Genomic DNA, 57,671 nt, shown 5'->3' on the forward strand with positions numbered 1-57,671 from the left:
TAGGTGTCCCGAGCCGCAAGGCTCCTAAAGACCCCTCGTAGACCACGAGGTTGATAGGCCGGGTGTGGAAGCGGAGTAATTCGCGGAGCTAACCGGTACTAATCGGTCGTGCGGCTTGACCATACCTCTAAGGCAACATTGAAGCTCGCGCGCGGAGTTCGGGTGACCGAATCCGCGCAGCTCGAAGCTGCGATAGGACGCGACCATGAAGAGAACCCCACTGCCACGGGGCCTTCGTGGACACCCAAATTTTCCGGTGGTGATATCGAGGAGGCCACACCCGATCCCATCCCGAACTCGGAAGTTAAGCTCCTTGGAGCCGATGGTACTGCTGGGGTGACTCAGTGGGAGAGTAGGACGCCGCCGGGTCTTTTTCTAAAGCATGCAAGTGAAAACTTGCAGGCTTTTCTTTTCTGTAACCTCGCGTTCACGGGCGAACCGCGCACCGGGCTTCGTGCCCGCAATCCCGTGCCATTCGTTGCTTGGACCGCTGCCGGTCCATCAATGAGTGCGAGCGTTTGCGCGCCTGTTCGAATGTGATTTCGAGCGCTTCATGTCCTGCGGACCCGCGGTTTGAAGCTGCAAAGAAGTCGCGACCACGAAGACAACCTCACCACAACGGGGCCTTCGTGAAGACACATAGTTTCCGGTGGTGATATCGAGGAGGCCACACCCGATCCCTTCCCGAACTCGGAAGTTAAGCTCCTTGGAGCCGATGGTACTGCTGGGGTGACTCAGTGGGAGAGTAGGACGCCGCCGGGTCTTTTCTAAAGCCTGCAAGTGAAAGCTTGCAGGCTTTTCTTTTTCCATCATCTCACGTCCGCGCACGCGCCAGGCCTCCGGGCCTCGTGCCCCGCGGCCCGCGGCCGTCGCCCTTGGGCCGCTTCCTGTCCCTCGACCGTCCGTCCGCCTGGCTGCCGAATGTGGTTCAGATCGCTTCGTTGATCTGCAGCTCGGCTCGTTGATTTATTTTCCTGCGGACAGGCGTTGCTACCCTAGGCAAGGGTTTCGTGGCTTCACGGCGCGTCAAGCTGGCACTGGCAGGAGGCGCGGTCGCAACACTGGCGGCCGTCGTTTCCTTCGGCCCCATCGTGCGCCACGAGGCCGCGCGGGCCGCGGAACGTTATGGCGCCGCGGTCGAGATCGACGAAGTGCGTCCCTCGCTGCACGGCGTGAAGCTGCGCGGCGTGCAGGTCTCGTTGCCGGAAGTCCCCAGCGCGCACGTGCGGTTCGAGACGATCGACGTCGCGCTCGGCTGGAGCGGCAAGAAGATCGCCCTGCAAGGAGGCGACGTTTCCGCCGTGGGGCCGCGTGACGTCGTGCTCCGCGAGGCCGAGCAGTGGCAGAAACGGTACCTCGGGAGGTCCTCCACGGGCGGCGGGGAGAGCTCGAGCGCAGGCAAGACAGACGCCGAATTCGAGGGGCTGCGTATCACCTGGCAGGACCGCCGGGACGTACCCACCGAGTCCGTTCGCGCAAGCGACGTGAACTTCGCCCGCCAGGAGGGCAAGGTCGGGCTCTCGGCGGCCGAGGCGACGATCACCGTCGGGCCCGTCGCCGTTGCCGTGCAAGGCGGCCATCTCACGCTGATCAAGCAGCAGGAAGGTGGGTACCGCGTCGCCGCTCTCTCGGCACGTTCGCTCGACGCGACCCTCACCCTGCCGGCACCGCCCGAGGAAGCAAAGCCCGTCGAGGGCGCGCCCGCACCGTCGAACGAATCTCCGTCCCGCGAGGCGCGCGAGCCGGCACCCAAGCATGGGAAAGCCTCGCAGCGAGGCGCCGCCGTGCGAGCGCAGCTCGTCCGCGGCGCGACCTTGCTCGACGCCGTCCTCGAACAGGGGGCGAAGGTCGAGCTCGACAGCCTTCACGCGCAGGTTCGTCGTGGGCGCGACGCGCTGAACCTCGGCCCGGGATCCCTCGTGGTTCGCCGCGATGCGGGCCGCATGCTCGTCGAGCTTTCGCCGCGCGCGCACGCTGAAAAAGAAGAGCAAGCGCTCACGTTTTCGCTGAGCGTTCCATTTGGCGAGGCGGACGGCGAGATCGTCGCCGATGTGAAGGGCGGGCCCCTGTACCTGTCGACGCTGGGGATCCGCGACGGGGATTTCGGCCTCTTCGACGTGGCCAAGACCTCCTTGACGACGCGCTCGCACCTCGTCCTCTCCGCGGATGGCAAGCAGCTCCGCGTGGACGGGGACGGCCGCGTGCAAAACCTCTCGCTTCGCAGCGACGCGCTCTCCGACGAGCCGATCGCGGGCCTCGAACTCGCGTTTCGGCTTCGCGGCGAGACCGCGCTCGACGGCTCGTCGATCCGCGTCGACGAGGGCGAGGTTGATCTTGGCGCCGTGCGCCTGCTCGCGCACGGCCGCTACGATCGCGTGGGTGAGGGGCACCGCGTCCGCGCCGAGTTCGACGTGCCGCTCACGGCGTGCCAGTCGATCATGGACGCCGCGCCGCGGGGGCTCGTGCCGCGGATCGCGGGCATGCGGATGGCCGGATCGTTGGCGATCAAAGGACATACGCGCTTCGACACGGCGAAGCTCGATCGTGATTTCGACGTCGCGTGGGATCTTTCGAACACGTGTCGGATCACCGAGGTGCCGCCCGAGGTCGACGCGGCGCGGTGGCGCAAGCCGTTCCGCCGCTCGGTGCTCGGCCCGGCCGGCGAGCGCGTCGAGATCGAGAGCGGGCCCGGCACGCCGGGCTGGGTGCCGTACAGCGTGATCTCGCGTTTCATGGAGACGGCCGTACTGACCACGGAGGACAGCGGCTTCCGGCGGCACAGCGGCTTCGACAACGAGGCCATCCGCAACTCCATCCGGGAGAACCTGCGCAAAGGCCGTTTCGTGCGCGGCGCGAGCACGCTCAGCATGCAGCTCTCGAAAAACCTCTACCTCGACCGCGTGAAAAACCTATCGCGCAAGCTCCAGGAGGCCGTGCTCACGACCTACCTCGAGCAGGAGCTCACGAAGGAGCAGCTCCTCGAACTCTACCTCAACGTCGTCGAGTTCGGCCCGATGATCTACGGGATCGGCCCGGCCGCGCGGTACTACTTCAACACGTCGGCCTCCGAGCTCTCGCTCGGGCAGGCGCTCTACATCTCGTCGATCCTGCCGAACCCGAAGCAGCAGCATTTCGCGATCGGCGGCGCCGTGAGCCCAGGCTGGATGAACTACCTGCGCAAGCTCATGGACGTCGCGCATCGCCGGAAGTGGATCAGCGACGAGGAGCTCGAAGAGGGGCTGCGCGAGACCGTGGTCCGCGGACAGCCCGCGCCGGAGCGCGCCGCGCGTTCGCAAGAGCCCTCGGGGAGCGAGGGGTCGCCGGCGAGCGAGGGCAACGGCGAGGCGCCGGAGCCGCCCGAGGACTAGCGGCCGGGGTCGGCCTTTTCTTTGCGGCGCGGGGCGAAGAAGGCGCGCAGGAGCCCGGCGCATTCGTCCGCGAGGACGCCGCCTTGGACCTCGTAGCGGTGGTTCAGGCGCTGGTCGCGGCCGATCGTGAAGAGCGTGTCGACGGCGCCGGCCTTGGGGTCGGTGCAGCCGTAGACGAGGCGCGAGACGCGCGCGTTGACGAGGGCGCCGGCGCACATGGGGCAGGGCTCGAGCGTCACGTACACCGTGAGCCCGGCGAGCCGCCAGGCGCCGCGGTGCCTTGCTGCGTCCCGGAGGGCCTCGACCTCCGCGTGCGCCGTCGGGTCCTGGAGCAGCTCGCGCCGGTTGCGCCCGCGGCCCACGATCGTGCCCGCCGCGTCCACCAGCACCGCGCCGACGGGCACGTCACCGGAGTTGGCAGCCGCCACGGCCTCCTCGATGGCCGCGCGCATGAATGCCGCGTCGCGTGCGAGGGCTTGCTCGTCGGCGGTCGCGGCGTCCGCGAACGCTGTGGGATTCTCCGAGCTCGTCATCAAAAGGCCCATCCGTCATGCGAGCTGCTCGAGGCGCTCGAAAGGATGGGATGGGAGAGGGGTTTGGCGCGCCCAGGAAGATTCGAACTTCCGACCCCCGGCTTCGTAGGCCGATGCTCTATCCAGCTGAGCTATGGGCGCAATCGTCAAGTTGTACCACGGGATACACGAGTTCCCCCGCGGGTGCGTCGCGTATTGCTGCGCGACAACGAGGTGGGGCGTTTAAGCGGCCCGGGCGGTTCTGTCAAGAAGAAATCGTCCGGCCTTTCGACGGCCCCTGTTTTTCGGGGCATTTTGCGCGGAGATTTTTGAGCCATCTCCCGGACGTGGACGCACAAAAAGCAACGCGCGGCGGTCCAGGGGAGCCGCCGCGCGCTTTGTACGCTCGTTCAAGGCCGTTCAAGCGATGTCGAGGGAGAGAGGCAAAGCCAAGAAGTCAGACGATCAAGCCAAGCGTCAGCAAGCCAAGTGTCGTAAGCCAAGCGATCCGCCGGACGTAGCCCAACACCCGGGGGATAAGCGAAAGCAGCGGCCGGAGCCGGGGCTCTCGAGGAAAAGCAGTCCTGCAGAGGAAGGTAAGCGAGCACCGCCGGAGACCGACGATGCAGCGACCTCGACTAGAGCAGCAGCCGTGCCATCGGATCCGGGTTCCCCCGTCCGGCACGCGCTCTCCAAGGAATGCGGGCGTTTCTTCGCGGGTTTCGTGCTGGAACGGGGGACGCCGTTCCCGCGGATCCAGGCATCGGTGTCGTGGTCCCCGACGAAGGCCGCAACGTTTGCGTACCTCGCGGTTCAGCGCGCCCGACCGAAGACGTGGTCGTCGGGGGCCTCGGTGTGGCAACGCTCACACAATGCGAGCCGTCCGCGTTGCTCGACCTGGCCGTCGGCACGTACGACGAGGTACTCCCATTCCCCACCCTGGGCCGAGGCCCGTTTGGCCATCGCGAAGTAGAGGGCGACGTCCGAGCTGCCCGCCGTGTAGAGCGCCTCGACGAGGACCGCGCCGGCGGTGAGCGGTCGCTGCGGGCCGAGCGCCGGGTAGGCGGCGGCCTCGTCGTTGGCGAGGACCTCGGCGTCGTGTTCGCCCGCCAGGTGCTGCGAGCGCGCCCGGGGCGTGGCCTTGCGGAGCGAGCTCAGCCGATCGGCCAGCTCCCAGCGGTGCGGCGCCGTGGAGACGGTCGGGGCGGAGGAGGTCGGGCGCGGCGCGGCGCCTTCGGTCGACCATGCCGAAGGATCGGCGGCGGAGGAGCTATTCGTGTCGGCGGAAGGCGTGCAAGCGGCCGTGAGCGTGGCGGAGAGAGCGAGCGCTCGGCAGGAGCAGCGCATGGCCGCATGCTACACTCGAACGATGCAAAGCGCTGATTCCCGGGCGAAATCCCGCCGAGGACGGTCTCGGGCGAAGGCTGCCGTGCTCCGCGGGCTGCTCGGGATCGGGGTCGTCACGGCGATGACGATGGCCCCGGCGGAGCAGGCATCGGCCGAGCATCAAGCCGCGCGGCGCGCGTGGATCGGGATCGAGCTCGCGCAGGGGCCCGCGGGCAAAGGGGTGGTCGCGAAGCACGTGGTGACGAGCTCGCCCGCGCGCTCGGGCGGGATCGTCGATGGAGACGTGATCCTTTCGGCGGACGGCGTCGCGCTCGACAAACCGGAGCAGCTCATCGCGCGCGTGGCGATCGTGGGACCCGGCGCGATGCTCAAGCTGCAGGTCCGGCGCGGCGCAGCCGAGCGCGAGCACCTGGTGGTTCCGATCGCGCATCCCGGCGCGGACGAGGTCCTGCGGCTCGACAAGATCGGGACATTCGCGCCGACGTGGAAGCCGCTCGACAAGGTGGCAGGGAGCGTACCGGACAACATCGGCAAGCTGCGCGGACGCGTGGTCGTGGTCGATTTTTGGGCCTCGTGGTGCATGCCGTGTCGCGCGATCTCCAAGGATCTGTCGCGGCTTCACGCGGCGTACGGCGACAAAGGCCTCTCCATCGTGGGGCTCACGGGTGAGCCTTCGGGGGTCGCGGAGAAGGCAGCGACGGAGCTCAAGATGAGTTACCCCGTGGCCTCGGATCCCGACGACAAGACGGCCGCTCTGTACGGGATTCGCTCGCTGCCGACGATGTTCGTGGTCGACAAGAAGGGGATCATCCGCGAGGTCTTCGTGGGATTCGGGCCCGGCCAGAGCGCGACGCTCGAGAAGGTCGTCGCGAGCCTGCTCGCCGAGCCCTCGCCATCGGGCTGAGCGAACGAGCGTGTTACGCGTCCTCGACGAGCTTTTGTGGGTGCTGCGGCGCGAGGGCCTGCCGGTCTCGACGGCGCAGGCCATCGACGCGGCGCGCGTGGCCGCGCTCGTGGGCTTTTCCGATCGGCAGACGCTGCGCGACGGGCTTGGCGCGGTGCTCGCGACGAAGAAGGACGAGCTCACGCTGTTCCGGGCGTGTTTCGACAGGTTTTTCGCGGAGGAGCGCGCGCACCTCGGGGACCTCTGGAGTCGGCTCCGGGTGCGAGGTTTCTCCGAGGCGGAGCTCGCCGCATTGCGGGAGCTTCTCACGGCGGCGGCGCAACGCGCGTCGGGGGACGCGGCGGGGATGCTGGCGTTCACCGGGGAGGCGCTGGAGCTCGATCAGCTTCTTGCGTCGGCGGGGATCGCGCGCGCGCTCGCGCCGATGACGGGCGCGCTGCAGACCGGGTTTTTCACGCAGGAGGTCAACAAGAGGCTCGGGATCCCGGTGCTCGGGAGCGCGCTCACGCGGATGCGAGATGCGCTGCGCGAGGCGCTCGGCGAGGAGCGGGGGGCCGCGCTCGCGGCGGCGCTGCGCGAGGAGCTCGACGCGATGAAGCGGCGCGTGCGGGCGCACGTGGAGGTGTCGCTCGCGCGCAAGCTCGGCGAGGCGGACGAGCAGGCCGCGCGGGCCGTCGATCGGCCGTTTTCATCGCTCTCGCCGGAGGAGATGGCCGAGGTGCGGCGGGCGTTGCGGCGGCTCGCCGAGCGGCTGCGAGGCGCCGAGCGGGTGCGGAAGAAACGCAGCCGGCGAGGTCGGATCGATCCGCATCGCACGCTCCGCCGCAGCTTGCGCACGGGAGGGATCCCGTTCCGGCCGGCGCGGCGCGTGCGACGCCGGGACAAGCCGCGCCTCGTGCTGCTCTGCGACGTGTCGGACTCGGTGCGGCTCGCGTCGCGCTTCATGCTGGAGCTCGTCGCGGCCTCGCAGGAGCTCTTCGCGGAGACACGCTCGTTCGTGTTCGTGAGCGACGTCGGCGAGACGACCGATCTCTTCCAGCGGAAGTCACCCGAAGCGGCGCTCGCGGCCATCGAGAGCGGGCGCGTGGTCGATCGGACGCGCAACTCCAACTACGGCCGCGCGCTCGTCGCGTTCGAGGAGCGGCTCGGGCGCGGCGTGGATCGGCGCACGACCGTCGTGATCCTGGGGGACGGGCGTACGAATTTCCTTCCGGAGGAGGTTTCGGTCGTGGAGCGGCTCGTCCGGCGCGCGGGATCGGTGCTCTGGATCTGCCCCGAGCCGCCTGCGACCTGGGGCACCGGAGACAGCGCGATGCCGCGGTATGCAGCCGCAGCGAGCCGTGTCCTCGTGGCCCGGACCGCCGGTGAACTCGAGGGCGCGGCGAGGGAGCTTTTGGCGCGGCGAAAGTAGCGCTATGCCGCGCGGGACATGTCGCTCGACGATCAAAAGCTCCGTGACCTCTCCGCGCGCGTGGAGCGCGGGGGGGCGCCCAAGTACCACGAGAAAAACCTCGAGCAGGGGAAGCTCTTCGCGCGCAAGCGGATCGAGTTGCTCTTCGACGCGAACAGCTTCGTGGAGGACGCCGCGCTGGCGAACGCCGTTGATCCCGAGCTGCCCGCCGACGGCGTGATCATCGGGACGGGGACGATCGGCGGTCGCCAGGTCGCCGTGATGGCGAACGACTCGACGGTGAAGGCCGGGTCGTGGGGCCGCCGCACGGTGGAGAAGATCCTGCGGATCCAGGAGACGGCCGCGCGCCAGCGTTGCCCGCTGTTTTACCTCGTCGACTCCGCAGGCGCGCGCATCACCGACCAGATCGAGATGTTCCCCGGCCGTCGAGGCGCGGGGCGCATCTTCTACAACGAGGTGCAGATGAGCGGGCAGATTCCGCAGATCTGCTTGCTGTTCGGGCCCTCGGCTGCGGGCGGCGCGTACATCCCCGCGTTCTGCGACGTCGTGGTGATGGTCGACAAGAACGCGAGCATGTACCTCGGGTCGCCGCGCATGGCCGAGATGGTCATCGGGGAGAAGGTGACGCTCGAAGAGCTCGGCGGCGCGCGCATGCACTGCTCGGAATCGGGCTGCGGCGACGTGCTCGTGAAGAGCGAGGAAGAGGCGATCGCCTGGGCGAAGCGCTACCTCGCGATGATGCCGCAGAACTGCACGGAGACGCCGGCGCAGATCGAAGCAAAGCCGCCGAAGCCGGGGCAGAAGCCGCTCGAAGAGCTGATCCCTGTCGATGAGAACAAGCCGTTCGACATGATGGTGGTGATCGACGCCGTCATCGATGAGGGCAGCTTCGTCGAGATCAAGAGGCTCTGGGCGAAGGAGATCCTGACGGGCTTCGCGCGCATCGACGGGCGCGTCGTGGGCATCGTCGCGAACCAGCCGAAGCACAAGGGCGGCGTGCTCTTCGTCGACTCGGCCGACAAGGCGGCGCGGTTCATCTGGCTCTGCGACGCGTTCAACGTGCCGCTGCTCTACCTCGCCGACGTGCCGGGCTTCATGATCGGCACGGTCGTCGAGAAGCAGGGCATCATCCGCGCTGGCGCGAAGATGATCGCCGCCGTGAGCGAAGCGACGGTGCCGAAGCTCTCGGTCATCGTGCGCAAGGCCTACGGCGCGGGCCTCTACGCGATGTGCGGGCCGGCGTTCGAGCCCGACGCGTGTATCGCGTTGCCGCGCGCCTCGATCGCCGTGATGGGCCCGAGCGCCGCGGTGAACGCGGTGTATTATAACAAGATCCAAGCCGTCCCCGAAGGGCCCGAGCGCGACGCGATGGTGAAGCGCCTGCGCGACGAGTACCGCGAGGACGTGGATCTCGTGAAGCTCGCGAGCGAGATGGTGATCGACGGAATCGTGCCGACGACGGCGCTGCGCGACGAGATCGCGCGTCGATTCTCCCGGTACGCCGGGAAAGTCGAGGAGCGGCCGCGCAAGAAGCACATCGTGCCGCCCGTCTGAGCCATGCGGTAAGATGGGCCCGTGCGTGCCCGCCCGCTCCTCGCGTTTTCCGCGGCCCTGCCGCTGATCCTCCTCTCCGCCACGTTCGCCCGCGCCGACGGCGCGCCTGCGCGATCCCTCGTGCGGCTCCTGCATTCGCCGACGAAGGTCCACCCGCTCGCGGACGACTCTGGCCGCGTGGCCTTGAGCGTGATGCTTCCACCGGGCAAGGACGCGCGTTCGCTCGGAGTCTTGGAGGTCGCGCCGGGCGTGGGCGCGATCCGGCTCGCGCCCGAGGAGGTCGACACGTTCGCCGCCGCGCACCCCGATCTCGCGCTCACCATCTCGCCGCCACTCCTGCCGCTGCTCGACGTGTCGGGGACGTGGACGCGCGTCGGTGTGTTCCGCGCAGCGACGAGCATGGGTACGGGCAAAAACGTGGTCGTCGGGATCATCGATACGGGGCTCGACGTCGCGCACCCAGACTTCCGCACGGCGACGGGCAAGACCCGCGTCGCGTGGATGCTTCAGTGGGGGAGGAAGCCAGCGGGGCTGCACCCGCAGATCGAGGAGCGGTTCGGCTGCGACGGCTCGACGCCGCAAGGCCTGTGCGCCGTGTTCTCGGGCGCGGATCTCGACGCGATGATGAGCGGGCAATCCAAGCTCGATCTACCGCGCGACATCGAGGGCCACGGGACGCACGTGACGAGCATCGCGGCGGGCAACGGCGGGCTCATGAACGGAGGCACGCCGAAATACGTGGGAATCGCGCCCGAGGCGACGCTCGTCATCGCGAGCCCTCCGTCGACGGGAGGTTTCAAGGAGACGGATGTTCTCAACGCCGCGCGGTTCATCTTCGAGGTCGGCGAGGAGCTCGGCTTGCCGACGGTCGTGAACCTCAGCGTCGGCGCGGATTTCGGGCCGCACGACGGCACGAGCCCGCTCGAAAAGGGCCTCGCCGCGCTCATCGGCGACGACAAACCCGGCCGCGCGATCGTGACCGCCGCAGGCAACAGCGGGGCTCTCTACGGGCACGGCGATCGCGGGCCTTTCGGCATCCACACGGAGGTGCGCGTGACGGAGGGCGCCGAGGTGCGTGTGCCCATCGCGACGCCGAAATCGGAGGACGGAAAGGGCTACGTGTGGATCACGTTCCGGCCCGGCGACGAGGTGAGCGTTGGGCTCGATGCGCCCGGCGGCGAGAGCTGGATCCGGCTCGTCGAGCCGGGCGACGAGCTCGGGTATCAGGGCGAAGGCAAGACGTCGGCGGCCGTGATCAACCGCCTCGTGAACGGCAATACGTCGATGTCGGCCGATACGAACAGCGCGGTCGTGGCGTTCTTCGGCGCGTGGGACGAGGGCGCGTTCACGATCCGGCTCTCCGGCCACGGCGACGCGCAACTCTGGGTGACGGGGCAGAGGGACGTGGCGCCGTCGGGCGGGGCGGGGCTCGCGTTCGAAAAGGCCGTACGGCAAGGGACGATCTCGATTCCCGCGAGCCACCCGAACCTGCTCGCCGTGGGCTGCACGTTGAACCGGATCGGCTGGGATCCGCTCACGACCGAGCCGATCCAGCTCGTGCCGGCGAACGGGATCGACTGGCAGCCCGACGACGTCTGTTATTTCAGCGCGGCCGGGCCGACGCCGTTCGGCGTGGCGAAGCCCGAGATCAGCGCGCCGGGCGGGTTCATCGCAGCCGCGATGAGCCGCGACGCCGATCCGCGCACGGTCGTGAATAGCCTCTTCGATGGATCCGGTTGTCCCAAGGGGGAGCCTTGTTACGTCGTCGACGAGACGCACGCGGTCACGGCGGGGACGTCGATGTCGGCGCCGCACGTGGCGGGCGCGGTCGCGCTCCTGTTCGAGCTGGATCGGCAGCGCAACGGGCAGTCCACGCTGACGCAGGCGCGCGTGACGGAGCTGCTCCAGGCCGGCGCGCGATGGCCGAAGGGGACCGTGCGGCACGAGACGCAGCTCGGCGTGGGCGCGCTCGACCTCGAAGGGGCGCGGCGCGCGTTCGAGGAGGAGCAGGCGTCATCGGGCCCGCCGAGCGTCGAAAAGAGCTGGTGGGTGCTGTCGAGCGCGTACGCGCGGCCCGATGAGACGTGGCCCGTGTGGGGGACGGTGGAGCTTCGGCGCGAGGACGGCGAGATCGCGAGCGGCATCGCGGGCACCGAGCTCGAGCTCTCGGTGACGGGCGGGGTCATCGTGCAGCCGATCACGAAGGTGCGGCACGGGCTCTTCCGGTTCGCCGTCGCGGGCGAGCGCGGCAGCGCCGGCTCGAAGCTCATCGTCGACGTGCGGTATGCCGGCCGGTCGATCGAGTCGCCGCGGGAGCTCGCGATTGGCGAGGATGTTTGGCGGTCCAACGGTACGCTCGACGCGACCTCGGGCGGCTGCGCCTGGTCGGAGGAGGCGCGCACGTCGAGCAAGAGCCCGCTCGGGCCGTCGATCGGCGTGGCGCTGGCGGGGATCGGGCTGTGGCGCAGGCGCTCGCGGAAGGCCGCGGGCTGAGCGGATCAGGGCGCGCGCGACCCGACGTCGATCGTACGCAGCGAGACGAGGCGCTCCTCGTTCACGCCTGGGAACCTCGCCCAGATGCTGATCTCGTAGAGCCCGGGTTTGCCCTCGTCGTCGAGGTAGGTCCCGAGCGAGAACGTGCTCCCGAGGAGCGAGAGCACGCCGCGGGGGCGCGGGAACGGCGTCTTGAGGCGTCGCGGCAGGTAGGCCTCGTACGCCTCGGGGACGAGGTAGTCGCTCGTCTGGTTGAGGTCCTGCGGGGCGCGCGGGCCCGGCGCGTCGATCCGCGAGATGCCCACGATGGCGAGCTCGGCCGGCGCGCGGAGCTCGCCGCGGATGTCGACGAACTCGCCGACCGAGATCTTCGGGGGCAGATGTTCGTACGTACCCCAATCATCGACGAACTCCTGCGCCACGCAGGGGATGCGGCTGCCTTCGACCTGCGCCACGCCCACGCCCACCGCCGTGTGCCACCGCGACAGGATGTTGCGGCGGTGGCCGTCGTGCGGGGGGGCTTCGTCCATGAAGGCGCGCTGGAACCGATCGAGCCCCTCCGCCATGTAAGGCGCGTCGAGCGCGAGCGGCGAGGCGCTCGCATCCACGAAACAGCCGACGTTCTCGAAGGCGACGTCCTCGCCGCCGGCCTCGGTGTAGCGCTGCTCCGGCACCGACCCGTCCGAGCCCCAGTGCGCCGTGAACCCGCGCGCCGCCATGTCCTCGGCCTGGCGTCGCGCTGCGCGCGCCGCGGTCTCGTCCCAGGGGAGCGCCGAGAGGCCCTGCGCCGCGCGATCACGGTTGATGAGGTCGAGCATGTAGCGCTCGGCGTCTCCGCGGCTCATGGGCCGGCCGGCGATCGCGCTTCGGATCCCGATTGAGCGCTCGCCGGCGGCTCCGTTCGCGTCGAGCGCCGGGGGGCTCCCGCAGCCTGCGGCGAGGGCCACGAGCACGAACGCCGATCGGCGGCCTTCCGCCCCTCTGCCCGTTCGTTCGTCTCGGATCGCCACGCGCCTCGCGCCCCAGCATAAGCAATCGCGCGCCGCGTGGTAGCGGCGGGCGCCTCGCTCGGCTAACCCTCGCGTCGAGGCCCCCGATGCGACCCTCCGACCTCACCCTCCCGCAGCTCTGTGGACAGCTCATCGTTGGCGGATTTCCCGGCACGACCTTGCCCGATTCCTATGCCGACGCCCTCGGCGCGGGCTTGCGCGGCGGCGCCATCCTGTTCCGGCGCAACGTCCCGGATGTCGTGACGACCCACGCGCTCTGCTGCGCGATTCGCAAGGCTGCCGAGCCGTACGTCCCGCCGTTCATCGGCGTCGATCAGGAGGGCGGGCGCGTCGCGCGGATGCCGAGCCCGTTCCCGAAGCTCCCGCCCATGCGCTTGCTCGGCGCCGTAGGCGATGCGTCGCTCGCGCGTCGCACAGGGAGGCTCATCGGCGAGGAGCTCGCGGCGATCGGGTTCAATTTGGACTTCGCGCCCGTGCTCGACGTCGATTCGAATCCGGACAATCCGATCATCGGGGATCGCGCGTTCGGGCGTGGCCCGGCCGAGGTCGCCGAGCTCGCGGTGGCCTTTGGCCTCGGCCTGGAGGACGCCGGCGTGCTCTCGTGCGGCAAGCATTTTCCCGGGCACGGCGATACCTCCGTCGACAGCCACGTCGGCTTGCCGATCGTTCATCACGGCAAGGAGCGCCTCGACGCGATCGAGCTCGTGCCGTTCCGCGCCGCCGCGCGCGCGGGGCTCGGCACGATGATGACGGCGCACATCGTGGTCACCTCGATCGACGCGAGTGTTCCGGCGACGCTCTCGCGCGCCGTGTGCACGGATTTGCTTCGCCGCGACGTGGGCTTCCGGGGCGTGCTTTTTTCGGACGATCTGGAGATGGCGGCGGTGGCCGCGCAGTACCAGGTCGAGGCGTCGGCCACCGCGGCGGTGCGCGCGGGCTGCGACGTGTTGCTCATCTGCTCGAACCTGGCGTGGCAAGAGCGCGCGCTCGCCGCGCTCGTTGTCGAGGCGGAGCGTGATCCCGCGTTCCGCGAGCGTTGTCTGGAGGCTGCAGGGCGCGGCATCGAAGCACGCCTGCGGATGCCGCCGAAACCCGCGCCCGACGCGGCAGATCTCGCCTCGCGCATGGGTCGACCCGAGGCGGTCGCGCTGTACGAGGAGATCACGCGGCGCGCAGCCGAGGCGGGCGTCGCGTGAACGCGCGCTCGTTCGTCCTTTTCGCGCGTCGGCTCGTGACGTGTGATCCCGCGCGGGCCACCGAAGCCGATCCGCTCGGCGTGATCGAAGACGGAGCCATCGCCGTCGAGAGCGGCGTGATCGTGGACGTCGGCCCGCGCGAGGACGTGCTCGCGCGTCGCAACGCGCTCCCGGTCGTGTCCGGCGAACCTGCGCCGCTCGTGACGCCGGGCCTCGTCGATGCGCACACGCATGCCCCGTGGGTCGGCTCGCGGGACGGGGAGTATGCCCTCCGGCTCGCGGGCGCGGGGTACGAGGCGATCGCCGCGGCGGGCGGCGGGATCGTGTCGAGCATGCGCGCCGTGCGGGCCGCGAGCCCGGACGAGATCGACTGGACGCTCTCCGCGAGGCTCCGGCGCATGGCCTCGCTCGGCGTCACGACCGTCGAGGCGAAGAGCGGCTACGGCCTCGACGAGGCCGGCGAGACGAAGCAACTGGAGGCCCTCGAACGCGCCGCCGCGCGGCAGGATCTCCCGCGCGTCGTGCCCACGTTCCTCGCGCTCCACGCGATCCCGCCCGAGGCGCGCGCCGATCGCGGCGCGTACATCGAGGCCGTCCGTGAGCGCACCTTGCCGGCCATCGCGGCGCGGCGCCTCGCGCAGTTCGTCGATGTGTATGTGGATCGAGCCGCGTTTTCGGTCGACGAAGCGCGCCCCGTTCTCTCGCGTGCACGAGCGCTCGGGCTCGGCGTGCGCGTGCACGCGGGCCAGTTCGCCGACGTCGGGGGCGCGGAGCTCGCGGCCGAGCTTGGCGCCGCGTCCGCCGATCACCTCGAACAGGTGAGCCCCGAGGGCGCGCGGGCCCTCGCCGCGGCCGGGGTGCGCGCCGTGCTCCTCCCCGTCGCGAGCTTCACGTTGCGGCAAGATCCGCCGCCGATCGCGCTCCTCCGCGCCGCGGGCGTTCGCCTCGTCGTGGCGAGCGACGCGAACCCCGGCACGGCGCCCACCGAGAGCCTGCCGCTCGCGCTCGCCCTCGCGGCGCGCCTGTACGGCCTCACGGTGCCCGAGGTGATCCTCGGCGCGACCCGCGAAGCCGCGGCGTCGCTCGGGCTCGCGGACGTGGTGGGCGTGGTTCGTCCGGACGCACGCGCCGACCTCGTCGCCTGGGATCTCCCGCACGAGAACGCGCTCGTTCAACCCTGGGGCGTCTCGCGGGCCCTCACCGTCCTCCGCGACGGCGCGCCGATCGCCGCGCAAACGCCGTTTTCGCTCGGCTGATTCACTCCGTGTCGATGGTGATGTGCCCGCCTTCGTCGGGCATGACCGCCTGCGGATAACCGCCTCGCCGCGCGAGCCAGCGCCGGAGCTGCGTCCGATGCATCCCGAGCGCGCGCGCGGCCGCCGACACGTTCCCGCGCTCGCGGCGCAAGACCTCCGCGATCCGCTGGTCGCTTGGCTTCGACGCGTTCTGCGGGCCCGACTCGTTGTCGTCGACGAGCACGAGACCGGCGGAAGGATCGAGATCCCCGGCCTCGACGACCGTACGGCCCGCGGCGAGCGCGTTCTCCGCGGCCTGCCGGAGCTCGTGCGAGAGCTCGCGGACGTTGCCGGGCCATGCGCGGAGGGCGCAGGCCTCGACGAGCAGCGGATGGGGTTCGAGCGTCGCGCCCGATTTCTGGAGCGTCGCGCGGATCAGCCACGGCATCTCTTCGAGCCGCTCCCGCAGCGGCGGCAGGCGCACCTCGGGGTTGCCGATGCGGTAGTAGAGGTCCTCGCGGAAGCGGCCCTTCGCGGCCTCGGCGCGCAGGTTCTTCAGCGTCGCGCCGACCACGTGGATGTCGACCTTCACGGGTCGACTCGCGCCGAGCGGCAGGATCTCGCCTACTTCGAGCAGGCGCAGGAGCTTCGGCTGCACGCCGCTCTCGAGCTCCGCGATCTCGTCGAGGAAGAGCGTGCCGCCGTGCGCGGCTTGCGCGAACCCCTCGGCGTCGTTCGTCGCGCCCGAGTATGCGCCTTTGCGCGCGCCGAAGAGCAGCCGTTCGGCGACGCCCACGGGGATGGTCGCGCAGTTGACCGCGACGAACGGGCCCGTCGCGCGGGGCGACGACACGTGGAAATGACGCGCCGCGAGCTCCTTGCCCGATCCGCTCTCGCCCGTGACGAGCAGCATGCTGCCCAGCGTGGCCGACCGGGCCACCCGCGCGAGCGCGTCGGCGAGGCGCGGCCCCACGATCATGTCCCCGCGCGTCGTCACCGTCCCCTGCTGGTAGGGGCGGACGTCGGCGACGAAGATCAAGATCGTCCGGCCGATGCGGAGCACGCGGGGCGCGTCGAACGTCGCCCTGTCCTGCACGCGCGCGCCGTCCACGTAGGTGCCGTTGCGGCTCGCGAGGTCCGTTACGACAAACCGCCCGATTTCGTGCTCGACGCGCACGTGGAGCCGGGAAAGGCGGTCGTCGTCGAGCAGGGCGCCATGCGTGGTCCGGCCAAGCTCGATGGGCCCGCGCGCGAGGCTGAGCGGCACGAACTGCGGGGCCTTGCACGAGAAGATCCCGACGAGGCCGGGGATCGGCTCGCCCGCGGGCACGAGCGGCTCGCCCTGCTCCTCGATCGTCTCGTGAACCAACGGCTTCATGACAGCCGAAAGCATACGGCTGCGCAGAGGGGTTTTATAGGGTGGAGACGCGAGGTGCCCCCGGAGGTCGACGGGGGTTTCGGGGGCGTAGCTCGGCTCGTGCGAGCGTTGCCCCCGAACGCGGGAAGGACGATCAGAGCGAGGCGAACGCGTCCGTGGGGATGTCGAGCGGCGAGCGATCCTCGCGGCCGAGGATCTCGGCGTGGGAGCGCACCTCGGGCAGGACGTGGCGTGCGTAGTAGGCGGCCGCGTGGCGCTTGCCCTCGTAGAAGGCGCGATCGCGCGCGGACGACTCGTCGTTCGGCAGCGCGGCGGCCTTCTCCGCGGCGAGCACGGCGCCTTCGAGCAAGAGCCAACCCACCGCGACGACGCTCATCATTTCGAGGAAGCGGTTCGCGGCGAGCGGCACCATCGCCATGCGGCCCGTCTGGAACCACGTGAGCATCCGCATCGCCGTGCCCGCGAGCGCCTCCTGCGCGGCGCCGAGCTCCGCGAGGTAAGGACCGACCGTCGGGTGCCCCTGGTGCTTCTGCACGAACGCGGCCACGTCGCCGAGGAACTCCTGCAGGTTCTGCCCGCCGCGTTGGGCGAGCTTGCGGCCCACGAGATCCATCGCCTGGATGTGGTTCGTCCCCTCGTAGATCGAGAAGATTTTTGCGTCGCGGCAGTACTGCTCGACCGGGTAGTCCTTGATGTAGCCGGCGCCGCCGTACGTCTGGATCGCCATCTCGCAGACGCGGAAGGCTTGATCCGAGCCGTACGCCTTCACGAGCGGCACGAGCAGATCGACCTGGCCCTGGTGGTACTGGGCCTTCTGGTCGTCCGAGCCCTGGTGGACGTGCACGAGGTCCTGGTGCAGCGCGAGCTTCACGATGAGCGCGCGGATGCCCTCCACCTTCGCCTTCATCTCGAGCAGCATCCGCCGCACGTCTGCGTGCTCGACGATCGCCACGCGCGGCGCCGTCGGATCCTTCCAGTGGTCGATCGACGGGCCTTGCTTGCGGTCGCGCGCGTAATCGAGCGCGTTCAGGAAGGCGCTCGACGCGACGGCCACGCCCTGCACGCCGACGGCGATGCGCGCGCCGTTCATCATCTTGAACATCTGCGCCATGCCGTGGTTCTCGATCTCGCCCACGAGCTCGCCGATACACCCGTCGTTCTCGCCGAAGTTGAGCACGCACGTCGCCGAGCCGTTGATGCCCATCTTGTGCTCGATGCTCCCGACGGCGACGTCGTTCGAGCCCTCGATCGTGCCGTCGTCCTTCACGCGGAGGCGGGGCACGATGAAGAGCGACAGGCCCTTCGTGCCGGGCGGCGCGCCCTCCACGCGCGCGAGCACGAGGTGCACGATGTTCTCGGCCATGTCGTGATCGCCGCCGGAGATGAAGATCTTCGTCCCGCGGATCTGGTAGCGGCCGTCGTCGAGTTTCTTCGCCGTCGTGCGCGACGAGCCCACATCCGAGCCCGCGTGCGGCTCCGTGAGGCACATCGTCCCGCCCCAGGCGCCGCCGTAGAGGCGTGGCAGGAACAGCGATTTCTGCCGCGCCGTCCCGAAGAGCTGGATCACCTCGGCCGCGCCGTGCGCGAGGCCGGGGTACATGTTGAACGCCGTGTTCGCGCCCGAGAGGATCTCCTCGACGAGCGCGAAGACCGCGTGCGGCGCGCCTTGCCCGCCCCAATCGGGGTTCACCGAGACGTTCTTCCAGCCCGCCTCGTAGAGCTTGTCCCACGCCTCCTTGAAGCCCTCGGGCGCGTAGACGCGCCCGCCTTCGAGGCGACACCCGGACCGGTCACCCGTCGCGTTCAGCGGCCCGAGCACCTCGCAGGCGAACTTGTACGTCTCGTCCAGCACCATCGAGGTCTCGTCGACCCCCCAGGCCTCGAACGGCGCGCGTCCGAGGATGTCGCCAAGGCGGAACTGCTCGAAGAGCAAAAACTTCATCTCGCGGAGGTCGGCTCGATAGCGATTCTGGCTTGCTTGCGGGTTCGACACGGGGGCCTCCTCGGTAGCGCGCGTTTTCATCAACGAGTTCGGCAGATGCGCGCAGCGAACGGTCGATCGGCTCGTGTCCGGGTAGCATGGCGATGCGCTGCGTCAATCTTCTTCGCGCACGAAACATCCTGTTGCGAAAAGATTTCCGGAAAGGGCCGCTTTGCGATCGTCCCGACGTACGTTTGGCTGCGATCGGGCTCGTCCGGTCAAGCGTCGGCGTCGGTGATCGCGGGGAGCGACAGGACAAACCGCGCACCGCTCTGGTGGGCGACGTCGAGCCACACGTCGCCGCCGAGGCTTCGCGCGATGCCACGCGCGATGGCGAGGCCGAGCCCAGCGCCGGGGCGGTCGTCGCCGCGATCCCTCGTGCCCCGGTAAAACGGCTCGAAGATGTGGGGCTCGTCCTCCTTCGCGACGCCGGGGCCGCGGTCGATCACGGCGATCTCGACGGAGGCGTCGCGGCGCGTGATCGTGGTGAGGACCGGTGACTCCGCGGGGCCATGCGCGACGGCGTTGTCGACGAGGTTTCGAAGCGCGCGGATGATCTCGCCCCGATCCCCGCGGACGAGCAGGGGCCCATTCGTGCTCGTGGTCTCCGGCGCCTGTTCGAGCGAGACGCGCCGCGCCTCGGCCGGGCCGCGCGCCAGGCGGAGCGCGTCGGCGACGATGTCTCCGACGGCCATGACGTCGGAGCCCTGCGAGTGCGGCGCCTGCACGCGCGCGAGCGCGAGGAGGTCCTCGGAGAGGCGCGAGAGGGCCTCGACGTCGACGAGCGCTTCCTCGATCGTGCGCTGGTAGCCGGCTGCGTCGCGGGGCCTGCGCAGCGCGAGTTGGAGCTCGCCGCGCAGCGTGGAGAGCGGCGAGCGGAGCTCGTGGGCCGCGTGCGAGACGAAGAGGCGTTGCGCGGCGACGAGCGCGCCGAGGTGCTCGATCATGTGGTCGAGATCCGCCGCGAGCGCGCGCGTCTCGGCGCTGCCGTGGGCGCCGCCGCCGACACGCGCCTCGAGGTTGCCGCGCTCGACCTCGCGCGCCACGCGCGCGATCGCGTGGACGTCGCCCGCGAGGCGGCCGCCGAGCCAGCGGGAGAAGAGCGCGGTCGCGACGGTCGCCGAGAGGAACAGCACGCCGAGGGTGCGGTGCAGAAAGCTAGCGTCATCGTCGACGGTCCGGCGCGAGGCAGCGTAGAGCAGTGCGGCGCCCCCGTTTCCGACGGGCACGGTGACGCCGCGGAGGGCCTTGCCGTTCACATCGAGATCGACCGGCACACCCTCCGTGGGCAACGCAGTCGAAGCCCCGAGGCTTTCGAAGCTCGGCACCTCGCTGGCGAAGTTCATCGTCGCCGAGAGGAGCGCGCCGCGCTCGTCGTAGACCGCGATGTAACGCTGGGTCGGGCGAAGGCTCTCGGGCACTTCGGCGACCCCGTCGAGCACCGCGGGCCGACCCGGGTTTTTCGCGTCCGCGATCTGCGCGAGCGCGTGCGCCTGCGCTGCGAGGGCGAGGTCGAGATCGCGCGTCTCGTCGCGGCGCACGAGGACGTAGACCGTGAGGAACGAGGTGAGCAGCGTCGCGGCGCTGACGACCGTGACGGCGAGGCTCAAGCGGTTCTTGAGCTTCATGGTCCGCTCGGGGAGAGGCGGTAGCCGATCCCGCGCACCGTCTCGATGAGGGCGGCGCTCGGGCCGAGTTTTTCGCGGATGTTCTTCACGTGCACCTCGACCACGTTCGAGCCGGGATCGAAGCTCGTCTCCCACACCTTCGCGAGCAGCTCCGTGCGCGGAACGACGCGGCCCGCCTCGCGCGCGAGGTAAGCGACGAGCGCGAACTCGCGCGGCGTGAGATCGATGCGGCGCCCGTCCACCGTGGCGCGGCGATCGGCGCGATCGACGACGAGCGGCCCCACGCGGAGGACGGTGTCGACGAAGGACGCGCGACGCCCACGCGCGCGGACCCGCGCGAGCAGCTCGCCGAGATCGAAGGGTTTGGCGAGGTAGTCGTCGGCGCCGGCGTCGAGGCCGGCGATACGCTCGGGGACCTCGGCGCGCGCCGTGAGCATGAGGATCGGCACCTGGCAGCCCCTCTGCCTTACGGTGCGGCACACCGAGAGCCCGTCCATCTCGGGGAGCATCCAGTCGAGGATTACGAGATCGTAGGAGAGCGCCTGGATTTGCTGGATCGCAGTGGCGCCGTCGGCGACCACGTCGACGGCGTAGCCCTCCTCGCTGAGCGCCCGCGACAAGAAGCTCGCGAGCTTCTTGTTGTCCTCCACGACGAGGATTTTCATCAGGGTTCGAGCTTAGCGTGACGCCGACCGAGCGCCGTTCGCGCGCGGACCGTGGTCCCCCTCGAACGCGCGTTTTTCCAGCGGCGGCGTGGAAGCGCAGATGAAGACTTCTTCATGCACGCTTCATCTTCCGTCGCAAGCGCACGAGGAGGCTGAAGGAATCTTCATCCGCCGTTCATGCTCGCCTGTGCGCAGGGCCTTAGACGGTACCCCGATGAGCATGGCCCACCGGAAACCCTGGCCCTGCGCGGCGCTCGCCCTCGCCGTGAGCTTGTCGTTCGCCTTCGCCGCGGGCGCCGCGAGCGCGCCGCACGACGCCGCACTCCGCCCGAGCGCCGAGCTCGATCTCGGCGCGCTGGAGGCGCTCGTGCGCGCTCGTGCGCGAGGCGTGGAGACTGCTTCGCTCGAAGTGGATCTGGCCGCGGCCGAGGTGAAGAAGTCCCATACCTTGCCGAACCCCACGCTCGAAGCGAGCTGGGGGACGATCCCGATCGGACCGACGAACCCGCCGGGACTCTCGTCGCCGATGACGCAGGTGCCGAACTACGGCGTCTCGCTCGCTTACACGTTCCCGCTCGGCAAGCGCGGTCCGCTGCAGGATCGGGCGCGTGCGCTCGAACGCGCGGCGCGGGCCGGGCTCTCCGCGGACGTGCGCGCGCGGGCGCTCTCGCTCGCGCGGACGCTCGGCGTCCTCGCGGCCACGACGATGCGGCTCGAAGGCCTGCGGCGCATGGCGGACGAGGGACGCAAGCAGGCCGAGCTCGGCGAGGCGCGCCTCGCGGCCGACTTCGCGTCGGGGCTCGAAGTCGAGCGGCTCAAGATCGAGGCGAGCCGCCTGGAGCAGAACGTCCGATCGGCCGAGAGCGAGGTGAGCACGGCGCTCGCCGACTGCACGGCGACGCTCGGCGCGCCCTGCGAGCCGTTCGCGGACGCGGGCGCGGCACGAACGTTCCTCGCGCGCTGGATCGAGCGTGTGGGCGTCGCTGGGCGCATCGAGGACAGGCCCGACGTGCGCGCGCTTGCGGCGTACGGCGAGGCCGCGTCCGCGGAGGCGCGATGGGCGAAGGCGCAGGCGATCCCCGATCCCACGGTGCGTTTCGGCTACCTGCGGGATCAGTTCGTCATCTCGGGCAACCATGTGAACAGCCTGAACTTGAGCGTGAGCATCCCGCTCCCGATCTTCGATCACGGACAGGCCGAGCTCGCGGCCGCGGAGGCGAAGCGCACACGCGCCTCGGCCGAGCGGCAGAAGACCCTGGAGACGAGCCGCTCGCGGCTGCCCGTGCTCGAGCAGCGGCTCGCCGCGCAGAAGAAGCGCCAGCGCTCGTTGTCGGAGGAGATCCTGCCGCGCGCCGAGGGGACGCTGAAGGAGCTCGCGCGCGCGGCGGAGGGCCGCCTCTTGCCGCTCACCGACGTGATTCAGGCCCGGCGCACGGTGAGCGAGCTCGTCGTGGCCGAGGCCGAGAGCTTCGCCGAAGCCTTCGACGCGGCGCTCGAGATCGCCGCCGAGCTTGGAAGGACGAACGAGGACCCCCGATGAACCGAACGCACGAAAGCCCCCGACGACGAACCCTCTCCGCTCTCGCGCTCGTGCTGCTCTGCGGGGCAGGCGCCGCGTGCCAGAGGAGCCCGCAGGACAAGGCGCGACCGCCGTTCGCGGCCGCTGACGATGTCGTGGCGCTCGACCCGTCCGCGCCGGGCCCGATGAAGTTTGCGACCACCGAGGCCACCGCGGGGGAGCCCTTGCCGTTGCCGCCGGTGACGGCGCGTGTCTCCACGGTGGAGAGCCTGACGGCGCCGAGCTTCGCGCCGCTCGCCGGGCGCGTGGTCAGCGTCAACGTGCGGCTCGGCGATCGCGTGGCTGAGGGGGATCGGTTGATCGAAGTGCGTACCGCGGATCTGCCGACGCTCCAGCACGAGCGGCGCGCCGCCGAGCTCGCGATCAAGACGCGCAAGGCCGTCGTCGAGCGGATCGAGAAGCTCGTCGAGGCGCGCGCTGCGTCGCAGAACGAGCTCACGGTGGCGCAGAGCGAGCTCGACGAGGCAAGGCTTGCGGCGCAGGCGGCGGCGGAGAAGATCCGCAGCCTCTCGATCAAGACTGCCGGCGCCACGTCGTACTGGGTGCTCGCGAACCGGGCCGGCACCGTGGTGCAGCTCGACGCGACGCCCGGCAAGCAGGTTGGGCCGGACGGGGACAAACCCATCGCCACGGTAGCCGATCTCGGAGACGTCCTGGTCCTCGCGGACGTCGCGCAGCGAGATGCTCCCGCGCTCACGCCCGGGCGTACGGCCGAGATCCGCTTCCCCGACGGCGCGGCGGCCGGGGTCTCCGGCACGATCGAGTCCGTGTCGGACGTGGTCGATCCGGAACGGCAAACCGTGCCCGTGCGCGTGCGCGTGAAGAACGATCGGAAGTTGCTCCGGCCAAACGCCTTCGTGAGCGTGCTCTTCATGCCGCCCGGCGAGGCGACGGTCGTCGGGGTCCCGGCCTCGGCGATCGTGAGCGACGGGGCGCGATCGGTCGTGTTCGTCGAGACCACCTCCGGCACGTACCAGCGGCGCCGCGTGGAGGTGGGCCGCCAATCGAAGGAGCGCGCGGAGGTGCTCTCCGGCGTGCGTGCCGGCGAGCGTGTGGTGAGCAGCGGCGCGCTTCTCTTGCTCAACGCGCTCGACGTCGAGGGGTGAAGCCGTGTTCGAGAACATCGTGGCCGCGGCGCTCCGCCACCGCGGCGCCGTCCTGCTCGTCACCTTGATCGTGGCTGTGTTCGGGACCTGGGCGTTCACGGGCGTCACCATCGAGGCGTTCCCCGATCCGACCGACACCCAGGTCAACGTCATCACGCTCTACGCCGGGCAACCCGCGGAGGAGATGGAGCGCCAGATCTCGGTCCCCATCGAGCGCGCCGTCAACGGCACGCCGGGGCTCGTGCGGGTCCGCGCGATCAACCTCTTCGGTTTGTCGTTCGTGACCCTCACGTTCGGCGACGGCGTCGATCCCATCTTCGCGCGCGCGCAGACGACGGAGCGACTCCGCAACGCCGAGCTGCCCGAGGGCGTGCGGCCCGAGCTCGGCTCGCTCTCCACGCCGATCGGCGAGATATACCGGTACACGCTCTCGTCGGAGAAGCGCGATCCCCTCGAACTGCGCACGCTGCAGGACTGGGTCGTGCGCCCGCGTCTGCTTCGCGTGCAGGGCGTGGCCGACGTCGTGAGCTACGGCGGCCTCGTGCGTGAGATCCAGGTCCACCCGGATCCTGGGGCCATGGCGGCCAAGGGCGTCGGGATGAGCGAGCTCGTGCGCGCGCTCGAGGACTCGTCGGAGAACGCGTCGGGCGGCATCGTCGAGCGGGGCGCCGAGGCGCTGGTCATCCGCAGCGAAGGCTTGTTCACCGGCGCGGCGGACATCGGCCGGATCGCGGTGACGACCCGCGGCGGCACGCCGATCTACCTCTCGGACCTCGCCAGCGTGCAGGAGGGGTGGACCCCGCGGCAGGGTATCGTGGGGCGCGCGGACGATCCGGACGTGGTCGAGGGCATCATCCTCATGCGGCGCGGCGAGAACCCGAGCGAGGTGCTCTCCGCGGTGCGGGCCAAGATCGACGAGCTGAACGGCAAGGTCCTGCCGCGCGGCGTGAAGATCTGGACCTTCTACGACCGCACGGAGCTCGTCTCGAAGACCCTGGAGACCGTCGCGCGGAACCTCGCCGAGGGCGCCGTGCTCGTCGTGCTCGTGCTCTTCGTGGTGCTGCTCGACTTGCGCGCGGCGCTGATCGTGGCGTCCGTGATCCCGATGTCGCTGCTTTCGGCCTTCATCTACCTGAAGGCGCGGGGCATGAGCGCGAACCTCATCTCGATGGGCGCGGTGGACTTCGGGATCATCGTCGACGGCGCGGTCGTGATCGTGGAGTCGATCGTGCACCGCATGTCGCACCACGGGCCCTCCGAGCCGCCCACGGGCGCGCGGGAGCGCATCGAGCGGGCTGTCGGAGACGTGGTTCGTCCGACCGTGTTCTCGCTCCTGATCATCATCGCCGCGTACCTGCCGATCTTCCTCTTGCAGCGCGTCGAGGGCCGGATCTTCGCGCCGCTCGCGCACACGGTGGTCGCGGCACTCGTGGGCAGCCTGCTCTTCTCGATCACGCTCGTGCCCGTGCTGGCGACGTTCGCCTACCGGAAGCCGAGGCCGCACCGCGAGTCGCCCGTGCTGCGCTTGGCGTCGCGGCTCTACGTGCCCGCGCTGCGCGCATCCTTGCGGCGCCCGCTCGCGGTCCTGCTCCTCGCGACGGCCTCGCTCGGCGCGAGCGGGGTCCTGCTCGCCCGACGCGGCAGCGAGTTCTTGCCCGAGCTCAACGAAGGCGCGCTCTACCTGACGTTTACGTTGCCCTCCAACGTTTCGCTCAGCGAGGGGCGCAGGCTCGCGCCGATCATCGCCCGGATCGTCGACGCGTTTCCCGAGGTCGAGGCGCGCGTCAGCCAGCTCGGCCGCCCCGAGGACGGCACCGATCCGACGATGTCGAACAACCTCGAGATGTTCGTGAAGCTCAAGCCCGCGACGGAGTGGGGGCCGGATGCGCCCACGCTCGGAGCCCTCATCGCCAAGATGCAGACGTCGCTCTCGGTCATCCCTGGGCTCGAGGTGAACTTCTCCCAGCCCATCCGCGACAACGTGAACGAGAACATCTCGGGTCAGTTCGGGCAGGTGGCGCTCAAGATCTACGGCGACGACATGCCCAAGCTCCAGGAGGCCGCGGAGAACGCGAAACGCGCGCTCGCCGACGTGCCGGGCATCGCCGATCTCGGCATCGTGAAGAGCGGCGAGGTACCTCAGGTCCGCATCCGGCCGAGCCGCGAGGCGCTCGGGCGATACGGTTTGTCGATGGAGGAGGTGCAGGGCTTCGTGTCCACGGCGCTCGGCGGGCGCGCGGTCGGTAAGCTGTGGGAGGGCGATCGATCCTTCGACGTGGTGCTCCGCTTCCCGGAGTCCTCGCGGGACTCGCTGGAGCAGATCGAGAACCTGCGCGTGCCGACGTCCTCGGGCGCGCTCGTGCCCCTCTCGTCGCTCGGCGAGATCGGCGTCGATTACGGGCGCGCCTCGATCAACCGCGAGAACGGGCAGCGGTACATCGGCGTGCGCATGAACGTGCGCGGGCGTGATCTCGGGACGTTCGTGGACGACGCGCGCAAGGCAGTGGAGGCGAAGGTGCCGCTCGACAGCGGCATGAGCGTCGAATGGGGCGGGGAGTTCGAGTCGAAGGAGCGCGCGATGCGCAGGCTCGCGCTCGTCCTGCCCCTGGCGCTCCTGGTCACGCTGGGGCTCTTGTTCAACGCGTTCCGGTCGATGCCGCTCGCGATCCTCGTGCTCCTCAACGTGCCGTTCGCGCTCGTGGGCGGGGCCGTCGCGTTGTGGGCCTTCGACATGCCGGTCTCGATCGCGGCGGCCGTCGGGTTCATCGCGCTCGTGGGGCAGGCCTCGCTGAACGGCGTGCTCGTGCTCTCGGCGATCGTCGAGCGCAGGGCGCAGGGGCTCGGCCTCGACGAGGCGGTGATGGAGGGCGCGAAGGAGCGCCTGCGGGCGGTCTTGATGACGGCGGCGCTCGCGGCGCTGGGGCTCTTGCCGGCGGCCGTGTCGAAGGCGATGGGCGCGGAGACGCAGCGGCCGATCGCGGTCGTCATCGTGGGCGGCACCGTGTCGGCCGCGCTCCTCTCGCTCGTGGTCCTGCCCGTGATGTACCGGCTCGCGGTTGAGCTCTCCGACCGGGCGCGCCGCGCCTTCGCCATGCGCGCGGCGACCGCGCAGGCCTCCGGCGACGCCGAATGACCGACACCATACGCGCGCCCTCACGCCTCGACGGCCTCCCCGCCGATCACGCGCAAAAAACCATGGCCATGCGCGGCGACGCGCCCTTTTCCCATGCCGCGGACGCCGAGGAGCTCCTCGGCCGAGGCGGGCCGCAGCATCGCCATCTCCACGAGGGCGCGGTTTGGCGCGACCACATACGCGGGGACGCCGAGCGAAAGCGCGCGCGCCCGCCGGTAGCGGCGCAGCGCTTCGAGGAGCTCCGCAGGCACGCCCGCAGGCGCGGCGATGGGCCGTGGCTTCGAAGGCGCGGGTCCGTCCTTGGGCGCCTTCGGCGGCGCCTCGGGTATGTCTTCGAAGCGCGGCGGATCGCGCACGGTGTCGGGAGGGGCCGCCTCGACGCAGACGTCGCAGCGCCCGCAACCACCGTCGATCACGCGTGGATCGTCGCCGAAGTGCCGGAGCAGGATCCGATGGCGGCACGTCTTGCCGTCGATGTACCGCACGAGCTCTGCGAGGCGCCCGAGCGCGCGTGCCGCCTCCGCGCGGGTCGTGGGCGCGCCGTCGGGGCCGAGGCGACAGAGCCGGCGCCGGAGCGCGAGATCCTTCGGCGTCACGAGGAGCAGTCCGCGTGCGTCGAGCCCGTCGCGCCCCGCGCGACCGACCTCCTGGTAGTAGGCCTCCAGCGAGCCGGGGGTCTCCGCGTGCACGACGATCCGTACGTCGGGACGATCCACGCCCATGCCGAACGCGTTCGTCGCGACGAGCACGCGCGTCTCGCGGGCCGCGAACGCCGCGGAGATCCGCGCGCGCTCCGGCGCGGCCGTCCCTCCGTGGTAGACGGGCGCGTCCCATCCGTCCTCGCGCAGCGCCGCGGCGAGGGCCTCGGCCGACTTGCGCGTCGCCGTGTACACGATGCCCGCGCCCGGCCCGGCGAGCGCCTCGGCGAGCGCGCGCCGCACCTCCGCGAGCACCTCGCGCGGCGCCCGCGCCCGCGCGACGCGGAGCGTGAGGTTCGGTCGGAAAAACCCCCGCAGCACGGTGACGACCTTCCGCGGATCCCAGCCGAGCCGCCGCATGATCTCCCCGCGCGCGGCCCGCGTCGCCGTGGCCGTGCACGCGATCATGCGCGTCGGTCCGCGCGCGGCGAGGGCCTCGCCGATGCGCAGGTAATCGGGCCGAAAGTCGTGGCCCCACTGCACGATGCAATGTGCCTCGTCGATCGCCACGAGCGACGTGCCCGCCGCGGCGAGCGCCGCCCCAAGCCCCGCATGCCCGAGCCGCTCGGGCGCCGCGTACACGAGCTTGAAGGCGCCCCGGCGCAGCGCGGCGAGGCGGCGCCCGTTTTCCTCGGCCGAAAGGGTCGAGGCGAAAAACGTCGCCGGGATCCCGCGCGCTGCGAGGCCGCGGACCTGATCCTCCATGAGCGCGACGAGCGGCGAGACCACGAGCGCCGTGCCGGGGAGCGCGAGCGCGGGGAGCTGGTAACAGAGCGATTTGCCGCCTCCGGTCGGCGCGACGAGCAGCACACGGCCGCCTTCGCCATGGGCGAGGAGCGCGTCGATCGCCTCGCGCTGGAAGGGTCGGAGTTCCGCGAAGCCGAAGTGGGCCGCGCACAGGGCATCGAGATCGGGCAGGGGTGGTTTGGCGTTCACGAGCGCCATCCCCAAGCGAACGCCGTGCCGCGCGAGACTCTCTTGGTTTGCGCCGGGTTCGTCGGGAGAACCGTTCGCCGCGGGGTGGCGCCGCCATGGCGGACCCTGGCGGCCGCCATCTGCTCTACACTCCGCGCGATGTCGTTCGCCGGTTCCGACGAGCTGCTCTCCGCCTCCGCCCAGAAGCTCGCGTCCCTCGTGCGCGACGGTGCCCTCTCGCCCGTCGATCTCGTCGACCTCTACATCGCGCGCATCGAAGCGGAAAACCCTGCCCTGAATGCGGTCGTCGCCGATCGGTTCGAGCACGCGCGGCGCGAGGCGAGAGACGCCGCGGACAAACTCGCCACGAGGACCCTGGGCGAGCCGTTGCCGCCGCTCTTTGGGGTTCCTTGCACGGTGAAAGAGGGCATCGCCGTCGAGGGCATGCCGCACACCGCGGGCGTCTTCGCGCGCAAGCACCTGCGCGCCGCCGAGGATGCCCGCGTCGTGCGCCGCGTGCGCGAGGCCGGTGCCATCGTCCTCGGCGTGACGAACATGCCCGAGGGCGGCCTCTGGCTCGAGACCGACAACCGCATCTACGGCCGCACGAACAACCCCTGGGACCTCGCGCGCATCCCCGGCGGATCGAGCGGCGGTGAGGCCGCGATCCTCGCGGCCGGCGCGTCGCCGTTCGGCATCGGCTCCGACATCGCCGGCTCGATCCGCATCCCCGCCGCGATGTGCGGCGTGTTCGGCCACAAGCCCACGGGCGGCCTCGTCTCGAACCAGGGCTACTGGCCCGACGTGCCCGGCGCGCTCGACACGTTCCTCTGCACGGGCCCCATGACCCGCCGCGCCGAGGACCTCTGGCCGCTGCTCGGGCTCATGGCCGAGCGAGATCTCGAAGGGGATCCGGGCGCGATCGATCTGCGCGGCGTCACCGTGTACCCGCTCGAAACGACGGGCGCGGCGCGCATCCGCCCGAGCAAGCGGCAAGCCGTGCGACGCGCGGCAGCGGCGCTCGAAGCCCGCGGCGCGCGGATCGCCGAGCTCCGCACGCGGGGCCTTTCGAAGGCGCTCTTCATCTGGACCGCGATGATGGAGGAAGAGGCCGGCGCGCTGACGTACGGCGAGGTGCTCGGCAACGGCCGCCCGATCCGCATCGCGCGCGAGCTCCTCCGCGCGCCGTTTCCCTCGGCGCCGCACACGGTGCAGGCGCTGATCGTCGCCGGCGTCGAGGCGCTCCTGAAGAGCGTGCCCGCGCCGATCGCCACCTGGTCCTCCGCGGGCAAACGGCTGCGCGAAGAGCTCGAAGCCGAGCTCGGCCCGCGTGGCGTCCTCCTGCATCCGACGTACACGCGCTCGGCGCCGCGCCACTGGGAGCCGCTGCTCACGCCCCTCGACTTCGTTTGCACGGCCCTCTTCAACGTGCTCGCGTTCCCCGTCACGCAGGTGCCCGCGGGCTTCGACGACCTCGGTTTGCCTCTCGGCGTGCAGGTCGCAGCAAGGCGCAACGAAGACGCCCTCACCATCGCCGTCGCGCGCGCCCTCGAAGAAGACCTCGGCGGCTGGACGAAGGCGCGCCGAAAGACGCGGCCGCCGCGCCGCGCTACGATCGCGCCGTGACGAATCCGCGTTTCCTCTACCTGCACGGCTTCGCGTCCGGTCCCCGCTCCAAGAAGGGCGTCGCCGTCGCCGAGCACTACGGCGGCCGCGGCGTCGACATCGACCGCCTCGATCTGCGTTTGCCCTCGTTCGAGCACCTGCGCGTCTCCGCGATGATCACGGAGGTTCGTCGGCGGATCGGCGGCGATCGGGATCGCGCCGTCCTCTTCGGGTCGAGCCTCGGCGGCCTCGTCGCGAGCCGCGTGGCCGAGATCGACGCGCGTGTCGCGGCCCTCGTGCTCCTCGCGCCCGCCTTCGACCTCTCGCGACGCTGGCGCGCGCGCCTCGGCGAAGAGGGCATGGCGCGCTGGGCCGAGACCGGCTTCCTGGAGGTCGACGATCTCACGACGGGTGAAAAGGCCCGTGTCGATTACGGGTTTTTCCAGGACCTCGAAGCCGTGGATGGCAACGACGGTGCGCTCCCCGATGTGCGTGTCCCGACGCTCGTTCTTCACGGCACGCGTGACGACGTCGTCTCGATCGATCGCTCACGCGACTTCGCGGAAGGACGCCGCCACGTCACGCTCCACGAGCTCGACGACGGCCATGAGCTCGTCGCGTCGCTCCCTTGGATCCTCTCCGCATCGGAGTCCTTCCTCGCGGCATTCCTCGGCTCGGCCGCTCGCTCCTGAGTTGCCGCTTCTTCAATCATCCATCATGCTTGACCTTCCTTGCCCGCGAGGGCGATCATCACCGCGCGCGGCGTACGCTGTGTCGCGGGGACCTTCATCCAACCAACGCGTGCGGTCAGCGAGGCACGCGGCGAGCTCGTCGACGTGATGCACGTTCGCGCCATGGAGCCATGAACGACGGTCGCCTTTCGGATGCGGCGCTCAGCGTCTTCCCCGAGCCGATCGCCATCGTCGACCGAGCCCTTCGGGTCCAGAAGGCCAACACGGCCTGGACCACGACGTTCGTTGATTCCCCGCTCGCCGAGCCCTCCCTCGCCGCCGCTCTCGCGAAGGTCCTCTCGGGTGAAACCACGCGCGCCGAGGTCACGCTCGAGACCCGCTCTGCGGAGCACACCGTGACGATCGTGCCCGTGCCCGATGGCGACACGCGCGCCGCTCTCGTGCACGCGCGCCCCGTGCCCGTACGCGAGCCTGCGCCTCGATCGAGGGACGAGCGGCTCCCCGCGACACTCCTGCGCCGCGTCCTCGATCGGTTGCCCGTGACGGTCTCGCTCATCGACGCCGAGGGCCGGAGCGTGTTCTCCAACGAGACGCGCGCCCGCTTGCTCGGCGCCGCTGCCACGGAGGAGCGCGAGAGCGGCACGCGCGCGCTCTTGATCGATCCGGCCGACGCCGACTTCGTGCGCGAGGTCGAGGCGCGTGTCCTCGCCACGGGCACCGAAGAGATCATCACGAGCGACGTGCCCACCGCGCTCGGCACGCGCTCGATGTTCTTCCACCTCGTCCCCGTCGAGGGGGAGGGCGAGGGCGAGCGGCTCGTCCTCTGCGTGGGGCAAGACGTCACCGAGCAGCTCCGCGCCGAGCGGGATCTGCGCGAGCAACAAGACTTCATCCGTCAGGTCATCGACTGCGATCCGAACCTGATCTTCGTGAAGGACGACTGCGGCACCTTCCTGCTCGCGAACAAGGCCTTCGCCGACATCTTCGGCAAGACGGCCGAGGAGATCGTCGGCCAGCACGAGCGCGCCCTGAACGAACACGCGCGGGCCGACGGCTTTTTGAGCATCGACCAGCAGGTCTTCGCCACGCTGGAGGAGCGCACGGTCGAGGAGGAGATCCTCTGGCACACGGGGGAGCTGCGCTGGTACCAGACGACGAAGCGCCCCCTCGTCCGGCCGAGCGGCGAGGTGCATGTGCTCGGCTGCTCCGTCGACATCACCACGCGCCTGGAGACCCACCGCAAGCTCGAAGAGGCGGCCACCGAGGTCGAGCGTCGCGCCGTCGAGGCCTTCCGGCAGGCCGAGGCCAAGGCCGCGCTCGTCGAGGAGCTCGATCAGAAGCTCGGCATCATCGAGACCCAGCACCAGGAGATATTGACGCTCTCCGCCCCGCTGCTCGAAGTGGCCGAGGGCGTGCTCGCGGTGCCCATCGTCGGCGCGATGACCCAGACCCGCGCCGAGGAGATCATGCACCGCCTGCTCGCTGCCATCGTCGAGCGGCAGGTCGCGAACGTCGTCCTCGACCTCACGGGCCTCGAGACGATCGAGACGCACACGGCCGATCACCTGATGAGCATCGTGCGCGCCATCCGCCTGCTCGGCGCTGACGCGGCCATCAGCGGCATCCGCCCCGCCGTCGCGCAGACCATCGTCGAGCTCGGCATCGACCTCTCCGGCTTCGTCACGAAACGCACCTTGCGCTCGGCGATCTTCTCGCGCGAGGTGGCCCGCAGCGCGGCCCTGGCCCGTCGACGCTGATACACGATTGACGCCTTCTGACCCTTCCGATGTTCTCCCCGGGGGAGCTTCGGAGGCAGAGGGATGCAAAAATACGATGTCATCGAATGGTCCCGCCGTGTCTTGCCCGTGCTCGGCGGGATGGCGCTCGTCGGGTGCGGCGGGGTCGAGCCGATAGAGAACGAGGGGCTCGTTTGCGCGGCGCCTGCCACGATGCCGCTCCCTGCGAGCCCGGCGAGCCCTCTCGCCTGGCAAGGGCCGGGCGGCCCGGCGCAGACGTATTCGACGGACGTCCTCGGGGTCAATTGCGCGTTCCTCGACGGCGGCCCCGAGGACGACACGGATCACCACAACACCGTCACCATGCTCGACGGTTACCTCGTCATGCCATGGGCGCCCGAGTGGGGCGGCGGCGGCCTCTCCACGTATCGCTTCGACGACCCCTGCACGCCGGCGCAGGTCGGCACGAGCTTCTCGCCGCTCATGCGCGAGACCCACGCCGCGGGGTTTGCCCGGATGAACGGCTGGAAGGCCGTCGTCAATGGCGTGAACGGCATTCAGTTCTGGGATCTCGCGAACCCCGCCGCGCCCGTGGTCACGAGTGATCTCTCGTTCAAGGGCGTCTTCTGGCCCGACGCGTACGCGCGTGTCGTCCTCTCGGTCTTCTGGCAAGCCCCGTACGTCTACGTCGCTGCAGCCGACAATGGCATCTTCGTCGTGGACGCGAGTGACCCAGCCAAACCCGTCCCCATCACGAAGTTCAAATTCGACCCGCCGCTGCGCGCCGGCGCGATCTTTGCCGTGGGCAACCTGCTCGCGGTCATGGCCGCCGAAGGCTCGCGCACGGTGCTGCTCGACATCGGCGATCCGGCGCGGCCCACGCCCATCCCGGGCGGCACGTTCGAGATCCAGGACGGCGCGGGCGTCCGGCAGGAGGCCTATCACGCCCATTTGAACGGTGACAAGACCTGGTATGCCCGCAAATCCATGGGCGGCGGCGTCATCATTTACGACATCGCGAACCCCGAGGCGCCCAGGTACCTCGGCGATTACCACGCGCCCGACGGGAACGGCGGATACGTCTTTCTCAAGGAGAACGTGGCGTTCATCGGCGAGAGCCATTTCGCCGAGGCCGTCGACGTCTCCGATCCGACGAGCCCCTCGCTCCTCCGCCGCTTCAACCTCACGGGCGACCTCGATACGATCATTCCGATCGGCAACGTCGTGGTCCTCAGCGTCGACGACAAGGCCGAGGAGGACCAGGGCAGCGCCGTCGCGCCGTTCCTCGAAGCCCCGGACACGCGCGGGCCCGAGGTGACCATGGTGAACCCGCGCGACGGCGCCACGGCGCAGCCGCTCACGACCCGGATCGGCCTCACGTTCGGCGAGTTCGTCGATATCGGATCGTTATGGGAGGGCTCGTTCCTCGTCCGCAAGGTCGGCACGACCGAGCCCATCCAGGGCCAGTATTCGGGGCAGGAGGGCATCGTGAATTTCTGGCCCGCCTCGCCGCTCGAGCCCGACACCGAATACGAGGTCGTCGTCCCCGCCGGCGGGGTCGTCGATTTCAACGGCAATCCCACGCAGACTGAATTCCGCTCGACGTTCAAGACCGGCCCTTGCGCCCTCCCGCCGCCGCCGCCGCCCTACTCGGAGGAGGAGGAATGAGATACGCGCGTGCCGGGATTCCCCTCGCGATTTTCCTCGCAGGGGCAGCCCTCGCGTCTTGTGGCGACGGGACCTCGGAAAAACCCCCGACGCCCGAGCCGTTCGCCCTGAGCGCGATCGAGGGCCCCGCGGTCGCCTACATCGGCGAGAACACTTGTTTTTCGCTCACCGTGAAGGGCGGGCCGAACGCCCAGGTCGCCTGGAACCTCGGTGACGGGACGGCCATTCCCCCGGCCGTCCTGTTTACGAAGGTTTGTCACGTGTATACGACGCCCGGCCGCCGGCTCGTCGGCGCGACCGCGATCTCCGAGGGGCAAAAGCTCGTCGTCACGCGCGGCGTGGCCGTGGTGCAAAAGCCTATGGCGATCCGGCCGAATGCGTCGAGCACGATCGTCCTCGACGCCAAGCACAGCGCCCTCTGGGTCGCGAACACCGATCACGGTCACGTCGCGCGGCTCGAACGGGAGCTGCCGCCCGTCCCCCCGATGCCGCTGGTGAGCTGCGCCGCGCCGCGCACACTCGCAATCTCAGGCGCGACCCTCGCGGCGGCTTGTCAGGACGATGGCACGGTCGTCTTCTACGACCTCGACCAACAAGCGACGAGCGGGAAGATCGACTTCGGCCCGGGCAGCGCGCCCTTCGGCGTCGTCGCCGATCCGCGGAGCGAGGGCGTGTTTTTCGTGACGCTCTCCGGCACGGGCGAGCTCGCCGCCGTCCGCGCCGAGGGGAACCAGGTCCTTTCGAGGATTTTCGTTTTTCCGGACGTACGCGGCGTCGCGGCCATCGCGGACGGGACGGTGCTCGTCACGCGCTGGCGCGCGCTGGCCGAGGGCGCGAACGTGGCCGTGATCGACGCGACGAACCCCGCGACGCTCGCGGCGGGCGAGCCGCTCCTGCTTCCGCCCGACACAGGGCTCGACAGCGACACGAACAACAGCGGCGTGCCGAGCTTTTTGAACCAGGTCGTCCCCTCGCCCGACGGCGGCCGCGCCCTCGTCCCCTCGCTCCGCGCGAACACCGTGACGGGAATGTACAGGACGGGCAAACCGCTGAGCTTCGAGACGACAGCGCGCGCGATCCTCACGGAGATCGAGCTCGGCGGGCCCACGGAGACACCGTTCGAGCGCAAAGCCGGGCGGTATGCGTTCGACGATCTCGATTTCGCGTCGGCGGCCGTCTTTTCCCCCGAGGGCGACGTGATCTACGTGGCAATCCAGGGCGCCGAGCGGGTCGAGGTGCGCGACGCTGTGAGCTTCGACGTCGCCGGTTCGATCGACGACGTCGGCCACGCTCCCGACGGCCTCGCCCTGAGCGAGGACGGCAAGACGTTATGGGTGCACGCGTCGCTCTCGCGCGAGGTGCGCGTCTACGACGTGAGCGATCTGTCGAGCCCGCCCGTCCCGCTCGGCACGCTCGCCACGGGGCTCAGCGAGCCGCTGTCCGATGATGTTTTACGGGGCAAACAGATCTTCTACAGCAGCCGCGATCCCCGCATGAGCCGCACGAGCTACATGTCCTGCGCCACGTGCCACCTCGACGGGGAAGGGGATAACCTCGTATGGGATTTTACCCAGCGAGGCGAGGGCCTGCGCAATACGATCCCGCTCGCCGGGCGGGCCGGCACGGCGCACGGGCCCCTGCACTGGAGCGCCAATTTCGACGAGGTGCAGGACTTCGAGCACGACATCCGCGGCCCCATGGGCGGGACGGGATTTCTGCCGGACGACATCTTCCATTCCGGGATGATCGACCAGACGCTCGGCGCCCCGAAGGACGGTTTGTCCCCGGAGCTCGACGCGCTCGCCACCTACGTCGCCTCGCTCGGCGCGTTCGGCAAGAGCCCATACCGCTCGAACGACCCCGCCGCGCTTTCTTCACGCCAGAAGGGCAAGGACATCTTCTTTTCGGCCGAGGCCGGGTGCTCGACGTGCCACGCGCCGCCGCGCTTCACGGACAGCGCGCTCGCGGCCGACAAAAACTACGTGCTCCACGACGTCGGGACGCTCGGTCCCGGCTCCGGGTCGAGGCTCGGCGGCCCCCTCCCAGGGCTCGACACGCCCACGCTGCGCGGGCTCTGGAAGAGCGCGCCCTATTTGCACGACGGCTCCGCCTCCACGCTGCGCGCCGTGCTCCGCGATCGGAATGCCGCGGATCAGCACGGCAAGACGAGCCACCTCAGCGACGCCGATCTCGACGACGTCGAGCGATATCTGCTCACCCTGGACGACGACGAGCCCTGAAATGAAAAAGGGCCGCGGCCGGGCACGTTTCGCGCCCTCGCCGCGGCCGCGGTTCGCCTGGCCGTGTCAGCGCGGCCGAATTCACCGCTTGTTCGAGCTGCCGCCGCTGCTGCCTTCCTCTTCGGACTGCTTGCCTTCCTCGATGAGCTCGCGCACGCGCTGGCCGCCCTTGTGGCCGATCTCGGAGTAGAACTCGGAGCCGCGCTCGTCACGGACGGTCTCGCCGCCCTTGCGCCCCGCCTCCTCGACCGTCATTTGGCCCTTTTTCTGCTCCTGCTGTGCCATGACGCATTCCCTTTCGAGTTGAAGGTCGTTCGGCGAGGCGTCCACGCGAGCGGCCCGTCCGCCCGTCGTTTTCCCCCACGCCACCTTCCACACGCGTTCTCTGGGGTGCGTTCCCTGGGACGTCGAGCGGCCGCCCTGTCGATTCGAGCCCTCGTCCCGGGCCGGTCGGTTGGTTTGTCCGGGGAAGTCCGGGACCGTTTGCGCTAGATCCTGCGCGTCCGGCGGAGCTCGGCCCCAATGGCCATTTCGAGCGCGCTGCCGAGGTCGGCGCGCAGGATCGTCGGCGCGAAATCGAGCCCCTGCTCCACGGCCGTACGGGCCGCCGCCGCCGAGACGCCGCAAAGCACGACGCGCGCCCCGAGCAAGGAGAGCGCCCGCGCGATGCGCACGAGGCCCTCGGCCACGACGGGATCAATCGCCGTGGCCCCGGTAATATCGAGGATCACCGTGCGCGCGCCCGCCGCGGAGACCTGCGCGAGCACGCGTCCCTCGGCCTGCGCGAGCATCGAGACGTCGAGCGCCCCGGCCATCGGAACGAGCAAGACGCCGCGATACACCTCGAGGACAGGCGCGGAGAGCTCACGCACCGCCGCGAGCAGCCGCTCCTGCTCCGCGCGTGCCTCCTCCAGCTCCTTCACGCGCGCTTCGAGCTCTTTGCGCCGCGCCTCGTCCCGCTCCCGGCCCCGGCGCAGCTCCCGCGCCACGCGGGCCACCATGTTCGCCACGATTCCGAGCTCGTCCGTGCGCTCGATGAAGGGCAGCTCCTCGTATCGACCGAGCAGGACGCGGCTCATCCGCGCGCCAATCCAGCGGAGCAGCTCCATCTCCTCGTCGAGGAGCCGCGCGGCGAGCGTCGACTTCTCTCGTTCGGGCGCTGCCTTTTCGCTCATCGGATGGCGCTCATTCCTGCCATCGCGTGTCGAACGTGCAGAAAGGGGCCCCCTTTCGAATGCACGTCGAATGGATGATCTCCACGTCGTATCCGTCGAGCGCCTCGATGAACCCGCGCAGCCCGCCGGCCTCGAAGTGGCAATTGAAGGGCTGATGCGACTCGACGATCGCGTGCCGCGCGCCCATCATCGTGGCGCGCCACGTGCCGCTGTCGCCCCGGGTGGCGAAGGTCCACATGATCGGGAGCTGGACCATGAAATCGGTCGTGGTCTTGATCCCGAGGCCGTGGAGCTGGGTGCGGAACATGAAATAGATGCTCCGGCCGATGAGCTCCGGGAGCGCAGGATCCCGGTCTTCGAGCTTGTTGAGGATCGTCTCGAGGTCCTGGCCGAGATACCAGGCTGCAGGGTCGATGTCGCGGCACGCCGCGACGTATTCCGGCGGGACGTCCTCCCCGCCGACGGTCACGAGCATGGTAAACAGGCTCCCCAACGTCAGCGTCGGTCCGGAGCGGTCCTCCGTCCCGGGATCGGGGTGGGCCTCGAGCTCCAGCGGCGCATAACGCGAAAACCGTTGCATACGCACGATCCTCTCGCCGCATAGGATCCGGCGTCAAGGAAAAATGCGCCGTTCGGACGGGAATCAGTAATGTTGATCGAGGATGGCTGGATCCGTCGTCACGGAGAATACCTCATTGCAACGGCGACAGCGGTATTTCACTTTGGTGGGCCGCGCAGAGATGCCGAAGAAGAGGCGGAGATATCCGGACAGGGTGTAAACCCCCTCGGGGCTGACCAGATGGTGCTCGCGGCCGTGGCCGCAAGCGCAGGTCCGGGCCTTCGATTCGGAGGAGGCGATCGTGGGTTCTTGGGTCATGATCACTCCACTCGGATATAGCGCTGCACATAGGTCGAGCCACCACGCGTGTCGCGAACGACGCCCCAAATCTGATAAAGGCCGGGCTCGTCCGGCGGGATCCATTTCGTGCTGTGCTCGTCCTTGTAGCCCTCGGTGACGCCGCTGATGAGCGAGATGCCGCCGCCCGTGAGATCGCCCGCTTCAACCAGCCAGTCGACCCAGACCGCCTCGTAAATCTGCTCGCCGCCGACCATTTCGCCCGGATCGATCTCGGCGATCGTGGGCTCGACGATGAGGTCGATCTCGTGCTCGGGGCAATTCTCGTAGGGGTCGCCCGCGAAGCACCCGACGGCCCGGCGTTCGTCGACCGTGGAGGGGCAAGCCTTGATGGTCGGCGCCTCGGTGAAATCCTCGGGGATGGGCTCGCCGTCGAGCGTCATGCCGGCGACGGGCGGGTTCTGGTTCGTCCGGCCGTCCTCGAATGTGTAAATCTGCGAGAACCCGGGGACGAAGCTGTCGGCGGCGAGGCGATTGCCCTCGGCGTCGAAGCAGCCAAACGGGAAAAAGCCCGCCTTGCCCGAAGGGTCGAGCTCGATCGGCTTGATCTCGCCGGCGCAGGCGAAGAAAAACACGAATTGCAGGCCGTATTTCGAGCCGCCGTCGGGCGCCGGGCGCTGGGAGAGGATGTCCTCGGGAATGGTGGTCGTGAACGTCGGGCCGAAGCCGATGAGGCCGGGCGGGAGGTTGCCGCCGCTCTCGCCGAGGCTCTGGAACGTCTTCAAGAGCTGCGGGAAGCAGCCATAATAGAGGTCGCCCGGCGGGTTGTAGCAGCCGCCGATCCAGAGGATCTGGACGGGGCGCGGGCCGTCGCCCTCGGGGTCGGGGTAGCCGTCGTAGAACGACATCTCGAAGCGGACCTCTTCGCCCGGCTGCGCGTAAGGTTTGTCCGCCGTGACCGCGAAGACCCGCAGGCCATTGACGAGGTTCGACGACACCCAGCCAGGCGAGCAGCCGCCCGTCGAGGCGATCGGGGCGGCGAGCGTCGCGGCCGCGAGCGCCCCGAGCACGTGACGTCGGAAGGAGCGCGTGTACTTCATCCCATTCCCTCCTCGCGAATCGGCCTAGAAATCACCACGAATACCGAAGCTCGGCAGGATCGGCACGCCCGTCACGTATTGCCGCGCGGTGTAGTTGAAGTTGTAATCGATCCCCTCGACGTTCTGGCTGTTGTAGACGTTCTGGACGTCGAGGTAGATCGAGAGCTGCCAGCTCTTGAAGCGGAATCGCCGATCGACGCGGATGTCGAGCTGGTGGAACATGGGGAACCGCTCGCTGAAGGGGCCGCTGTACGGGATCGCCACGTAGGTGCCGACGGCGGCGTTGTAAATGGCGTTCGCGCGATTTGGGATGCAGCCCGCTTGCTCGAAGTTGCAGACGTTCGGCGTCGTGAGGTTGCCCGAGACGAGGCGGAACCGCGCGCCGAACTCCCAGCCGCCGCCGAGGCGATAACTGCCGAGCGCCGTGAGGATGTGCGTCTGGTCGAAGGAGACAGGCTGCTCCTCGGCGCCGGGGAGCGGCGTGCGGAGGCTGCGCGAGAGGGTGTAGGCGACCCAGCCGAAGAAGTTCGCGTCGGCCTTGTATTTGAGCAGGAATTCAGCGCCGAAAATGCGGCCCTTGCCGAGGTTGCCGCGCTCGGTGCCGCCCCCGACGTCCGAGGGCTGCTGCGAGACGAGGCGATCGAGCTGCTTGTAAAAACCCTCGGCGCTGAGCTCGATGTTGCGCGTGAACTCCTGCTCGGCGCCGATCGCATAATGGATCGCCCGGTTCGAGCGCAGGCCGCTGCTGCCGAACGGAGGGATCGTCTCCTGCGGCTGCGGCGGTTGGCTGTACGCGCCCACGCCGCCCTTGAGCGTCGAGCGCGGGAACTTGGAGGTGAGGTCGATGCGGCCATTGACGCGCGGGGAGATGTCGACGCCGTCCACGCGGTTGTAGCCGTCGATGCGGATGCCCGGGACGAGCTTGGCACGGCCCGTGGGCGCGATCTCGAGCTCGACGTAGCCGGCCGGGTTGACGATCCAGCCGCTGAACTCGGACTCGATGAGCGGGCGCGTGGAGAAGGGGCCGCCGGAGGGCTCGCCCGCGCGCGGAGGCGCCGGGCCGCGGTACTTCGCGTCGGCGTAGTTCGAAAACACGTCGAGGCCGGCGTTCAGCGTGATGCCTTTGCCGATGCGGCGCGTGTACTCGGCGCGCCCGCTGATGCTGTAGTTCGCGAGGTTGAAGAAGAAGGGGCCGACAGCAAAATCGAGCTGGTCGATGCCGACCGCGGCGACCGCGGAGAAGCGGTTCTTGTCGTCGATGTCGTTGTCGTAGCGGAGCTGGATGCGGTGAAAGCCCGTGTGAAACCCGGCGTTGCCGCTGATCGCAGGCTCGCCGGGCGGAGGCTGATCGGCGACGAGCGCGATCGAGTCGTCCGCGCCGAAGAAGGTGAGGCGCACGCTCGAGCTCGGCGTGGGGTTCGCCTCGAGGCCGAGCTGATAATCCCAGTAGACGGGGAGCTGCGTGATCCCCGCGCCGGCCGCGTCGAGGGCGAGGCCGAGCGTGGCGTCGAGGTAGCTGCGCCGCGCGCCCGCGATGAAGCGGACCTTGTTCTTCGTGCCAGGCACGGGGCCCTCGGCGATGAAGCGCGCGTCGACGAGGTCGGCCTGCGCCATGCCGTGGTACTTGCCGTCGTTCTTGGGCGCGCGGACCGCGACGTCGACGATGCCGCCCATGACGCGGCCATACTGGGCGCTGAAGTTGCCCGGGAAGAAGTCGATGCGCTCGATCATCTCGGTCGGGACGACCGAGGACAAACCACCGAAATGGTAGATGAGCGGGATCTGCGTGCCGTCGAGAAACGTCTGCGTGTCCTGCGGGGCCGAGCCGCGCACGAGGAGGATGCCCGCGATGGCAGGCGGTCGCGCGACGCCGGGCAGGTTCTGGAGCGCGCGGAGGGCGTCGCCGTTCGTGCCAGGGATGCGGAGCATCTCGCGCTGTTCGATCGTCCGCTTCGTGACCTCGCGCGGCGCGCGCGCGCCACGCACGACGACCTCGAGGCCGTCACTCGCGGCGACGAGGCGGTACTTGACCTCGATGGCCTCGCCCGCGGCGATCTCCTCGGTGACGTCGAGCGCGTCGTAGCCGGGCGCCGTGATGATCACGCGGTACTTGCCCGGTCCGAGCGCGTCGAAGCGGAAGTTGCCGTCGCCGTCGACCGTGGCCTCGCTCTGTCCAGAAGGGCCGCTGAGCAGGACCGTGGCGCCGGCGAGCGGGACGTCGCCGCCGCTCGCGAGCACGACGCCGCGGAGCGCTTCGCGGGTCTGCGCAGCGGAGGGTTTGTCCCCGGCGCCGGCGTCGGGCGGAGGCTCGGCCTTCTTCAGCGCGAACGAGTAGCGGTAGAGGATGCGCGCGGCCGCGGGCGTGCCGTCGGCCTTGCGCGCAGGCTCGAACTCGAGCTTCTTCGCGGCCTCGACGGCCGACTCGTCGAAGCCGTGGCCCGCCGGCTCGATGACGACGACGTTCTTGACCTTGCCGGTCTTGTCGATGTCGAGCTGGAGGGTGACGGTGGCTTCGAGCCCGGCCTTCTCGGCCTCGGGCGGATACACCGGCGGCTGGTAGTTGAGCGGCCGGGGCATCGCGGCCCCCGTGGGCGCGGCGGGCGCGCTCGCGGCAGGCGCGTCGCCGGGCGGGGCGGTCTGCGCGAGGGCAGGGGAGGAGGAGGTCCCGGCGACGAACCCCGCGAGGACGAGGGCGAGGGCGCTCTTCTGGTAAGGAAGCACGTTCACGTGGTCATACCGGATCGCGGCGCTTCAAGATGACGCAAAGGACGACGACGAGGGAGATCGTGAAGCCCCCGAGCACCGCGAAGGGCAGCCACGTGCTCTCGTAGTTCGTGAAGCCCCAGCCGCCGGCGAGGTTGTCCGAGGCCATCTGCGCGATCGAGCACTTGAACTTGCCGGCCTCGATGAAGTCAGCAGGCGCGCTCTCGGTGCGACCGAGGTCGATGACCCAGGAGGGATCCTCCTTGAGCGCGAGGCGCTCGTGGACGATGGAGCCCTCGAACCCCCAGCGGGCCGGCATGATCATCATGAGGGGCTTCAAGTGAGGCACCGTCGTCATCGGGACCATGAGGCCCCCGAGGACGACTTGGGGGATGAGCGCGATGGGCGTCAAGGCCATGGCCGCCTCCGAAGAGGTGACGACGGTCGAGAGGAGGAGCCCGAGCGCGACGGCCGCGAGCGAGGTGGCCACGAGCGACCCGAGCTGCATCAAGAACGCCGCGGGGCCGCCGTGGAAGCCGAGCGTGAAGAACACGATCGCGAGGAGGATCGTGCACTGCACGATGCAGAAGAAGGCGAGCAGGATGTACTTCGAGAGGACGTAGTTGAGCAGGCCCAGCGTGACCATGCGCTCGCGCATGTAGATGGCCCGCTCGCTGACGATCTCGCGCGCGGCGTTGGAGGTGCCGAACCAGACGGCGGCGACGACGAGGAAGAAGATGGCGCCGGTGTTGTCGGCGGTGGCCGTCATGCCCTTCAAGATGTCGCCGGTGTTCGTGTTGCCGCCGAACTTCTTGCCGAGCTCCTGGAGCGCGCCGAGGCACCACGCCGGGACGGCCTTCTCCTGCCAGCCGAACACCATCGCGAGCAAGATGCCGATGATCGGCGCCTGCGCGAGCATGATGACGGTGCCGGCGGTGTCTCGCATCTTCGTCTTGAAGTAACGCGAGACGAGGAGGCCGAGCTGGCCCTTTGTGGTCGCGCGTCGCTCGGGGATCGCGCGTTGTCCCTGGCCGGCGCCTATCTCGCGCCGGCCCGTGTACATCTTCCGGTAGGTGGGGTTCTGATCGCTGAAGTACTCGCGGCGCCACTCGAGCGCGGCGTTTTTCCTCGCGGTCCCGCGCGGCACGTTCGGATCGCGCGCGCGCATCGCGTCGTAGAGCGCCTTCTCGCGCGAGGCGATCATCTCGAACATGTCGCGCGGGTTGTCGATGTCGTTGCGCTGGCCGGCGCGCTCCTTCCACGTGCCGAAGAAGCGATACGACTCGCCCTGCGTGGGGCCGAAGAAGATCGGCACGCCGCCGTAGCCCATGGTCAGCGTGTGCGTGAACTTCTCGTACTCGTCCTTCGCCGGCTGATGGATCGTCATGATGATCGTCTTGCCGGTGGCCTTCGTGAGGTCATGCAAGAGCGTGATCAGCGCGGTGGTGTCGTCGGCGGCGAGGCCGGAGGTGGGCTCGTCGAGGAAGAGGATGACGGGGTCGGTGACGAGCTCGAGCGCGATGTTGACGCGCTTGCGCTGACCACCGGAGAGGATCTTCTTCTCGGGCTTGCCGATCTGGAGGTTCTTCACGCCCTCGAGGCCGAGGTCCTTGATCGTCTGCTCGACGCGCGCGTCGATCTCCTCCTCGGAGTAGTCGGGCGGGAGGCGGAACTTCGCGCTGTACTTCACGGCCTCGAAGACCGTGAGCTCGGGATGCACGAGGTCGTCCTGCGGGACGTAGCCGATCGAGCCGCGCAGGTTGTCGTAGATGTTGTAGAGGTCCTCGCCGTTGATGCGAACGACGCCGGACGTCGGCGGGAGGTAGCCGTTCAACGTGAGCAAGAGCGTCGTCTTGCCCGCGCCCGACGGGCCCATGAGCGCGATCATGTCGCCCGGGAGCGCCTTGAACGAGACGTCGTCGAGCAAGCGCTTCATCTCGCTCGGGTTGTCGCGATCGGGGACTTCGAGGACGAGGCTCCACGCCTCGATCTCGTAGAGAGGTTTGCCCGCCCAGCGATCGGCCGAGTACTCCTCCTGGACGACCTGGACCGCGCCCGAAGAGCCGAGCTCGATCTGGAGCGGCATCGGGCCGATGAAGAACTTCTCGCCGCTCTGGATGCCGATCTTCTGGCCCGGCGGGATGCGCTGGCCGCGGACGTACGTGCCGTTCGCGCTGCCGCGATCCTCGACGAAGAGCTGCCCGTTGATCTGGTGCACGAGCGCGTGGCGGCTCGAGACCTGCGGCTGCTGAATGACGATGTCGTTGTCCGCCGTGCGGCCGATGCTCTTCTGTCCGCCGCCGCTCGGTCCCGCAAAATCGAGCTGGCCAAGGACGGTCTTGTTCTTCTTGCCCGGCGCGCCCGCGGCCGGCGCAGCACCCGAGACGGGCGGATATCCTTGCGGCTGCGCGGGCGGGTAGCCCTGCGCTTGCGCAGGCGGATACCCCTGCTGCGGCATCGAGACGTTCGTCTGCGGCATGGGCGCCGAAGGCTGCTGCGCATACGCGCCGCTCGCGACGGGCGCGACGCCGCCACGCGAGGCCTGCGCGAGGCGCGCGAGGAGCTCGACAGGGACGGGCACGGGGCCAAACGCGACGACGCCGCTCGGATCGATCGGCGTGGGCTGCGCAGCTTGGATCTTCGTGGTGCCGACGTACGTGCCGCTCGTCGAGCCGTTGTCGACGACGAGCATGCGATCGAGCATCACGGTCGCGTGCTGGCTCGACACGCTCGGGTGTTGAAGGACGAGCGAGGCGCGCGCCGGATCCCGGCCGATCACGAGCTGCCCCGCAGGCGCAGGCGTGCTGCCCGTGGCCATGATCGAGAGGATGATCGCGGGGTGGCTGAGCGGGACAGGCGCGCGGCCGACGACGAACTGGGTGCGGAAGTCGAAGGGGACTTCTTCACCCGGGGCGAGCTGACGGTTGCCCGCGAACGAGGGCGCCGCGCCGCCGCCGATGAACACGAGCCTGCCGCCGCCCTGATGGACGAGGCGCGCGTGTTCGGGCGCGACGCTGGGATCCGCGAGGACGACGTCGCACGTGGGAGCGCTGCCGATCGTGAGGGTCTGCTTGCCGAAGCCGGGGACCATGCGGGCTACCTTTCACCACGAACGTCCGCGGAGAGCAACGGGGACGGCCGCGCCTCGCGTGACGGAAGCAGGATAGGCGCGCCGGGGCGGCGTTCGCCAGCCGTGTTCAGCGCAGGAAAAGCGCCCAGATGAGCAGGAGGAGCAGCACGGCGATCACGGCCGACATGCCGATGATCACGTAGACGATGCCCGCCTGGGAAGGGCGCCCGCGGGTCGCCACGGAAATCGGCGCCGACGGGACGGGCGAAGGGACCTCCGGCGGGTGCGTCTTCGAGGGGCCCTGGCCCGAAACCTGGGTGGCCTGGGGAGGCGCATAACGCCCCGAGGGCGGCGGCAAGGGGAGCTGGGCCGCGAACGTCGCGAGGCGCGGCTGCTCGGGCATCGTGGGTGAGGGCGCGACAGGGCGATCCACGGCCGTCGGCTGCACCGGGGCAAAGCCCGGCGACGAGGGCGAAGGCGGCGGCATGGGCAGGCCGCTTTGATCCGGCGCGGTCGGCGCCGCAGAGGAGGCGGCAGGCGAGAGCAACGTGGGGACCGGCACGGGCGGGGGCAGGCCGAGCTTCGTCCCCGTCGCGGCCTTCGCCGTGTCGACCGCGGTCATCGGCCGCGTCTCCTGCGGGGGCGCGGGCCGCGGGCTCGCAGGATCCGGCGCGTTCGCGGGCGCCTGCGGGATGGTGTGCGACGCGCGCGGCGCGAGCTCCGCGATGCGCACCATCTGCACGGTGATGTTGTCGTGGCCGCCGCGATCGTTCGCGAGGTTGACGAGCTGGTTGCAAGCGTGTGGGAGCGCGCCCGACGCGAGGGCCTGGCGCACGGCGCCGAGGATGTCGACGCCGAGGACGAGGTCGGTGAGGCCGTCGCTCGACTGGAGCAGGATGTCGCCCGGGAACATCTCCATCGGCTCGGGGCGAACCTCGACCTCGACCTCGGGGCGCATGCCGAGGGCGCGCGTGATCTTGTTCGCGTCGGGATGCCCGATGGCCTCGGCCTCCGTGAGCATGCCGGCGTCGATCATGCCCTGCACCATCGAGTGATCGCGCGTGAGCGGGTAGATCTGGCCCGCGCGGATGCAGTAGGCGCGGCTGTCGCCGACGTGCGCGACGTCGAGGCCACGATCACCGACGAGCATGGCGACGACCGTCGAGCCGGGCCGCCCGCGGTTCTCGGGCGGCCCGCCGAGCTGGTACACGCGACGCCCGGCCTCCTCGATCGCAGCCTTGAGCGCGTTCGCAGCCGTGGCGCCGGGTGGGGCTTGATCAATGACCTCGAAGATCGTGGCGATCGCGGTGCGGCTCGCCTCCCGGCCTCCGTAATGCCCGCCCATGCCGTCGCAGAGGACGACGAGGTGGCCGAAGCGCGTCTCGGCGTACCCGCACGAGTCCTCGTTGACCTGCTTGTTCGGATCGCGGCCAGGATCGCTGGCCTGGGCGAACTCGATCCGGACGCGGGTGCCGAGGGCCTGGGGTTGGCTCATCGCGGAAGGGCCGGGGGGTGGAGGCCGGGACGACGATCGTTCGAGTGTAGACTACTCGAAACGGACGTTGAACTCGATGGGGCCGAAGCGGAGCATCGCGCCGGGCGAGACGGGCGTCCACACGAGCGGCGGGATGCGGTTTCCGTTGATGCTCGTACCGTTGTTCGAGTTCTCGTCACGCACGAAGAGCTGGCCGTTCTCGAACTTGACGACGGCGTGGCTGCCGGAGACGCGCGGCTCGTTCACCACGATCTGACACGTCGCGGCGTCGCGGCCGACGCGCATCTCCGTGCCGGGGTTGAACGTGAAGATGCCGAGCGAGCCGGAGAGCACCGCGCGGTTCGCGGCGCCGCCCACGGGGCCGCCGCCCATCGGAGGAGGACCGTATCCGCCGCCGAAGTCCGGGCCGCCCATGCCGGGCATGCCGCCGCCCATGGGCACGGCAGGCGCGTAGCCGCCCGCCATGGGAGGGGAACCGCCCCCGGGGCGCGGAGCCGTCGTGGGGGCGTTGCCGGTGCGACGCTTGTTGCCGCCGCTGCGGAAGATCGAGACGACGAGCAGGACGAGGACGACGCCGCCGAAGGTGATGGCGCCGATGAGCAGGTAGGGCAGCGGCGCCTCTTTCGCCTTCACCGTGATGATCTTGTCGGCGGTGATGGCGCTCGTGCGCTTGGCCTGGTTGTCGTAGACGACCAGGCGCGCGGTCATCTGATCGCCCTTGCCGGCGAGGAACTTGTCCGTGTTCGGAGCTTCGAACTCGACCATGCTCTCGCCGGCCGTCGTGGCCTTGCCGCGCATACCTTGCTCGATGAGCGTGCGTTGCGCCTTCTTCGCGTCGTCGATGCTGCCGCCCTGGAGCGAGGCGGGCGCGGGCTGGTTCTTCGGGACCATGTAGAGCTCGGCCCGCTGCGTGTTGCCGCCCCAGCAGAAGTTACCGAAGACCTTCACGGTCCCGCCCGGGTGCACCGGATCCTGCTGCGCGGCGCGCTCGGTGGCCTCACGATCGATGTCGAGCGGCCACTGCGAGGGGTCGATGCCGACGGGCACGTTCTGGAACGTCGCGTCGCCGGCGATCAGCGGATCGGTGTTGAGGAACGCGAGGCGGAAGGTCTGCGTCAAGCTCAGCGCGACACACGAGACGCGCCACTTGACGATGTGCATCTTGTTGAAGCGCGAGCGGACCGCGTTGACGATGTTGACCGCGCGCGACTCCTGCCTGTCGCGCAGGATGCTGTAGAAGCCGCCGATCTCGGGGTTCGAGAGCCCTTCCATGAACTCGCGCGAGTTCGCGGCGAACTCCTCGACGAGCTTGCTCGGGAACCAGACCGAGATGACCGGCACCGGCGTCTTCGGGAGGACTTCGTTGTTCTCCGGGAAGCGGCCCTTCGTGAGGTAGTCCTTGAGCAGGTTCGAGGCCGCGGAGTTCGAGCTCGGATCGGCGCCGGCCGCGCCGTTCGAGAGAACGACCATGGCTTGGTGCATGGGCACGACGACGTTCGTGCCGACGTTGCCGAGCTCCTTGAAGCCGTCGGTGGCCGCGGTCTTGATGATGTTGAAGAGCGGGCGCGTGCGGCCCTGCGTGGGGAACGTGTTCTTGACGCTCGAGATCGTCTGGAGCGCCGTCTGCTTGTTGTTCACCCACTTCGAGTCTTCGACGACGCTCTTGTCGTTGAAGAACATCACGTCGACGATGTCGTTCGGGCCCATCGCGTTGACGAACGCGGTGGCGACGGACTTCGCCTCGTCGAAGCGCGTGCCCATCGAAGACGCAGCGTCGATGAGGATGAGCCACGCGGTGCCCACGCCGGGCTGGCTCGTGCTCTCACCCCAGCGCGCCTTCGACTCGAACCGGGCCACGGTGTCGGAGCCGTCGACGACGACGGTGAGCACCGCGTTCTTCTCCGGGAAGTCGAACGACGAGTAGAGCGCGTTCGGCTGCTCGACCGCGTTCGCCACGCAGTCGTAGAACGCGTCGCCGTTCAGCGCCGCGCACGGCCGCGTCGCGTCCGACATGCGCTTGTTCTGGACGAGGTCGATCACGGTCGTGAGCACGGGCGAGCCGTCGACCGTGCTCGTGCGCGGATCGATGCGGAGGATCTTGGCCTCCGGAGCAGCGAAGGAGGGCGCGGCGGCGAAGAGGATCGCCGCGAGCGCCGCGAGCGCGGGGAGCGCGAACAGGGGAGCTTTGCGCGCCGATCGAGTGACGGCGCGGGCGGCTCCGTGGGGCAACGGGTTCATGCTTGAGCCTCCAACATGGGGGGTCCTCGGCGGGCCGGCGCAGGCGCGAGGTGACGAGCACCTTCGCGCACGCGCGTGGTCCGCGAGCGTGGCCGCCGCGTGCTCTCGTGCGTCGAGGCAGGGAAGCACGTCCGCCCTGCGCGATGAGCGCGGGGGACGGCTGCCTCGGGCGACGCGAGCGCGCGGGGGCGTCATCTCGTCGAGGAGCTGGATAGGGTGAAAAGGGCGTTCCGCACGGGGCTTCTCCGCGCGACCCCTAGGTCCGAGCCGTCACGATGATGGTGATGACGCTGAAGCCGCCGAAACGGATCTTGTCGCCGTCACGCAGCTCGCGCCTGCCCTTGAAGCCGATGGCTTCTTCGTTGTGGAAGGTGCCGTTCGTCGAGCCGAGATCACTCAGGATGAACCTCCCACCTTCACAGTCGATCGTCGCGTGATGCGTGGACGTCGTGCCGTGCGCGATCTCCACGTCGACCTTCTGACCCGTGTCCGCGCGGCCGACCGCGTTCTTGCCCTGCCAGAGCGGCCAGAACTTACCGAGCGGATCCTCCTGGTAGCTCACCAGGAAGCCTGCGAGCGCGCGGCGGCCGTCGGGGCTCGGCGCGGCTCCTTGCCGACCGGGCATCGGCGGAGGATTCCCAGGGATCCCCGTCGCGGCGTTTCCGCGCCCAGGTGCCCGCGCCGGCTCGAAGCCACCTTCGGGCTTCGGCGGCGGTGCGTACCCCTCGTGTTTGTCCGGCATCGGCGGCGGTGCGAACGCCCGGGGTCCAGGCGGCGGGGGATACCCACCGGCGGGCTCTGGCGGAGGCGGCCCGAAGCCTGGCGGCGCAGGCGGCGGCCCGAAGCCGGGCGGTGCAGGCGGCGGCCCAAAGCCGGGCGGCGCAGGCGGCGGCCCGAATCCACCCGGGGCCGGAGGCGGCCCATAACCCGTGGGCGGCGGCTCGGGAGGCGGCCCGAATCCAGGCGGCGCAGGCGGCGGTCCGAATCCGGGCGGCGCAGGCGGCGGTCCAAAACCAGCCGGCGGCTCGGGAGGCGGCCCGAATCCGGGCGGCGCGGGCGGCGGTCCAAAACCGGCCGGCGGGGAAGGCGGCTCGGGGGGCGGCCCGAACCCAGGCGGCGCAGGCGGCGGCCCGAACCCACCCGGCGTCGCCTGAGGCGGTCCGAACGCGGGGGGCGGCGGAGGCGGTCCGAAGCCTCCCGGCCCGGGAGGTGCGCCAAACGCAGGAGGCGGCGGAGGCCCGAACGCAGCGGGGTTTGCCGTGGGCGCGGGGGGCGGCCCGAAGCCGCCTCCGAAGCCGGGGGGAGCCGGCGGGGGCGGTCCGAAGCCCGGCGGCTCGGGAGGCGGCCCAAAGCCCGGCGGCCCCGGCGGAGGCCCGAAGCCCGGCGGTTGCCCGAAGGCGGGAGGGGGCGGAGGAGGACCGAAGGCGCCCGGCCCCGGAGGCCCGAGCGGAGAGGCGCAGATCGCGCAGAACTTGTCGGCGGGTGTGGCAGGCGCGCCGCAACGCGGGCAGTTCATAGTGTCCTTCTCGTGTTGACGGACCAAAGACCTCGTCCGCCTCGGCGGCAGCATACCGTGTGGGCCGGACCGAGGATCAAGAAGAAGTACTCTTTACCCTCGGCGAGGTGGACGAGGCACCTCGGAGCACGACGCAGCGCAGCACGTCGACGGGCTCTCGTGCGGGAACGCGGCGCGACGACGGCGTGCCGCAGGCGCGCGGAAAGAAGCACGGTACCGGCGTGGCATGGCGCGGGACCGAGGTGCGTGCGCGGAAGAAATGCGAAAGGGTGTCCTGGGCTGAATCAGCCCGGGGACACCCTTCGCAATGCGTTCGACGAGAGCGGGAGTGAGCGGAGACGGGAGGCCCCGAGATGGGGCCTTCCGGATCAGCCGTCCTTGGCGTCGCGCACGCGGGCGGCCTTGCCGGCCAGCGAGCGGAGGTAGAACAAGCGCGAGCGACGAACGACGCCGCGCGAGACCACCTCGATCTTGTCGATGCGGGGGCTGTGCGTTGGGAAGATACGCTCCACACCCACGTTGAAGCTCACCTTGCGGACCGTGAAGGTGCTGCGCGCACCGGCCCGATGTTGCTTCAGTACGACGCCCTGGAAGACCTGGATACGCTCCTTCTCGCCCTCGACGATGCGGTAGTGGACCCGGACGGTGTCGCCGACCCGGAACTCCGGGAGCCCCTCGCGGAGCTGCGGGGTTTCGATCTTCGCAAGTACGTTCGAGGTGAGCATGTCGCGGTCCTTCGACTGGGGATGGTCCCGGCTGTTGGGGCAAACGGCTCCACGCCTGCCGGAGACGACGAGGGAGCGGCATTATGCATACCGTCCCCACGCTGTCAACCGATCATGGATCGTGGGGATACGGTGGATCGCGGGGGCGACGAACTCACCGCCCCGCACGATCTCTTCGGACGGTCAACGGCGAACGGGGATGATCTGCACGCGGCGCGCGTCGCCTTCGCCGTCGCTCTTCGTGACGACGCCGGGGAACTTCGCGAGCGCGAGGTGCACGACGCGGCGATCCTGCGGGTTCATCGGCTCGAACGTGATGATCTTGCCCTCCTCGACGGCCTGCTTGCCGAGGCGACGGGCCATCGAGGTGAGCGTCTCCTCGCGGCGCGCGCGGTAGCCCTCGGCGTCGATGATCACGTGGCGGCGCTGCTTGCCGGGCCGGTTGATCACGCGGTTGGCGAGGAACTGCAGCGCGGCGAGCGTCTGGCCCTTCTTGCCGATGATGCGGCCGGCGTCCCTGCCCTCGATCTCCAGCCGGATCTCCTCGGGCGGATCTTCCGGCTCGTTCTCGAGCAGGTCCACGGTGCAGTCCATGCCCATCGCGGCGAGCGTATCGATGACGAAGTCGAGCGCTTGATCGGCGCGACCATCCTCCTCGAACGGGGCTTTCGCCTCGGCGGCGCGCTCGTCGCGCTCGTCGTCGTCGTGCCGGGTGCCTTCGGCGTTCACGCTGGTCTTCCCGGGAGCTCCATTATCCACGGACACGTGCCTTTCCCTTTCCAAGAGCAGGCGCCGACTTGGTTTCGTCGCCCGAAGATTTCGCTGGCTTCTCGCGCACCTCGATGCCGGCGGAGCCCTGCGTCTTGCGGCTCAGGTAGCGCTCGACCGCAACCTGCTGGGCGATGCCGAGCCACGTGTTGGTCAGCATGTACACGCCGAGGCCTGCGGGCAGGTAGAGCATCATCACCACGAAGATGCCCGGCAGCATGTACTGCATCATCTTCTGCTGCATCGGGTCGCTCTGCGGCGGCATGAGCTTCTGCTGGAAGAAGCTCGACGCGCCGAGGATCGCGGGGATGACGAAGTATTCGCCCTTGTCCGAGAGATCCGGGATGATCCGGGCCGACAAAAAGGGCACGTGATAGAGTTCGACCGCCGTCTGCAGGGCCTGGTAGAGCGCGAACCACACGGGCATCTGGAGCAGCATCGGGATGCAGCCGAGCACCGGGTTCGTCACGCCGTGCTTGCGCCAGAGCTCCTGGAGCGCGAGGCCGCGCTGCGCGGGGTCGTCCTTGTAACGAGTGTTGAGCTCGTCCATCTCCGGCTTGAGCCGGCGCATCGCCGCGCTGCTCTTGATCTGCGAGATGCTGAGCGGGAAGAGCAGCGTGCGCACGGTGATCGTGAGCAGCGCGATCGCCCATCCCCAGCTCCCCACGGCCTTGTGGAGGATCTTCAGGTAGCCGACGAGGACCTTCGCGATCGGCGAGAACGTGCCGAGATCGATCACCTCGGTGATGCCCGGGCCGGCAGCCGCGAGCACCTCGCGCTCCTTCGGGCCCGTGAAGCTCAGGACCTTGTACGTCTGCGTCGCCTGCGGCGCGAGCTCGACCTCGGGATACGCGAGGCGCGCACGGTAGACGTGGCCGTGTGTGTCCTTGTCCTTCTCGCGATCCGCCGCGTTGTACTTGGCGCGGTTCCAGTCCTCTTCGATCTGCGTCTCGGCGAACGCTGCGGGACCTTCGACCGGGATCGCGGCCTTCGTGAAGTAGACGCTGCTGACGGCGACCCATTTCGCGGCGCCGGGGCTGCGGCGCCAGAGCTCGTTCGTGAACTCCTTGTCCTTGAAGTCCTTCGGCTCGAACGCGTCGGCGTGCAAGCGCTCGACCTTCTCCGTCGTCGCCGCGAGCACGTCCGTCATCTGCTCCGAGATGCGGCCGAGGCTGCCCTTGGTCTCCTCGGTCGTGCGCCACGAGGTCTGCTCCACCGTGAGCCTGTGCTTGAGCGGCTCGGCGGAGAGGTTCTTCACCTCGAGCGTCATTTCGAGTTCGAAGGGGTTGCCCGTCTCGCGCACGACCTTCGTGAGCTTCGAGGTCGCGTCCTCGTAGACGAACGTGCACGACTTGCCGTCCTGCGCCGCGAGCGTCCAGTCGAGGTTGTCGTAGGGCGTCTGCTGCTTCGCGACCCCGGGCAAACGCACGTCCGTTCGCAGCGGCTGGCGCCACTCCTGCGAGGTCGTGACGAGATCGATCGGCTTGCCGGCCTTCGAGTACTTGCCTTCATCGGTGAGCCGAAGGTGGCGCAGCGAGCCGCCGCGCGAAGACAGCTCCGCCTCGAAGCGCGGACCGTTGATCGTGCAAATCTGCTCGGGCTGCCTCTTGTCGTCCGGCAGCCGATCGGCGTCGTAGAACGTGTTCGGCTGGACGTCTTCGTTGCCCTTGCCGAACAGGTTGCCGCCGAACTGCCAGAACAGGATGGCAGCGATGCCGATGAGCACCCACTGAACGATTTTGCCGCGTTCCATGAAATCCTTCGGCAATCTCCTTGCCGTAAAACCCTACTGGTCCTTGCCCCGCCCCGTGACCGCGTGATCCCCCCGGAAGGGCTCGCTCGCTTGGCGAGCATGCGAGGGGAAACTAACCAGCCTCATGGACCGCGCCACTGCTCCACGGCGAAAGTCGAGCCTCGTCGTGGGAAGAAAGGTTCGTATTTCCAACCCTTTGATCCGGGCCGTGCCGCGCGGGCTCTTCCGTACGCGAGCGGCCGATCCGTGGAGGCGGCGGAGGATCGTAGCCGCCCGGATGGAACGGGTGGCACTTACACAGGCGCTTCACTGAAAGCAAGCTCCCGCGCAGCGCTCCATGACCCGCGATGCACGCGGCGGCGTACCGCGAGCAAGAGGGTTCGAACCGACAGACAGGACCGAAGAGCGCGAGCAGCACCTTCGAGAGCGTCAGCTGGTAGACGCGGATCAGCAGGAGGAGGAGCTTGGCCAGCATGGGGGTTTGGGGGCGGAGCCCGGCGTGCCCGGGCGGAGCCACCATCGACGGTCGATGCAGGGCGCGGCGAGCGACGCCGGAGGGCGCGAGGTGTGGCGAGGCTGAACGCGTCGGCCGCGGCTCCCATCACGAGATCGCGAGGCGAAGCTTGGGGGCCCGCGTTCCTGCTTGCAAGGTCAAGGGCCGCCTTTGCGCCCGTCGCCGGAGCGGTTTCTCGGGTCGACCTGCGCGCCCGGGTTCGGCTTGCCGCTCGCTCGTTTGCGCACGAGCGGCAGCACGGCCTGAATCTCCGCTTCGAGCTCCCTGCAGGCGAGTTCGTCCACGCCCGGACGCACGATCACCACGACGTCGACGCCGCGCGGAAACGACGCCACGTTCCGGCGAAAGACATCACGGAGCAGGCGCTTGGCCCGGTTGCGTTGCACAGCGCAACCCACCTTTCGCGACGCCACCACGCCGAGGCGTGTGGTGCTGTCGTCGGGGCGGGGTGCGATCAGGATCAGGAGGTGACGCGTCGTGACCCGAGCGCCACCCTCCTGAACGCGCAGGAAATCAGGGCGGCGCCGTAACCGCTGGGCTCGCGTGAACGTCTGTCGAGGGCGTGGGTCGCCCACGACTTCACTTCTTGTAGATCGTCGTGGCGAGGCGCGCGCGGCCCTTACGCCGGCGGTTGTTGATGACCTTGCGGCCACCGCTCGTGGCCATGCGCGCCCGGAAGCCATGGGTACGCGCGCGGCGGGTGTTGTGGGGCTGGAACGTGCGCTTCATCGTAGGACCCTTCAGAACCCTTCGTTTTTCGGGGCGCGCAAAGAAAGCACAGGTCCGCCTGCTGGTCAAGACCGCGAAACGGCCTGGATCGCGCGTCGTCTGTCTGACCTGATCGACGGCCCCTGTCAACGCTCGGGGGCTTCGCTCCTGCGAGCCGAGCTACGCCCCCGAACCCCCGGGCAAGGGAAGAGACGGGCTCGTGCTTGAGGCTCCTCCCTACACCGCAAGACATTCCATGTGCCCGCACGCCTGGTGTAGCCTCCGCTTGCACGGGGGGGCCCGGTGATCTTCGCGCGGCAAGCGCACCCGGGCCTCTCGCTTCCGCGCGCAGTGCGCGCCGAGGAGACGCCGAAGACATGGCCCAAGTCGACCATCCCCGAGCCCGACCGCCCGCAGGTGATCCCGCGGCGGAAGGCACCTCCGACGCGCGCGCGGCCACGCCCCGTCGCCCGTCCCTCCTGCGCCGCGTTGCCTCCGCTTGCTCGGCCGTCCTCGCGGCCGCGGCGTGCCTCCTCGCGCCCGCCGAGGCCGACGCGCAGCAGTCGACGATGTACCTCGATCGCCTCTTCATCGGCGGCGCGCCCGAAGACGCGATCGGGCTCTGGCGCCCGCAGTTCAACCCGCAGACGCGGTTCTTCGGCCAGCTCGGCATGGGCTTCGCGCTGAACCCGTTCCGCATCGAGAACCACCAGGACGATCCGCGGAAGGCCGGCATCTTCAGCCAGCGCAGCAGCGCGCCCGTCGGCCCGCAGCTCATCAGCTACCTCGACGTCGGCGTCGAGGTCCTCGAGCGCTTCTCGTTCCAGGCGAACTTGCCGATCATCCTCTTCCAGGACGGCGGCACGACGTACCTCGCGCAGGTCTCGGGATCGAACGCCGTCAGCATGCGGACGGTGGCGCCGATGGATCTGCGCCTCGACGGTCGCGTGCTCCTTTGGCGGAACCCCGCGCGTAGCTTCAAGCTCGGCCTCGAAGGCGCGGTCTGGCTCCCGACGGGCGACAACGACTCGTTCGGCGGCGACTCGAGCGCGAGCGGCGGTTTCCAGGTCGCGGCCGAGTACGACCTCAAGAGCTTCTTCTTCGTCTTCAACACGGGCCTCCAGTTCCGGCCTTCGGGCGGCGTGAACGACTTCAAATCCGGCTCCGAGTGGCGCTGGGGCATCGGCGGCTTCCTGCCGCTGCGCGGCGGCGCGCTCCGCCTCGGCGCGCAGATCTTCGGCTCGACGGGCATCACCGACGCGACGTTCTTCGACGTCGACAACACGCCGATCGAGTGGATGCTCGAGGGGCGTTACGCCTTCGATCAGAAGAAGCGCGCGTGGCTCGGCGTGGGCGGCGGCACGCGCATCACGCCTGGATACGCGCCGGATTTCCGCGCCGTCGCGACCGTCGGGTACGCGTTCCCGATCAAGGACACGAACCCGCCGTCGCCTGGAAAGCGCTTCAAGACGGGACGCTACGCCGAGCACGGCGCGGACACGGACAAGGACGGCTTGCCGGACGACGTCGATTTGTGCCCGACGGATCCCGAGGATCACAAGCCGCCGAACACGGACGACGGCTGCCCGCAGCCGCCGGATCGCGACGGCGACGGCATCCCCGACAACGTCGACAAGTGCCCCGACACGCCCGAGGATTTCGACAAGGTCGACGATCAGGACGGCTGCCCCGAGGACGATCCCGACAAGGACGGCATCAGCGACGCGAAGGACGCTTGTCCGAAGGAGCCCGGCGACGCGAACCCCGACGCGGAGAAGAACGGCTGCCCGACCTTCATCCGCAGGGTCACCGGCTCGAACGAGATCCAGATCCTCAAGAAGGTCGAGTTCCTCACGGGCAAGTCGACGATCTTGCAGCAGAGCTACCCGATCCTCGACGAGGTCGTGCGCCTGCTCAAGGTGAACCCCGAGATCCAACACCTCGCGATCGAGGGCCACACGGACAACCGCGGCTCGGATGATCTCAACGAGAAGCTCTCGTCCGATCGCGCGAACGCCGTGATGGAGTACCTCATCAAGAAGGGCGGCATCGCCGCGGATCGCCTGAGCGCCGCCGGCTTCGGCCCGCGCAGGCCCATCGCCGACAACAACACGGCCAACGGACGGCAGACGAACCGTCGCGTCGAGTTCCACATCCGCGACAAGGCGGCGGATGTCACGCCCCCCGGTCAATAGCGGCCTCGCCGCGCTCCTCCTCGCGCTCGCCGCCGTCCTCGGCGCAGGGTGCGAGAAGGAGCGCGGCTCGCCTTACGCGTGCACCTGTACGTTCCTCACGGACTTCGATGACAACTCCGGGAGCGAGGTGACCGTGTGCTCGCCCTCCGCCGAGCGTGCCCCCGATTTCGCCCGGGGCTGCGCGCAGTCCGGGGCGCCCGCGCCCGTGGAAAAGTGTATCTGCAAGCTCGAACGAGGGGCCGGGACGTGTGACGTCGGGCTGTGTCGGAATCGACCCCGCGGCGAGTGAAATCCGCTGCATCGCGACTCCACGCAGGCCGTCGAACGAGGCACAATGATCTCGATGAAGTACGCCCCCGCCCTGGTGCTCGCCCTCGTCGTCCCCGGCGTCGCGCTCGCTGCCGAGGCGACGCGCCCCGAGCCGGCCCCGAAGCCCGACGCCTCGCGAGCCAACGGCTTCGTCACCGTCGCTTGCAATCCGGGCTGCGAGGGCATCTTCGTCAACGGCCGCTCGCTCGGTCCTTCCCCGATCGTGCGCGCAGAGCTCCCGCCGGGGACGCACAAGCTCACGCTGCGCCGCAAGGGGTACGAGGAGAAGAAGGTCGAGGTCGTCGTGAAGCCGGGCGAGACGGCGCTCCTCAACGTCAAACTCTCGCAACAAGCGGCGCCGCCCGCCGAGCCTCCGCCGGACATCGCGGCGCGCGTCGCGGCGAAGATGATCAAGGCCGACGGGTTTCTCTCGCTCGTCTGCGATCCGGCCTGTGATCAGGTGATCGTCGACGGCAAGCGCAAGCTCGGCCC

General features: G+C 69.6%; 42 protein-coding genes, 1 tRNA gene and 3 rRNA genes (1 of these 46 running past the window's edge). 21 read left to right on the top strand and 25 right to left on the bottom strand.

The genetic code is table 11. From position 1 onward, the window contains the following. The 4 genes from E8A74_RS17005 to E8A74_RS17020 form a co-directional block, all read left to right on the top strand. Positions 1 to 123 (top strand): 23S ribosomal RNA (locus E8A74_RS17005); the annotation flags it as partial. 129 nt (positions 124 to 252) lie between these two features. Further along, positions 253 to 369, top strand: a 5S ribosomal RNA gene (gene rrf, locus E8A74_RS17010). A 276-nt stretch (positions 370 to 645) separates the two neighbouring features. Continuing rightward, positions 646 to 762: ribosomal RNA gene (rrf, locus tag E8A74_RS17015) — 5S ribosomal RNA — on the top strand. 248 nt (positions 763 to 1,010) lie between these two features. After that, positions 1,011 to 3,368, top strand: coding sequence for a transglycosylase domain-containing protein (locus E8A74_RS17020; protein WP_136930073.1), 2,358 nt, complete (start codon positions 1,011 to 1,013; stop codon positions 3,366 to 3,368). Here the strand turns inward: E8A74_RS17020 and tadA are convergent. The 3 genes from tadA to E8A74_RS17035 all read right to left on the bottom strand — a co-directional run bounded on the left by tadA (position 3,365) and on the right by E8A74_RS17035 (position 5,227). Further along, positions 3,365 to 3,901, bottom strand: a complete 537-nt coding sequence (tadA, locus tag E8A74_RS17025) for a tRNA adenosine(34) deaminase TadA (protein WP_211365383.1) — start codon at positions 3,899 to 3,901, stop codon at positions 3,365 to 3,367. The genes E8A74_RS17020 and tadA overlap by 4 nt on opposite strands. A gap of 64 nt (positions 3,902 to 3,965) precedes the next feature. Then, positions 3,966 to 4,042, bottom strand: a tRNA-Arg gene (locus tag E8A74_RS17030). A gap of 651 nt (positions 4,043 to 4,693) precedes the next feature. After that, positions 4,694 to 5,227: a hypothetical protein gene (locus E8A74_RS17035; RefSeq protein ID WP_136930074.1), complete on the bottom strand. Its 534-nt coding sequence runs from the start codon at positions 5,225 to 5,227 to the stop codon at positions 4,694 to 4,696. A gap of 82 nt (positions 5,228 to 5,309) precedes the next feature. Between E8A74_RS17035 and E8A74_RS17040 the strand changes: the two genes are divergently transcribed. The 4 genes from E8A74_RS17040 to E8A74_RS17055 are packed head-to-tail and all read left to right on the top strand — an operon-like array spanning position 5,310 to position 11,589. Beyond that, positions 5,310 to 6,131 (top strand): TlpA disulfide reductase family protein, encoded by an 822-nt coding sequence (locus tag E8A74_RS17040; RefSeq protein ID WP_170229183.1) that lies wholly within the window; start codon positions 5,310 to 5,312, stop codon positions 6,129 to 6,131. 10 nt (positions 6,132 to 6,141) lie between these two features. Then, entirely contained in the window at positions 6,142 to 7,542 is a 1,401-nt protein-coding gene (locus tag E8A74_RS17045) for a VWA domain-containing protein (protein WP_136930076.1), read from the top strand. Between the two features lie 18 nt (positions 7,543 to 7,560). After that, the gene (locus E8A74_RS17050) at positions 7,561 to 9,096 is read left to right on the top strand and encodes an acyl-CoA carboxylase subunit beta (RefSeq protein ID WP_136930077.1); all 1,536 of its coding nucleotides are present in this window, start codon (positions 7,561 to 7,563) and stop codon (positions 9,094 to 9,096) included. A gap of 21 nt (positions 9,097 to 9,117) precedes the next feature. Further along, positions 9,118 to 11,589: a S8 family serine peptidase gene (locus tag E8A74_RS17055; RefSeq protein WP_136930078.1), complete on the top strand. Its 2,472-nt coding sequence runs from the start codon at positions 9,118 to 9,120 to the stop codon at positions 11,587 to 11,589. 5 nt (positions 11,590 to 11,594) lie between these two features. On the opposite strand, the gene E8A74_RS17060 is transcribed toward E8A74_RS17055, so the two are convergent. After that, positions 11,595 to 12,434, bottom strand: a complete 840-nt coding sequence (locus E8A74_RS17060) for a CAP domain-containing protein (protein WP_136930079.1) — start codon at positions 12,432 to 12,434, stop codon at positions 11,595 to 11,597. Positions 12,435 to 12,685: 251 nt separating this feature from the next. Between E8A74_RS17060 and nagZ the strand changes: the two genes are divergently transcribed. Both nagZ and hutI read left to right on the top strand, forming a co-directional pair. Further along, positions 12,686 to 13,795 carry a beta-N-acetylhexosaminidase gene (nagZ, locus tag E8A74_RS17065; RefSeq protein WP_136930080.1) on the top strand — a complete coding sequence of 370 codons (1,110 nt, stop codon included), beginning with the start codon at positions 12,686 to 12,688 and terminating at the stop codon, positions 13,793 to 13,795. Continuing rightward, positions 13,792 to 15,051 (top strand): imidazolonepropionase, encoded by a 1,260-nt coding sequence (hutI, locus tag E8A74_RS17070; RefSeq protein WP_136930081.1) that lies wholly within the window; start codon positions 13,792 to 13,794, stop codon positions 15,049 to 15,051. The genes nagZ and hutI overlap by 4 nt, the downstream gene beginning before the upstream one ends. A gap of 1 nt (position 15,052) precedes the next feature. Here hutI and E8A74_RS17075 read toward each other — a convergent pair whose 3' ends face one another. From E8A74_RS17075 to E8A74_RS17090, 4 genes are all read right to left on the bottom strand, one after another. Beyond that, positions 15,053 to 16,408, bottom strand: coding sequence for a sigma 54-interacting transcriptional regulator (locus E8A74_RS17075; protein ID WP_136930082.1), 1,356 nt, complete (start codon positions 16,406 to 16,408; stop codon positions 15,053 to 15,055). Positions 16,409 to 16,541: 133 nt separating this feature from the next. Further along, a complete protein-coding gene (locus tag E8A74_RS17080; RefSeq protein ID WP_232379619.1) occupies positions 16,542 to 18,350 on the bottom strand; it encodes an acyl-CoA dehydrogenase family protein in 1,809 nt (602 codons plus the stop codon). A gap of 257 nt (positions 18,351 to 18,607) precedes the next feature. Then, positions 18,608 to 20,017 (bottom strand): sensor histidine kinase, encoded by a 1,410-nt coding sequence (locus E8A74_RS17085; RefSeq protein ID WP_136930084.1) that lies wholly within the window; start codon positions 20,015 to 20,017, stop codon positions 18,608 to 18,610. Next, entirely contained in the window at positions 20,014 to 20,682 is a 669-nt protein-coding gene (locus E8A74_RS17090) for a response regulator transcription factor (RefSeq protein WP_136930085.1), read from the bottom strand. The genes E8A74_RS17085 and E8A74_RS17090 overlap by 4 nt, the downstream gene beginning before the upstream one ends. Positions 20,683 to 20,902: 220 nt before the next feature. Between E8A74_RS17090 and E8A74_RS17095 the strand changes: the two genes are divergently transcribed. The 3 genes from E8A74_RS17095 to E8A74_RS17105 are packed head-to-tail and all read left to right on the top strand — an operon-like array spanning position 20,903 to position 26,500. After that, on the top strand, positions 20,903 to 22,222 hold the full coding sequence (locus E8A74_RS17095) for a TolC family protein (protein WP_170229184.1): 1,320 nt from the start codon (positions 20,903 to 20,905) through the stop codon (positions 22,220 to 22,222). Continuing rightward, complete coding sequence (locus E8A74_RS17100; protein WP_136930087.1) at positions 22,219 to 23,367, top strand: efflux RND transporter periplasmic adaptor subunit; 1,149 nt, start codon at positions 22,219 to 22,221, stop codon at positions 23,365 to 23,367. Before E8A74_RS17095 ends, E8A74_RS17100 begins: the two co-directional genes overlap by 4 nt. A gap of 4 nt (positions 23,368 to 23,371) precedes the next feature. Beyond that, positions 23,372 to 26,500, top strand: a complete 3,129-nt coding sequence (locus tag E8A74_RS17105) for an efflux RND transporter permease subunit (protein WP_136930088.1) — start codon at positions 23,372 to 23,374, stop codon at positions 26,498 to 26,500. 20 nt (positions 26,501 to 26,520) lie between these two features. On the opposite strand, the gene E8A74_RS17110 is transcribed toward E8A74_RS17105, so the two are convergent. After that, positions 26,521 to 28,134 (bottom strand): RecQ family ATP-dependent DNA helicase, encoded by a 1,614-nt coding sequence (locus tag E8A74_RS17110; protein ID WP_232379606.1) that lies wholly within the window; start codon positions 28,132 to 28,134, stop codon positions 26,521 to 26,523. A gap of 138 nt (positions 28,135 to 28,272) precedes the next feature. Here E8A74_RS17110 and E8A74_RS17115 point away from each other — a divergent pair, with 138 nt between their 5' ends. From E8A74_RS17115 to E8A74_RS17135, 5 genes are all read left to right on the top strand, one after another. Next, on the top strand, positions 28,273 to 29,739 hold the full coding sequence (locus E8A74_RS17115; RefSeq protein ID WP_232379607.1) for an amidase: 1,467 nt from the start codon (positions 28,273 to 28,275) through the stop codon (positions 29,737 to 29,739). Further along, complete coding sequence (locus E8A74_RS17120) at positions 29,736 to 30,410, top strand: YqiA/YcfP family alpha/beta fold hydrolase (protein WP_136930090.1); 675 nt, start codon at positions 29,736 to 29,738, stop codon at positions 30,408 to 30,410. Before E8A74_RS17115 ends, E8A74_RS17120 begins: the two co-directional genes overlap by 4 nt. A gap of 170 nt (positions 30,411 to 30,580) precedes the next feature. Beyond that, entirely contained in the window at positions 30,581 to 32,167 is a 1,587-nt protein-coding gene (locus E8A74_RS17125) for a PAS domain-containing protein (protein ID WP_136930091.1), read from the top strand. Between the two features lie 63 nt (positions 32,168 to 32,230). Then, a complete protein-coding gene (locus E8A74_RS17130) occupies positions 32,231 to 33,814 on the top strand; it encodes an Ig-like domain-containing protein (RefSeq protein WP_136930092.1) in 1,584 nt (527 codons plus the stop codon). After that, positions 33,811 to 36,054 (top strand): c-type cytochrome, encoded by a 2,244-nt coding sequence (locus E8A74_RS17135; RefSeq protein WP_136930093.1) that lies wholly within the window; start codon positions 33,811 to 33,813, stop codon positions 36,052 to 36,054. Before E8A74_RS17130 ends, E8A74_RS17135 begins: the two co-directional genes overlap by 4 nt. A gap of 81 nt (positions 36,055 to 36,135) precedes the next feature. Here the strand turns inward: E8A74_RS17135 and E8A74_RS55510 are convergent, their stop codons facing one another. The 16 genes from E8A74_RS55510 to rpmH all read right to left on the bottom strand — a co-directional run bounded on the left by E8A74_RS55510 (position 36,136) and on the right by rpmH (position 54,696). Continuing rightward, entirely contained in the window at positions 36,136 to 36,339 is a 204-nt protein-coding gene (locus E8A74_RS55510; RefSeq protein ID WP_136930094.1) for a KGG domain-containing protein, read from the bottom strand. A gap of 203 nt (positions 36,340 to 36,542) precedes the next feature. Beyond that, positions 36,543 to 37,229, bottom strand: a complete 687-nt coding sequence (locus tag E8A74_RS17145; protein ID WP_136930095.1) for an STAS domain-containing protein — start codon at positions 37,227 to 37,229, stop codon at positions 36,543 to 36,545. A 10-nt stretch (positions 37,230 to 37,239) separates the two neighbouring features. Continuing rightward, positions 37,240 to 37,809, bottom strand: coding sequence for a hypothetical protein (locus E8A74_RS17150; RefSeq protein ID WP_136930096.1), 570 nt, complete (start codon positions 37,807 to 37,809; stop codon positions 37,240 to 37,242). A 63-nt stretch (positions 37,810 to 37,872) separates the two neighbouring features. After that, on the bottom strand, positions 37,873 to 38,106 hold the full coding sequence (locus E8A74_RS17155; RefSeq protein WP_136930097.1) for a hypothetical protein: 234 nt from the start codon (positions 38,104 to 38,106) through the stop codon (positions 37,873 to 37,875). Between the two features lie 2 nt (positions 38,107 to 38,108). Further along, positions 38,109 to 39,185: a hypothetical protein gene (locus E8A74_RS17160; protein ID WP_136930098.1), complete on the bottom strand. Its 1,077-nt coding sequence runs from the start codon at positions 39,183 to 39,185 to the stop codon at positions 38,109 to 38,111. A gap of 24 nt (positions 39,186 to 39,209) precedes the next feature. Next, complete coding sequence (locus E8A74_RS17165) at positions 39,210 to 41,912, bottom strand: TonB-dependent receptor domain-containing protein (protein WP_232379608.1); 2,703 nt, start codon at positions 41,910 to 41,912, stop codon at positions 39,210 to 39,212. 4 nt (positions 41,913 to 41,916) lie between these two features. Next, positions 41,917 to 44,979: an FHA domain-containing protein gene (locus E8A74_RS17170; RefSeq protein ID WP_136930099.1), complete on the bottom strand. Its 3,063-nt coding sequence runs from the start codon at positions 44,977 to 44,979 to the stop codon at positions 41,917 to 41,919. A gap of 106 nt (positions 44,980 to 45,085) precedes the next feature. Then, entirely contained in the window at positions 45,086 to 46,453 is a 1,368-nt protein-coding gene (locus tag E8A74_RS17175) for a PP2C family protein-serine/threonine phosphatase (RefSeq protein ID WP_136930100.1), read from the bottom strand. A gap of 51 nt (positions 46,454 to 46,504) precedes the next feature. Next, positions 46,505 to 48,691, bottom strand: a complete 2,187-nt coding sequence (locus tag E8A74_RS17180; protein WP_136930101.1) for an FHA domain-containing protein — start codon at positions 48,689 to 48,691, stop codon at positions 46,505 to 46,507. A 256-nt stretch (positions 48,692 to 48,947) separates the two neighbouring features. Then, positions 48,948 to 50,207 (bottom strand): FHA domain-containing protein, encoded by a 1,260-nt coding sequence (locus E8A74_RS55515; RefSeq protein ID WP_136930102.1) that lies wholly within the window; start codon positions 50,205 to 50,207, stop codon positions 48,948 to 48,950. A 368-nt stretch (positions 50,208 to 50,575) separates the two neighbouring features. Continuing rightward, on the bottom strand, positions 50,576 to 50,932 hold the full coding sequence (gene rplS, locus E8A74_RS17190; RefSeq protein ID WP_136930103.1) for a 50S ribosomal protein L19: 357 nt from the start codon (positions 50,930 to 50,932) through the stop codon (positions 50,576 to 50,578). Positions 50,933 to 51,115: 183 nt separating this feature from the next. Next, positions 51,116 to 51,691, bottom strand: a complete 576-nt coding sequence (locus tag E8A74_RS17195; RefSeq protein ID WP_232379609.1) for a Jag family protein — start codon at positions 51,689 to 51,691, stop codon at positions 51,116 to 51,118. Further along, on the bottom strand, positions 51,684 to 53,453 hold the full coding sequence (gene yidC, locus E8A74_RS17200; RefSeq protein ID WP_136930104.1) for a membrane protein insertase YidC: 1,770 nt from the start codon (positions 53,451 to 53,453) through the stop codon (positions 51,684 to 51,686). Before yidC ends, E8A74_RS17195 begins: the two co-directional genes overlap by 8 nt. A gap of 112 nt (positions 53,454 to 53,565) precedes the next feature. Continuing rightward, positions 53,566 to 53,928 (bottom strand): membrane protein insertion efficiency factor YidD, encoded by a 363-nt coding sequence (gene yidD / locus E8A74_RS55830; RefSeq protein ID WP_136930105.1) that lies wholly within the window; start codon positions 53,926 to 53,928, stop codon positions 53,566 to 53,568. Positions 53,929 to 54,104: 176 nt separating this feature from the next. Next, positions 54,105 to 54,542: a ribonuclease P protein component gene (gene rnpA, locus E8A74_RS17210; RefSeq protein ID WP_170229185.1), complete on the bottom strand. Its 438-nt coding sequence runs from the start codon at positions 54,540 to 54,542 to the stop codon at positions 54,105 to 54,107. Positions 54,543 to 54,546: 4 nt separating this feature from the next. Next, a complete protein-coding gene (gene rpmH / locus E8A74_RS17215) occupies positions 54,547 to 54,696 on the bottom strand; it encodes a 50S ribosomal protein L34 (RefSeq protein ID WP_136930107.1) in 150 nt (49 codons plus the stop codon). A 356-nt stretch (positions 54,697 to 55,052) separates the two neighbouring features. Between rpmH and E8A74_RS17220 the strand changes: the two genes are divergently transcribed. The 3 genes in view from E8A74_RS17220 to E8A74_RS17230 are tightly spaced (at most 54 nt apart) and all read left to right on the top strand, a layout consistent with a single transcriptional unit that may run on beyond the window. Then, positions 55,053 to 56,870: an OmpA family protein gene (locus E8A74_RS17220; RefSeq protein WP_136930108.1), complete on the top strand. Its 1,818-nt coding sequence runs from the start codon at positions 55,053 to 55,055 to the stop codon at positions 56,868 to 56,870. After that, the gene (locus E8A74_RS17225) at positions 56,848 to 57,159 is read left to right on the top strand and encodes a hypothetical protein (RefSeq protein WP_136930109.1); all 312 of its coding nucleotides are present in this window, start codon (positions 56,848 to 56,850) and stop codon (positions 57,157 to 57,159) included. The genes E8A74_RS17220 and E8A74_RS17225 overlap by 23 nt, the downstream gene beginning before the upstream one ends. A 54-nt stretch (positions 57,160 to 57,213) precedes the next feature. After that, positions 57,214 to 57,671, top strand: the 5' portion of a protein-coding gene (locus tag E8A74_RS17230; RefSeq protein ID WP_170229186.1) for a PEGA domain-containing protein. The gene runs 193 nt beyond the window's last position; only the first 458 of its 651 coding nucleotides appear in the window; it begins with the start codon at positions 57,214 to 57,216; the stop codon falls past the right edge of the window.

Source organism: Polyangium fumosum (assembly GCF_005144585.1).
GTDB classification, from domain to species: domain Bacteria; phylum Myxococcota_A; class Polyangia; order Polyangiales; family Polyangiaceae; genus Polyangium; species Polyangium fumosum.

Coding starts and splice junctions, on each gene's coding strand:
- E8A74_RS17220 (WP_136930108.1), top strand. CDS start 55,053: ATGGCCCAAGTCGACCATCCCCGAGCCCGACCGCCCGCAGGTGATCCC.
- E8A74_RS17145 (WP_136930095.1), bottom strand. CDS start 37,229: ATGAGCGAAAAGGCAGCGCCCGAACGAGAGAAGTCGACGCTCGCCGCG.
- E8A74_RS17170 (WP_136930099.1), bottom strand. CDS start 44,979: ATGGTCCCCGGCTTCGGCAAGCAGACCCTCACGATCGGCAGCGCTCCC.
- E8A74_RS17035 (WP_136930074.1), bottom strand. CDS start 5,227: ATGCGCTGCTCCTGCCGAGCGCTCGCTCTCTCCGCCACGCTCACGGCC.
- E8A74_RS17060 (WP_136930079.1), bottom strand. CDS start 12,434: ATGAGCCGCGGAGACGCCGAGCGCTACATGCTCGACCTCATCAACCGT.
- E8A74_RS17160 (WP_136930098.1), bottom strand. CDS start 39,185: ATGAAGTACACGCGCTCCTTCCGACGTCACGTGCTCGGGGCGCTCGCG.
- rplS (WP_136930103.1), bottom strand. CDS start 50,932: ATGCTCACCTCGAACGTACTTGCGAAGATCGAAACCCCGCAGCTCCGC.
- E8A74_RS17150 (WP_136930096.1), bottom strand. CDS start 37,809: ATGCAACGGTTTTCGCGTTATGCGCCGCTGGAGCTCGAGGCCCACCCC.
- E8A74_RS55510 (WP_136930094.1), bottom strand. CDS start 36,339: ATGGCACAGCAGGAGCAGAAAAAGGGCCAAATGACGGTCGAGGAGGCG.
- E8A74_RS17085 (WP_136930084.1), bottom strand. CDS start 20,017: ATGAAGCTCAAGAACCGCTTGAGCCTCGCCGTCACGGTCGTCAGCGCC.
- E8A74_RS17080 (WP_232379619.1), bottom strand. CDS start 18,350: ATGAAGTTTTTGCTCTTCGAGCAGTTCCGCCTTGGCGACATCCTCGGA.
- E8A74_RS17130 (WP_136930092.1), top strand. CDS start 32,231: ATGCAAAAATACGATGTCATCGAATGGTCCCGCCGTGTCTTGCCCGTG.
- E8A74_RS17135 (WP_136930093.1), top strand. CDS start 33,811: ATGAGATACGCGCGTGCCGGGATTCCCCTCGCGATTTTCCTCGCAGGG.
- yidD (WP_136930105.1), bottom strand. CDS start 53,928: ATGCTGGCCAAGCTCCTCCTCCTGCTGATCCGCGTCTACCAGCTGACG.
- E8A74_RS17115 (WP_232379607.1), top strand. CDS start 28,273: ATGTCGTTCGCCGGTTCCGACGAGCTGCTCTCCGCCTCCGCCCAGAAG.
- nagZ (WP_136930080.1), top strand. CDS start 12,686: ATGCGACCCTCCGACCTCACCCTCCCGCAGCTCTGTGGACAGCTCATC.
- rpmH (WP_136930107.1), bottom strand. CDS start 54,696: ATGAAGCGCACGTTCCAGCCCCACAACACCCGCCGCGCGCGTACCCAT.
- E8A74_RS17075 (WP_136930082.1), bottom strand. CDS start 16,408: ATGAAGCCGTTGGTTCACGAGACGATCGAGGAGCAGGGCGAGCCGCTC.
- E8A74_RS17125 (WP_136930091.1), top strand. CDS start 30,581: ATGAACGACGGTCGCCTTTCGGATGCGGCGCTCAGCGTCTTCCCCGAG.
- E8A74_RS17100 (WP_136930087.1), top strand. CDS start 22,219: ATGAACCGAACGCACGAAAGCCCCCGACGACGAACCCTCTCCGCTCTC.
- E8A74_RS17175 (WP_136930100.1), bottom strand. CDS start 46,453: ATGAGCCAACCCCAGGCCCTCGGCACCCGCGTCCGGATCGAGTTCGCC.
- E8A74_RS17090 (WP_136930085.1), bottom strand. CDS start 20,682: ATGAAAATCCTCGTCGTGGAGGACAACAAGAAGCTCGCGAGCTTCTTG.
- yidC (WP_136930104.1), bottom strand. CDS start 53,453: ATGGAACGCGGCAAAATCGTTCAGTGGGTGCTCATCGGCATCGCTGCC.
- E8A74_RS17050 (WP_136930077.1), top strand. CDS start 7,561: ATGTCGCTCGACGATCAAAAGCTCCGTGACCTCTCCGCGCGCGTGGAG.
- tadA (WP_211365383.1), bottom strand. CDS start 3,901: ATGACGAGCTCGGAGAATCCCACAGCGTTCGCGGACGCCGCGACCGCC.
- E8A74_RS55515 (WP_136930102.1), bottom strand. CDS start 50,207: ATGAACTGCCCGCGTTGCGGCGCGCCTGCCACACCCGCCGACAAGTTC.
- E8A74_RS17225 (WP_136930109.1), top strand. CDS start 56,848: ATGTCACGCCCCCCGGTCAATAGCGGCCTCGCCGCGCTCCTCCTCGCG.
- E8A74_RS17180 (WP_136930101.1), bottom strand. CDS start 48,691: ATGAACCCGTTGCCCCACGGAGCCGCCCGCGCCGTCACTCGATCGGCG.
- E8A74_RS17095 (WP_170229184.1), top strand. CDS start 20,903: ATGGCCCACCGGAAACCCTGGCCCTGCGCGGCGCTCGCCCTCGCCGTG.
- E8A74_RS17155 (WP_136930097.1), bottom strand. CDS start 38,106: ATGACCCAAGAACCCACGATCGCCTCCTCCGAATCGAAGGCCCGGACC.